The following is a 56,689-nucleotide window of genomic DNA, read 5'->3' on the forward strand; positions in this document are numbered from 1 at the left end:
GAAATCTACTACGCCCTGGACGAAGCCGAGCGCGATGGCATCCTGGACCGCCTGGTCGCTGAAAAGAAGCGTGGCAAGCCCCAGGTCACCCGCTTCAAAGGGCTGGGTGAAATGAACCCGCCTCAGTTGCGCGAAACCACCATGGACCCTAACACCCGCCGGCTGGTGCAACTCACCCTGGAAGACTTCGCGCACACCAGCGAGATTATGGACATGCTGTTGGCCAAGAAGCGCGCCAGCGACCGCAAAAGCTGGCTGGAAGCCAAGGGTAACCTGGCCGAGGTGCTTAGTTGATCCGTGTGGTGCTCGCCGTGGGGTTGCTGTCCGGCACTATGGCAGTCGCCCAGGCCGCGGCGGCTGTCCCAGAGCTCGCCTTCGAAGGTGAGTACCCCATTGAGGGTATGCGCGGCGGCAACCTGTCCGGTTTTGCACTGTGCGCGGGCGAGCTGTGGGCTGTGTCAGACCGGGACGATGACCAGGTGTATCGCATGGACAGGTCCGCAGCGGTATGGCAGAGCCAGGCCCTGACGTTCAAGGCCCCGACAGCGCCCGACATGGGCTTGCCCACAGGTATTGTCGCGCGCACGGTCGCAGCAGGCCTGGTACGCGGCGGCAGCCTGGACTTCGAAGGCATCGCCTGCGACGCACGCCAACAGCTGTACCTGGTGAGCGAGGCCAAGGCGGCCGTGTTGCGCATTACGCCAGGTGGCGACGCTGCTTGGCTGCCGCTGCCTGCCAGCATGGTGGCAGAGGCGCGCCAGCGCGGTATGCTTCACCACTTCAATGCCATTTTCGAAGGCCTTGCCATCGACCCGAAAGGGCAACGCCTGTGGCTGGCGGCCGAGCGTGAAAAGCGTGGCCTGCTTGCCCTGCAGTTCGGCGCTGATGGCTGGGCCTGTGGCAAGGCCTGCGTGTTGCTGAGCGAGGGTGGTTCAGAAGACGTACCGCCGCCTATGCGTACGGGTGCCAGCTATGCCAAGGATTTCTCCGACCTTACCTGGTTCAAGGGCAAGCTGTTCACGTTGGAGCGCAACGCCTACAAGCTGTGCCGCCGCGACGCCGACACCGGCGCGGTTGAGCGCTGCTGGTCCTTCGCTGACACGGGGCTGCAACCCTCCCGGCGTTATGACCAGCCGTACGGCCTGACCGAGGCACTGGCGCTGGACGATGCCGGCGCCTGGGTGGGCACAGACAACAACAACTGGGTACGCGCCGATGGCGAGCAGCGTCCTGTGGCCTGGCGGTTTGCCGCACCGGCCGGCGGTTGGGAGGCCCCTTGACGTCAGCACCGGGCCGGCAAGCGGGGCGTTGGCTGATGGCGCTGGCCTGGGTGGCCGGGCTGTTCCTGGCATCGCGTTTCTTCGGCGACTGGGAGCAGAAGCAGGAGAACCCCAACCGTGAGATAAGCTCTACCCATGGTGCAGGCTTTGTGGAAGTGCGCCTGCAAGGCAACCGTCAGGGCCACTTTGTGGCCGATGGCGGCGTCAACGGTCAGAAGGTCAGTTTCATGATCGATACCGGCGCGACCGAGGTAGCAATCCCGGCCGCCGTGGCCAGCCGCCTCGACCTGGACAAAGGCATGCCGGTGACCCTGAACACCGCCAATGGCGCAGCCCAGGGTTATCGCACGCGGCTGGCCAGCCTGGAGCTAGGTGATATTCGCCTGGCGCAGGTGAGCGCTGTCGTGGTGCCCGGGCTGCCGGGCGAGCAGATACTGTTGGGCATGAGTGCCCTGAAACGACTTGAATTCACCTTGCGCGACGGCACTATGCTGTTGCGCCAGAACACCCATTGATGAGGCTTGAATGAGCGAATCAACCGATCTCAGCCTGGAGGGCGTAGAGCGCCGGTCCTTGGCTGACTTCACCGAACAGGCCTACCTCAACTATTCCATGTACGTGATCATGGACCGCGCGCTGCCCCACATCGGCGATGGGCTCAAGCCCGTGCAGCGGCGGATCGTGTATGCCATGAGTGAGCTGGGGCTGGATGCTGACGCCAAGCACAAGAAATCCGCCCGTACCGTGGGCGACGTGCTCGGCAAGTTCCACCCCCATGGCGACTCGGCCTGCTATGAAGCCATGGTGCTCATGGCGCAGCCGTTCAGCTACCGCTATACACTGGTCGACGGGCAGGGCAACTGGGGGGCGCCAGACGATCCCAAGTCCTTCGCCGCCATGCGCTACACCGAAGCACGCCTGTCGCGCTATTCCGAGGTGTTGCTCACCGAGCTGGGGCAAGGCACGGCCGACTGGGTGCCCAACTTCGACGGCACCTTGGACGAGCCTGCGGTACTTCCGGCACGCCTGCCCAACATTCTGCTCAATGGCACCACCGGCATTGCTGTGGGCATGGCCACCGACGTACCGCCCCATAACCTGCGAGAAGTGGCCACAGCCTGTGTACGCCTGCTGGATGAGCCCAACGCAACCATCGAGCAACTGTGCGAGCACGTACCAGGGCCGGATTACCCGACCGAGGCTGAAATTGTCACGCCCCGGCACGAGCTGCTGAAGATGTACGAGAACGGCCGCGGCTCCATACGCATGCGTGCCGTGTACCGGATGGAAGACGGTGACGTGGTGGTGACGGCATTGCCGCATCAGGTGTCTGGCGCCAAGGTGCTGGAGCAGATCGCCGCACAGATGCAGGCCAAGAAGTTGCCCATGGTGGCAGACCTGCGCGATGAATCGGACCATGAACACCCCTGCCGTATCGTGATCATCCCACGCTCCAACCGTGTGGATGCAGCCGAGCTGATGCAGCATCTGTTTGCCACAACAGATCTGGAATCCACCTACCGGGTAAACATGAACATCATTGGCCTGGACGGCCGCCCGCAATTGAAAAACCTGCGTGCGTTGCTTCAGGAATGGCTGGTGTTCCGTACCCGTACCGTGCGCCGTCGCCTGCAATTCCGCCTGGACAAGGTCGAGCGCAGGCTGCACTTGCTCGAAGGCCTGCTGGTGGCCTTCCTCAACCTGGATGAAGTGATTCAGATCATCCGTACCGAGGACCACCCCAAGGCCAAGCTGATCGCCCGCTTCGGGCTGTCCGAGACCCAGGCCGATTACATCCTCGATACCCGTTTGCGCCAGCTGGCGCGCCTGGAAGAGATGAAGATCCGTGACGAGCAGGACGCACTGGCCAAGGAGCGCGACAAGCTGCTGGCATTGCTGGGCAGCGAGGCGAAGCTGAAAAAACTGGTACGCACCGAGATACTGGCTGATGCCAAGACCTACGGCGACGACCGCCGTTCGCCGATTGTTGAGCGGGCCGAAGCCCGTGCCCTGTCGGAAAACGAGCTGATGCCCACCGAGCCGGTGACCGTGGTGCTGTCGGAAAAAGGCTGGGTACGCTGCGCCAAAGGCCATGATATCGATGGCACGGCCTTGTCCTACAAGGCCGGGGACGGCTACAAGGCCGCCGCGCCTGGGCGCTCCAATCAGTACGCCGTGTTCATTGACTCCACAGGCCGTAGCTACTCGCTGCCGGCCCATAGCCTGCCTTCGGCCAGGGGGCAAGGCGAGCCGCTGACAGGGCGCCTTACGCCACCGCCGGGGGCACAGTTCGAATGCCTGCTGCTGCCCGATGACGACGCGCTGTATGTCATCGCCTCGGATGCCGGTTACGGGTTTGTGGTGAAGGGTGAAGACCTGCAAGCCAAGAACAAGGCCGGCAAAGCGTTGCTCAGCCTGCCCAATGGCGCCAAGGTCATGGCGCCTCGGCCCCTTAGAAACCGCGAGCAGGAGTGGGTGGCAGCTGTTACCACCGAAGGCCGGCTGCTGGTATTCAAGGTGGCCGACTTGCCGCAATTGGGTAAAGGCAAGGGTAACAAGATCATCGGCGTCCCAGGGGACCGCGTGGCGAGCCGTGAAGAGTACGTGACCGACCTTGCCATCGTGGCCGAAGGGGCCACACTGGTACTGCAGGCTGGCAAACGTACCTTGTCGCTCAAGGCCGATGACCTCGAACATTACAAGGGCGAGCGTGGGCGCCGTGGCAACAAGTTGCCGCGAGGCTTCCAGCGTGTAGACGCCCTGTTGGTCGAGCCCTCTGTCTAGATTCGGCCTCCTGGGCGGCTGCTTTCCGGCAGGCGGTCGTGGGAGGCTGGAGTCTGCCATGTTATTCACGGATGATATGGGCCCTGGGGCGCGCCCTGTAGGTGCGCCCGTTGGTATCGGCATTACTGCGGCCCTGCTCAACAGCGCCGCCTGGACGGGACAATGAATTTTCTGCGCCTACCTTTCGCTGTACTTCTGACCGGTGTGCTCGGCTTGGCCGGCTGCAGCGTTCACCAGCCGGTGGCGTTGTACCAGCTGGACAGCGGTAACCCTGGCCAGCCAAAACGTGCCAGCGGCATGGCGGTGCTATTAGGCCCGGTGTCCGTAGCCGACTACCTGCAGCGTGAAACCCTGTTGCAGCGGCAGAAGGACGGAAGCTTGCGCGCGGCCACCGATGGGCGGTGGGCTGGTAGCCTCACGGCCGACATCGACCAGTTGCTAGTGCGCCAATTGGCATGGCGGCTCGATACGCAGCGCGTCATGCTGGCCCCTGCCAGGGCGAGCTTCAGCCCGGACGCGCAGGTATTGCTCTCCATTACACGTCTGGACTCAGGCGGCAACCAACCGGCCGTTCTAGATGCCCAGTGGCGTGTGCTGGACCGTCGTGGCCAGGTACGTGCCAGCCGCCTGGTGCACCTGGAAGAAAAACACAGCGGTGGCACGGCGGCGCAGGTTCAAGCCCAAGGCGTGCTGCTGCAGCGGCTGGCTGCTCAACTGAGCGCTACCGTAAAACCCCTGGCCAGCCAGCCAGCGCTAGCGGATGAGCGCAAGCCCGTGCCCGCGCAAGTGGAAAAGGATGAGCCTGAAAAGCAGAAAATCCCGTTGGCCGTGCCCGTGCGGACGAAGGCCGAAGTGTTTCGCTTCTAAGTTTCGCTTCTAGGCTGTAGGGCCAGGCGAAGCCTGGGAAGGAGAAGGGGAGACTGCTTCAGTCAAGCCAGCCTCCCCAGCAGCTATTACAACCGCGTCCGCCGATCCGCTATCCGTGCCAGCTGACGCTCCAGCAAGGACGGGTAAGGCTCCAGCAGGCGCTCTACGCACGACGCGCCCTCAGGGCTGGCAATGGGGCGAATACGTGCACGCTGGCGGATCAGTTGGTCATCATTGACCCCGCGTTCCACCAACAGCAGGTTGCGGCTGTGTTGCGACAGGGCCAGTGCCGTGCGTGTCGGCTCGGACATAGCTACGGAAGCGTCGTCCATTCCATGAAGCTCATCAGCCAAGGCCAGGCCCAGTTGAAGCTGAAGCGTAATGCCGCTGTCCGCCACTTCGATCTGCAATTCATGACCCAGCGCTCGAAGCAGCTCACCGCAGCAAATGGCATTGGTCAGGTAGTCTTCACCACTGTCATTGGTGTGGAACAGCACCAGGCTGCTGCCATCGGACAGGTTGTGCACATGCCCCTGATACAGCGATGAGGCCTGGTTCAGGAAGGTGCGGTAACGCTCTGTCAGCTCATCCAGGCGGGCCTTGGGCAAGCGACGCAACTGCTCCTGGGAACCCAGTTGGACGGCCAGCACCACGCTGTACTGAGGTACAGCAGGGGCTGCAGGCGCAACTGGTGCGATGGGCGCAGTGGTAGGGCCAGGGCCTGGCACTGAAAGGTCTCCCAGGTCGGCGAAGGCGTCATCGTCCTCTTCGTCCTCATCAGCCAACACACGGCGGCCAACCGGCACAGTCACAGGTGCAGGCTTGGCAGCTGCCCCGGTAAAGGGCGCAAAGGCCGGCGCTGCATCTTCTTCATCGTCGAAGGCTTCAGGCACTGGCTCAATGGGTGGGTCTGGGGCGTATTTGTCGTGAAGATCCCGCGCCACATCGCCGATTTCATCCTGGCGTTCGGTCGCCGGGGTGTAATGGTCGATCTGCCGCAGCCATACACGCAATTGCAGCAGGGGCGTGGTGAGGTTCCGGCCCAGGCGAAGGCTGATGACCAGGGTCAGTACCAGCAGGATAAGGCACAGAATCCCCATGCTTTGCAGGCTGATGGCCATGGGCTGCTGGAACTGCTCCATGTTCAGGCTGACCTGCAGCGTGCCGGTGCTGACGTCCTGGAACGACAGTTTTTTCTCGTACAGGCCGCCTGAAAGCGTCAGCAGGCCAGGCTTGGGTTTCTGCCCCGCCTCGGCGACCACCCGGTTGTCTCCGCTGTAGATGGCCGCATGGGCCACCAGCGGGTTTTTCACTAGGTTGTTCAGCAACACATTGAGGCTGAGGATGTCATTGGACACCAGCAACTCGGTCGCAGACACGGCGGTTTGTGTGGTGAGGCTTTGACCTAGGGCATCGGCCTGGTCATGCATGGCCTGCTTGAACTGCAACCCCATTACCCCGGCGTAGATCAGCAGGGCAACTGCCACCAGAACGATGTTGTGGATAGCGATACGCAGCGCGATCGGTGAGCGGCGATGGCGCAAGGACCGAAAGATCAGCAGGAAGAAATTATCGTTTTTAACGGGCGTGGGCCGGTTCACTGCGCTCGGCTCCTGAGGCTGAAAGTGCTGCGCAGTATAACGACCGACCCCTGGTGTTCAAAGCGCGCCAGCCCTGGAAACTGGTTAGAATGCGCTTTTTTTGCCAAAACCGAGGTAGGCCGTGCGCGAATTCGTCCTGATCAACATCACTGGCGTGGATCGGCCAGGGCTAAGTGCTGCGCTGGTGGGTGTGCTGGCGGAAGGCGGTGCCAGCCTGCTGGACATCAGCCAGGCTGTGATTCATGGCACGCTCAACCTGGCCGTGATGCTTGAGCAGGCACCTGGGGTGTCATCCGAAGCGCTTCTGGAACGGGTAAAAACCGCCTATGCCACCTTGGATGTTACTGTTCGCCTTCAGCCACTGGACCTGCCTGCCTACGAGCACTGGGCGCTTGCACAGCGTGCGCCCCGGTATGTGCTTAGCCTGCTTACTCACGGCCTGAGTGCCGACCACGTGCATCGGGTCACGGGCATTGCGAACCGGCACGGGTTGGAAGTGGACCGCATAGACCGCTTGTCGGGGCCTGCTTACCTTGATAGCCAGGCACCCGCTACCCATGGCTGCGTGGACATTCTTCTTAAAGGCGTTGCCCATGACGCCCAAGCCCTGCGCGCCGAGCTGCTGGACGCCGCACGCGACCTGGGTGTGGACATTGCCTTGCAGGCGGATGACCTGAACCGTCGCCATCGGCGCCTTGCCGTCTTCGATATGGATTCAACCCTGATTCAGGCCGAAGTGATCGACGAGCTGGCCAAGGCCTATGGCGTAGGCGAGCGCGTGTCGGAAATCACGGAGCGTGCCATGCGCGGGGAGCTGGATTTTCGTGCCAGCTTCAAGGAGCGCATGGCCTTGCTCAAGGGGTTGGATGTAAGCGTGCTGGACGAGATCGGTGCCGGCCTGCGTTTAACCGACGGGGCAGAGGCCTTGTTTGCCGGGCTGCGTCGGCTGGGCTACAAAACGGCGATCTTGTCGGGCGGGTTCACCTATTTTGCGCGTCAAGTGCAAGCACGGCTCGGCATCGACTACGTGTACGCGAACGAGCTGCAAGTGGAAGATGGCAAATGCACCGGTGTGGCGGTGGAACCCATTGTGGATGCCCAGCGCAAGGCCGAACTGCTGCGTGAGCTGGCAGCGCGGGAGGGCGTCAGCCTGGAGCAGACCATCGCTGTGGGTGATGGCGCCAACGACCTGCCCATGCTAGCGCTGGCAGGCCTGGGCGTCGCCTTCCGTGCCAAGCCGTTGGTAAAGGCCTCGGCCAGGCATTCGATATCTACGCTAGGGTTGGAAGGGGTGTTGTACCTGCTCGGCGTCGAGGATCGGCTGCTGTCCTAGCTGATCAGCTAGGACAAGCCACTGCTACGGCTGTGGCTTGCCCGGTCCCATAGGAAGGGGTGCAGCCTTAGGCGGGTACTGCTCGCATGGGCGAGGTGCGTACAGGCGCATCGCCGGCAACGTAGTAGCTGGCCGTGCTGCGAGGCAGAGGCTGGCGGCCACGAATGCGGTCGGCGATTTTCTCGGCCATCATGATGGTGGGGGCATTCAGGTTGCCAGTGGTGATGATCGGCATGATGGACGCATCTACTACACGCAGCCCTTCCATGCCGTGCACACGGCCTTGATCGTCGACCACCGCCATATCATCCGTGCCCATCTTGCAAGAGCAGGAAGGGTGGTACGCCGTTTCGGCATGTTCGCGGATAAACGTATCCAACTCTTTATCGCTTTGCAGGTGGGCGCCGGGTGAGATCTCGCGGCCCCGGTACGGGTCCAAGGCTGGTTGAGCCATGATTTCCCGAGTCAGGCGGATGCCATCACGAAACTCCTGCCAATCCTGTTCGGTGGCCATGTAGTTAAACAGGATGCTGGGGTGCTGGCGTGGGTCGCGAGACTTGATGCGCACGCGGCCGCGGCTTGGGGAACGCATGGAACCCACGTGAGCCTGGAAGCCATGCTCCTTCACCCCTTTACTGCCGTTGTAATTGATGGCCACGGGCAGGAAGTGGTACTGGATATTGGGCCATTCGAACTCGGGCCGTGAGCGAATGAAGCCACCGGCTTCGAACTGGTTGCTGGCACCGATGCCCGTGCCGTTGAACATCCACTCGGCGCCAATGGCCGGCTGGTTCCACCAAAGCAGGGAAGGGTACAGCGAAACGGGCTGAGTGCACGCGTACTGCAGGTACATTTCCAGGTGGTCCTGCAAGTTCTCGCCCACACCGGGCAAGTCATGCACAACAGGCACACCCATCTCCTGGAGCAGGGCAGCCGGGCCTACGCCGGAGCGCTGAAGGATCTGCGGCGAGGCAATCGCGCCGCCACACAGCAACACTTCCTTGCGGGCACGGGCTTCGACCGGGCTGGTGCTGTCGCCCTCTAGATAGGCCACGCCTACCGCACGCTTGCCCTCGAACAGAATGCGGTCAGTCAGTGCGTGGGTCACGATGGTGAGTGCATCCCGTGCCTTGGCTTGGTCCAGGTAGCCACGTGCAGTGCTGGCACGGCGGCCTTTAGGCGTAACGGTGCGGTCCATCGGGCCGAAGCCTTCCTGCTGGTAACCGTTCAGGTCGTCGGTGCGCGGGTAGCCGGCCTGTACGCCCGCTTCGACCATGGCGGCGAACAACGGATTGTTACCGGCCTTGGGCGTGGTAACGCTTACGGGGCCGTCGCCGCCATGATAATCGTTGGGGCCGATGTCACGGGTTTCTGCCTTTCGGAAGTAGGGCAGGCAGTCCAGATAGGACCAGTTCTCCAGCCCTGGCAGCTTGGACCAGCCATCGTAGTCCAGGGCATTGCCACGGATGTAGCACATGCCATTGATCAGCGAGGAGCCGCCCAAGCCCTTGCCACGGCCACACTCCATGCGGCGATTGTTCATGTGGGGCTCGGGGTCGGTTTCATAGGCCCAATTGTAGCGCCGGCCTTGCAGGGGAAAGGCCAGGGCGGCTGGCATCTGGGTACGGAAGTCGGCGCGGTAGTCTGGGCCACCGGCTTCAAGCAGCAGCACGCTCACGTTGGCGTCTTCGGTAAGGCGGGTAGCCAGTACGTTCCCGGCCGAGCCGGCACCGATGATGATGTAATCGTATTCTTTGGTCATAGGGCACCTTTTGGATGCGGCGGCCTACCTGCCAGGAAGGCCGCGAGAAAAAATGACGCGCCTTTAGAACACGGACGCGTAGTCGCCCAGTTCCACCTGTACGGATTTGATGCGGGTGTATTGAGCGAGGGAGGAAATACCGTTTTCACGGCCTACACCGGACTGCTTGTAACCACCCACCGGCATTTGTGCCGGTGACTCACCCCAGGCGTTGATCCAGCAAATGCCGGCTTCCAGGCGATGAATGATGCGGTGAGCACGGTTCAGGTCTGGGGTGACCACACCAGCGGCCAGGCCGAAATCAGTGTCGTTGGCACGGCAGATCACTTCGTCTTCGGTGTCGTACGCCAGAATGCTCATCACCGGGCCGAAGATCTCTTCGCGCACAATGGTCATGTCGTCGCTGCAATCAGTAAATACGGTAGGCGCCACATAAGCACCTTGGGCGAACGCACCGTCTTGCAGGCGGCCGCCGCCACACAGCAACCGGGCCCCTTCGGCCTTGCCCTTCTCGATATAGCCCAACACGCTTTCCATATGCGCGAAGCTCACCAGTGGCCCGAAATTGGTGTTTTCGTCCAGTGGGTCCCCGGCACGAATACGTTTCACCCGTTCCAGCACCTTGGCTTCGAAGGCGGCTTTCAACTCAGCCGGCACGAAGACCCGTGTGCCGTTGGTGCACACCTGCCCGGAGCTATAGAAGTTGGCCATCATTGCGATGTCGGCGGCTTTATCCAGGTCCGCATCCGCGCACACGATCAGGGGTGATTTGCCCCCCAGTTCCATGGTGACTTCCTTCAATGACGAACTGGAAGCGCTGGCCATGACTTTCTTGCCCGTGTCGGTGCCACCGGTGAAGCTTACCTTCTCGATGCGGGGATGTTCGGTGAGCAGGTTACCCACTTCCCGACCACTGCCGGTGAGTACATTGAACACACCATCAGGTAAACCCGCTTCGGTGAAGATTTCAGCCAGCTTGAGGGTGGTCAGCGATGTCACTTCACTAGGCTTGAAGATCATGGCATTGCCCGCGGCCAGTGCCGGTGCGGATTTCCACAGGGCAATCTGGATGGGGTAGTTCCAGGCGCCGATGCCTGCAGTCACGCCCAAGGGTTCGCGGCGGGTGTAGACGAAGGAAGTGTCACGCAGCGGAATCTGCTCGCCTTCGATGGCTGGCACCAGGCCGGCGTAATACTCCAGCACGTCGGCACCGGTCACGATATCCACGTAACGGGTTTCCGAGTACGCCTTGCCGGTGTCCAGGGTTTCCAGCAGGGCCAGTTCGTCGTTGCGTTCACGTAGCAGGTCCACCGCCCGGCGCAGGATGCGCGAACGCTCCATGGCGGTCATCGCGGCCCAGACCTTCTGGCCCTTTTCCGCGCTGGCAACGGCTTTTTCCACGTCTGCCGCCGTTGCGCGCTGCACGTGAGCGAGTACTTCACCGGTGGCTGGGTTGATGGCGTCGAATACAGCGTCGCCGCTGGCGTCCACGTAACCACCGTTGATGTAGAGTTTTTGCAAGCCAAAACGGGCCATGTGATTCCTCGCGAAGTCCGGGGTGCCGTCGGCGTTGCCGAGGCACTGGGGTTGATGGCGAACGGGCCTCAGGCAGTGGGCGCGTGCTTCGCCAATTGCAGGTCTAGGTATTCGTAGGCGATGCGTAATGCCTGATCGGTGTCGAACGCATCGCCGGAAAGCGCGCCTCGCAGCCATAGGCCGTCGATCAGCGCTGCCAGCCCGCGGGCAGCATTGCGTGCCTGGGTGGCGGGCAGCACTCGGCGAAACTCGCAGCACAGGTTCGAATACAGCCGGTGATCGTTGATACGTTGCAGTCGGTGCAGGGAAGGTTGATGCATGCTGGCGGCCCAGAAGGCCAGCCAGGTTTTCATGGCTGGGCTACTCAGCTGGCTGGCGTCGAAGTTGCCTTCGATGATGATCTGCAAATGAGCACGCGCACTGCGGTCGCTCAAGGCCTTGCGCCGTGTGGCCACGCTGGTTGCCAGCGCGCGCATCAAGTAAGCCATGGTGGCCTGGATCAGGCCGTTCTTATCTTGAAAATAGTGGCTGATGATGCCATTGCTCACGCCCGCTGTTTTGGCGATGACCCCAATACTGGCGTCTGCCATGCCGACTTTGTCCACGGCGTGCAGCGTAGCCTCGATCAATTGCTGGCGGCGAATAGGCTGCATTCCAACCTTTGGCATCAGTGCGTTTCCTCCTGCTCCGGCGACACAGGGAGTCGACATCGGCTGCGCCAGTGTAGTTTATTTTGATTGATCGTTCAAATAACGAAAAACGACCCCGTAGGGTCGCTTTTAACTATTGCAGCAACTTCAGGCGTTAATTGGCCTTGCGCAGGGGCACCACGCCTTCGTTCGCCGGTGCCTCTTCAGCCGGGTGGCCCAGGCTTTTACCCAGCAGGGCGTGGTACAGCTCGGTATCTCCCAAAATGCCTACTACGCGGTTCTGCTCGTGCAGCACCAGCTTGTGGCCCGTGTGATAACGAATTTCCAAGGCGTCACGCATGCTCACTTCAGCGGCCACCAGTGTTGGCCTGCGCCCAAGGCTTTCGACCGGCTGGCCAGGCACCCAGGTCTGGATGTCCATAGGGGCATCGCCCAGGCGGCTGCCTTTAAGGGTGCTTTGCTCGCTTAATCCGAACCAGGCATTGCTGCCTGGGTCCAGGCAGATTTCGTTGTCCAGCCGCTTGCAGGCCGAAAGTGGCCGCATCAGGCTGCGCCCGCACAGCACGTTCAGGGGGTTGGTATGGGCGACGAAGGTACGCACGTAGTCATCGGCAGGGTTGAGCACAATCTCTTCGGGCCGTGAATACTGGATGATCTTGCCGTCCTTCATGATCGCGATGCGGCTCCCCAGCTTGAGGGCTTCATCTAGGTCGTGGCTCACGAACACAATGGTTTTCTGAAGCTTGCGCTGAAGGTCCAGCAGCTCATCTTGCAGGCCTTGGCGAATGAGCGGGTCTAGAGCGGAGAAAGGTTCGTCCATCAATAAGATATCGGCATCCATGGCCAAGGCCCGTGCCAGGCCTACCCGCTGTTGCATGCCGCCGGACAGCTCATCGGGTTTCTTGTTGCGCCATTGGGTCAGGCCCACCAGTTCCAGTTTTTCATCCACCAGGCGGCGACGTTCATCGCTGGGGCGGCCCTGCATTTCCAGGCCAAAGCTGATGTTTTCGCGCACCGTAAGCCAGGGCATAAGCGCGAATTTCTGGAACACCATGGCAATGCGCTTGGTGCGCATCATTTTCAGTTCGGCGGCTGAGCATGAGGCAATGTCGATTTGGCTGCCTTCGTGCTCCACGAACAGTTTTCCGCGGCTGACCGTGTTCAACCCATTGATACAGCGCAGCAAGCTGGACTTTCCTGAGCCGGAGAGGCCCATGAGCACGCAGATCTCGCCTTTGTTCACCTCCAGGTTGGCCTTCTCGACGCCGACCACCTGGCCGGTACGCTTGAGAATTTCTGGCCGGCTGAGGCCCTCATCCAGCAGCCGGAGGGCTTCCTTGGGCTGCTTGGTAAATACAACGTCAACGTCTTCGAAGCGAATGATGCTCATGCGTCACCTCCGACTTTCACATCGGGTTGTTTGCAGATGCGGTCCAGCATGATCGCCAGCAGCACAATGGCCAGGCCGGCTTCGAAACCTAACGCGATGTCGGCTGTGTTCAACGCGTTGACCACAGGCTTGCCCAACCCGTCGGCGCCTACCAGGGCCGCGATCACCACCATGGACAATGACAGCATGATGCACTGGGTCACACCCGCCGCGATGCTGGGCATGGCATGGGGCAATTCAATCCGGGCCAGCAGCTGCCGCCGTGAGCAACCGAAGGCTTTGCCAGCGTCCATCAGCTCCTGTGGCACGTCACAGATGCCCAGGTAGGTCAGCCGGATGGGGGCGGCGATGGCGAACACCACGGTGGAGATCAGCCCCGGCACCACGCCCAGGCCGAACAGGGTGAGGGTAGGGATCAGGTACACGAAGGTGGGTACGGTCTGCATCAGGTCCAGTATGGGGCGCATAAGGGTATAGAACAGTGGGTTATGCGCCGCAATGATCCCCAGCGGTACACCCAGCGCCACGCACACCACGGTAGCGAAGGTGACCTGCGCCAGGGTTTCCATGGTTTCCTGCCAGTACCCCAGGTTAAGGATAAGCAAGAACGACAGGGCCACGAAAATGGCCAGGCTGATCTTGCGCTGAATGAAATAGGCCAGCCCGGCAAAAATCACGATAAGTGCCAAGGGGGGGAACCAGGTAAGGGCTGCCGTAAGGCCGTGGATCATCGCTTCAAGGGTGGAGGCTATCCAGTCGAATACATTGGCGCCGTGTTGGGTAAGCCAATCGACGAATGCAGCGATGTGTTCGCCTAGTGGAAGTTTATGGTCTGTCAGCATGGTGGGGCACCTGCCTGCAAGGGGAGCGGTTCCCGGCAGGCTGGCTGCCGGGGGTTCAGCAGTTACTGCGTAAGTTTGGCCTTCACGGCCTCAAGCCCTGGCTTGCCATCGAGCGTGGTCACGCCAGCCAGCCAGGTGTCCAGCACCTGTGGGTTCTTTTTGAGCCAGGCCTTTGCGGCAGCGTCCGGCTTCATCTTGTCGTCCAGCACGTTGCCCATCAGCGTGCTTTCCATGGGCAGTGTGAACGACAGGTTCTTCAGCAACTGCCCTACGTTGGGGCAGGCTTGCGCGTAACCTTTGCGGGTATTGGTATAGATGGTGGCTTGCCCGAAGTTGGGGCCGAAGAAATCATCCCCGCCGGTCAGGTATTTGATCTTGAAGCGGGTGTTCATGGGGTGAGGCTCCCAGCCCAGAAACACGATACCGGTGTGGCGCTTCTGAGCCCGGTCGACTTGAGCCAGCATGCCCGCCTCGCTGGACTCCACCACTTTGAAACCGGCGTCTTTAAGGCCGAATGCGTTTTTATCGATCATCGACTGAATTAGCCGATTGCCGTCGTTGCCCGGCTCGATACCGTAGATCTTGCCGTCCAGTTTGTCCTTGAACTTGGGCAGGTCAGCGAAATCTTTCAGGCCGGCGTCCCATAATTCCTGGGGAACGGCCAGGGTGTACTTGGCGTTTTCCAGGTTGGCCCGCACGGTTTCCACCGTCCCTGCCTCGCGGTAGGCCTTGATGTCGTTTTCCATGGTGGGCATCCAGTTGCCCAGGAACACGTCCATGTTCTTGCCGTCGGCCAGCGACTTGTACGTCACCGGTACCGAAATCATGGTGGTCTTGGTGGTGTAGCCCAGCGCCTGGAGCACTGCGCTGGTAACCGCCGTGGTCACCGTGATGTCGGTCCAGCCCACGTCGGAGAAGTTCACGGTGCTGCATTGCGCCGGGTCCGCGGCCTGGGCGGCCAGCGGTAGGCACAACGCGGCGGCCAGCAGTAGCGATGGTGCAGCTCTCATCGGGTGAACTCCTTGTGTTGTCTAGGGGGCGCAAGCCGTTCATAGGGGCTGCAAGCCGGCGATTGCCCGGGCGGCAAAACGAGGCGGCCACGGCTCCGTCCAAACGATCATCCAACAGCGCCGGGCAAACGCCTACTGGGTGAGTCGCATCCAGTACAGGGAGGGTCGTATCCAGTACCAGTGAGGTCGTATCTGGCATTCGCCCTGCGCGGGGAGGCGTTTTGGCGTTGCGTTTTCAATGAAAACGACAGGTTTGGGGGGAGGCGTTGGCGAGCAAGGCCAAGTCGGTTGCAGACGTGCCACGCCTGGAGAAAAGCCCATGATGCAGGCCAATGCAGCCGCTCAACCCACCCACCTATCTGCATTCAGGAGGTCTGCCTGCCATGGCAATCAGCGTGTTCGACCTGTTCAAGATCGGCATCGGGCCTTCCAGCTCGCATACCGTCGGCCCCATGCGGGCTGCCGCCCTGTTTGCTCAACAGTTGGCAGCGCAGCAGGTGCAGGCGCAGGTGAAACGCATCGAGGTCCGGTTGTATGGGTCTTTATCGGCCACAGGCATTGGCCATGGCAGCGACAACGCTGTGATTATGGGGTTGACGGGCGCCTGGCCAGACACGGTTGACCCGCACACCATCCTGCCCGTGGTGGCAGCGCTTAAGCAGACGGGCGAGTTGTTGCTCAACGGCCAATTTCCAGTGAGATTCGACTGGGCGCAGGACATGCAATTGCTGGAGGAGAACCTGCCCTATCACCCCAATGCCATGACGCTGGTGGCACACGGCGCGAGTCAAGTACTGCTCGAAGAAACCTATTACTCCGTAGGCGGGGGCTTTGTGGTAGATGCGGCCCAGGCGGCTTCCGGGCGGCTGGATAACGACACCACCGAGCTGCCCTACGATTTCAACACGGCAGCGCAACTGCTTGAACTGTGTGAGCGGCACGGGTTGCGGGTATCGGCCCTGATGCTGGAAAACGAGAAGGTGTGGCGCAGTGAAACCGACATCCGTACGGGGCTGCTGACTATCTGGGCTGCCATGCAAGCGTGCGTGCATCAAGGGCTGGCGGAGGAGGGCATACTGCCAGGCGGCTTGAACGTTCGTCGCCGGGCGGCACGCCTTCACCGCAGCCTTCAAGAGCTGGGCAAACCCAACGTGATCGGCTCTACCCTCACCGCCATGGAGTGGGTAAACCTGTTTGCCTTGGCCGTAAACGAAGAAAACGCCGCAGGCGGGCGTATGGTCACCGCACCCACCAATGGCGCGGCAGGAATCATTCCGGCGGTATTGCACTACTACATGAAGTTCAGCGAACAGCCCAGCGACGATGATGTGGTGAACTACCTGTTGGCCGCAGCGGCGGTGGGCATTCTGTGCAAAAAAAATGCGTCTATTTCGGGAGCCGAAGTGGGCTGCCAGGGGGAGGTAGGCTCTGCCTGTGCCATGGCCGCCGCAGGGCTGGCGGAGATTCTGGGCGCCACCCCTGCCCAGCTGGAAAACGCCGCAGAAATCGGCCTGGAGCACAACCTGGGCCTCACCTGCGACCCCGTAGGCGGGCTGGTACAGGTGCCCTGCATCGAGCGCAATGCTATTGCAGCGGTAAAGGCCATCAACGCAGCGCAAATGGCGCTTCGGGGCGACGGCAGCCACTTCATTTCCCTGGACCGGGTGATCCGCACCATGCGGGATACGGGGGCAGACATGCACGACAAGTACAAGGAGACCTCGCGGGGCGGGTTGGCGGTGAATGCTATCGAGTGTTGAGACCGGGGCGCAAAGGCGCGTGGTTGAGCCGCTAGTGATGTGATGGGCAGTGGCTGGGCTGCTACAGCCCGCAGAAATACTGGCGTTCCGGGATAAATGGTTGGAACCTGATCCACTGCTTTGCCACTGATTCTGCATCACGTAGCTGTTTACACAATAAAAGACGCCCTAGCGTCCCGTCTCAATTCCCGAGTCCCATCCCATGGCACTAGAAACCTATCGACTGCTGGTCGACCAGATTTGCGAACAAACATTAATTCCTAACCCTGCCGCGTTGTATGAGCGTACCAACCTTACGATTCGTGAGGTCAACTTTACCCTGCGCCACCTGGAAGAAGGTGAGCACGGCACCGTCGTAGTGCATTGCGATTTTGGTGCGCTGCCTACCCGAGGGCGCGAAGCGGTGCTTTTGCGTCTGTTGGAAACCAACTTTTACGCGTTCGAGGGGCCCTCGGCGCCCGTACTGTCATTCAGTGACCAAACCCAGAGGGTAGTGCTGTCCTGCAAGCTGCCCTTGGTGATTGACGCCTCTATCATACTGTTCCTGCTAAGCCAGTTCGCCGACATGGCCAAAGCCTGGCGCAAGGATTTTTTCCTGGGCAATGACAAAAACACTGCACCTGCGGCTTCGGCGACACGCGCTGCTAATACCTTGACGCGCTCTCTGGGCGCCCCTGCCTTTCGTTGATTGGAGGAACCCCCATGCCCGTTCAAGGTGCAGGCAGTACATCACCCATACGCTCTACCCAGCAAATCACTGAGGCGGCCAGTAGTTCCCGTCAGCCCGCAATTGCAGCACACCCCTCAAGCGAAAGCGTTGGAGGCCATATGCCCACCAGCAACGCGCTTGAGTTGTTTGAGCAAGCCGGCCCACCTAAGGCAGGCGGTGAATTGAGAGCCAGCGCAGGTGCATTGGCGCAGAAGCTCCAGCAGAACCCAAGCAACCTGTTGGCCCTGACCGAACAGTTGGCTTTGCAAGGAGAGCTGCTCAAAGCGTTACCGACCACGGCCTATGAGGACATCGTAGGCAGTTTGCACGAGGACCTAAAGACCGCCCTGGCCCATGAGAATGCACCGCTAGAAAGTGCAAGCGTTGCAATTGGGGAAGCATTGGTACCTCTCGCTCAGCATGAAAGTGGAGTGGTGGATACCAAGCAGTTATCTGCTGCGATCAACAACCACTCCAATGCTTTGGCCGAGCACCTGCAGGTTGCCCATGCGCGTTACGAAGAAGTCCTGAAAACGCCTAATTTACCTGCTGCGCAAAAAGCCAATATTGAACGTAGCCGCGACGCGTTCGTAGATTATGCTATCCGTGTAGGTACGCAGACAGAGCGCATGCTTACGGATAGCATCAACAGCTGTAGTGAGCGTGCAGATCAGCTTCAAGAGCAGGCAGACAAGGCCAAGAAAGAAATCGAAAACGCTGGGCCTGGCAAAGCTAACTCCCAGACCGTTGAGAAGCATAGCCAGCTTCAGAAAAGCAGTGAAAGCTGGAAGGCCGCGAGTCAGCTAATGAAGCAGGTCAAGAAGGACTATAAGCCACCTGAGGAATTGGCCGCTGCCGTCCACAATGCCAAATTACCCACAGTGCTGGCGAAATTTGAAGAACAATCTAGCTTCTTCAATAGAGTTCGCGCGCTCCTACCCAAATTGTTTCAGCAACTTGTGGCGTCTGCAGGGCATTTCGGTGCGGTGCGTGCAACGATCGAATGGGCGTTGCGCAATGCCAATTTTGGCGCTCGGGTGACTGGGTCAGGGGCAGGTCTCGGCGCGTCCCATGAGCTGATTAACAATACCGTTCGCCCTTGGGTCAATGAACTGCTTGTATCGCTTACAGGCATGGAAGTGCGGCCAGTCAAATTTTCTGAGGTTGCCAGCCAGCCCACCGAGCAATACACGGTCGATGGTGTTAACCATAAACGAAGCCCTGCAGAAATGGCGGCTGCAAAAAAAGCTTACAACGAGTTCAAAACACGCTTCGCCGAAGCGCAAAATAATCACAAGTTTGGCACCATGAAAGGTGAGCTGGAGTTCTTCAGCGGCTTCGGTTTGGCACAGGGCATATTGGAAGGGCTTGTGGATGCAGGTGTGTTGCCAGCGAAAACCATTCCGGCGCTTGTCTTGGCCTCGGCAGCGGGGGGGGCTGTTTCAGCGAGCTTGCAGACATGGAATCAGCTGACAACTACTGTCAAGGATGACCAAGGTCGAAAGGTGCCCACTCATGTTCCGGTCGGGGTCGATGAAGCCCTTTTGGACAGGTTAGGGAAAGTGACTAAGGACGGCTTCAAGGCAATCGACCTTAGAAGCCCAGACGTACAAGAAGCCTTTCTGAGCAAGATGTCCGGGGCAATCCAAGGTGTCACGATTTCAACAGCGGTGGCTGACTATGTGAAAGACCTGGATTTGGACAAGCCTGCACACATTGCTTCAAAGGTGTTTGCATCCAGTTTCGGCCCCACCTTGACGTTGTCGTCGTTTTTCGCAGCGATGCAGAACAAGATCGAGGCTAAGAAAGGAGGCACTGGTCGGATGGGCAATGTCGGCAACAACCTGTTGGCGCCTGGTCGGGACACCTTGCCACACACTACGCCTGAAGGAACCAAGTCGCGCAAGTTCGAGAATTTAATCCACCGAGGCCGTGGCGTATTGCAAGCACCTTCGCAGGCAACAACTGTGGCTAGTGCTGCCTTGGTTCAAGGCGTGCTGCATCCTTCTGCAACAGCAAAAAGCTTCGCAACTATGATGCGTGGTACTCCAAGCACGAGCCAGGAAAGCCAAATAGAAATGGGTCAAATGGGCCGGCCAAGCTGATCAGGCAGGCGATGAATGGTTTGTCTTTGGGTTGCCGTTATATCGGCGCCCAAAGGCAGCCAGCCGTACGGGACCTAGAGGCGTAAGTGACAGGTATTGAGCAATTGAAACCCTTAGGGTCGGTGTTCACTCACCAACCTGCGCTTTTTTTGCTCACTTAAAGACGTAGTGCTGCTTTTTAGCCCATTGTTACGCGGCGGTCATCTGTGCTCAATCTCGTGTGGCCAACCGCACCCTGCCTTTACGAACTGCTACCAAACGCCCCACGCCCCGCGCTGTACACCTCACCCAACCCTGTCATTGCAAGGCATGGCCAACCCGATACCAGACCGTTTGCGACGTCGTTTTCAGGTTTTATTGAATGCGCATTCAAGGTTCGGCACGGCAATTGCTCCAGTGAATAGTAGAAAAAGAGCCCTCAGCCTGGGGCCACCTACGAATCAGAGGAGATACTGCGATGACGTCGTTCAACTCCGGGGCCCAACCCCAGACCCGTGCGCCTCAATCCATCGGTTTTTTGCTGCTGGATAACTTCACGCTGATTTCCCTCGCCTCGGCGGTCGAGCCCCTTCGAATGGCCAACCAGTTGTCTGGCCGCGAGCTGTACCGTTGGACCACCCTCACCGCCGACGGCGGCCAGGTATGGGCCAGCGACGGCCTGCAAATCACACCCGATGCTGGCATGTACCAGGCCACCGCCCTGGACAGCGTGATCGTGTGCGGCGGCGTAGGCATACAGCGCACCGTCACCCGTGAGCACGTGACCTGGTTGCAGAGCCAGGCCCGTCAATCGCGCCGGCTGGGTGCGGTGTGTACAGGTAGCTGGGCCCTGGCCTGTGCTGGTTTGCTGGATGGCTTCGATTGCAGTGTGCACTGGGAATGCCTGGCGGCCATGCAAGAGGCCTTTCCCCGCGCCACCATGAGCACGCGGCTGTTTACCCTGGACCGTAACCGTTTCACTAGCTCCGGTGGCACCGCCCCCATGGACATGATGCTGCACCTGATCAGCCGCGACCATGGCCGTGAACTGTCTGCGGCTATCTCGGAAATGTTCGTGTACGAGCGGATTCGCAACGAGCAGGACCACCAGCGTGTACCGCTCAAGCACATGCTGGGCACCAACCAGCCCAAGTTGCAGGAAATCGTGGCGCTGATGGAGGCCAACCTGGAAGAGCCAATCGACCTGGACGAGCTGGCCGTTTACGTGGCGGTTTCACGCCGGCAACTGGAGCGGTTGTTCCAGAAGTACCTGCACTGTTCGCCTTCGCGCTACTACCTGAAGCTGCGCTTGGTGCGGGCGCGCCAGTTGCTCAAGCAAACCCCTATGTCGATCATTGAGGTCGCGTCCGTGTGCGGCTTTGTGTCCACACCCCATTTCTCCAAGTGCTATCGGGAATACTTCGGCATTCCGCCCCGCGACGAGCGTGCAGGGTCCAACACCACGCAGCAGGTAACCCTGCTGCCGATTCCGCAAGGGATGGTACTGCCGCCGCTTTCAGGGCCGTTGGCAGCGTTGAGCCAGGCGCGCAACGAGTCCACCTTCGCCAGCGTAAGGGTGTAGGCCACGCGTGGGCGGCTTACTGCCGCCCGAACTGCGCCAAGGCCGGTAGCAGGTTACGGTCGATGGCTTGGCGCACGGCGGGCAACAACGTTGCACTGCCGCCTAGCAGCTGCTCCACCATGCCACGCAGTGCCTTGGCACGGTGCGTATCCAGCCCTCGAACGGCACATTCGCAGGCCTGCTCTGCGCTGGCTCCTGGAGGCATCTCGAACCCCAGGGCACGCAATTTGCCCAGCAGGTCGTCCTGATCGATCAAGTCAGCGTGCATCATGTGAAGCGTCCTTTGGAGGGGCGTTCACTGGATTGTGATCAGGCCACTCCCGGCCCGCAATACCTCGCGGGCCGAGATGGCAGGGGTGGGCATGAACGGGTCGTTTTTCAGCCCTGGCGGGGTGGTAAGGCGATCACACGGCCGGCCCAAGGCGGAGGAGCGAACTCGGCCTGCTGCTGATACAGGTGGTTCAGCATTTCTGAGGCGTGCTGTGCAAAGGGTGCGGATCGCGGCCCGTCCAGCGTCACATGCAGCAGCATCTGCTCACTGGCGGCCAACGCTTCACCATCGCCAGGCCGGTGCAGGCTGTGGTACAGGTGCACGCGCTTGTGGTCGTGGGCCAGCACACGGGTGTGTACCTCAACGGCTTCACCTTGCTTGACCTCATGCAGGAAGTTCAGATGGCATTCCAGGGTAAACAGCGAGCAGCCTGTAGCCTGCCGGCCGGCCTCGTCCAGCCCGATTCGGTCCATGAAACCATCGGTGCCATAGCTGAACAGCAGCAGGTAGAACGCGTCACGCAGGTGGCCGTTGTAGTCGGTCCATTCGGCAGCCACCTCGCCTTGCCAAGCTATCAAGGGGTCAGTCACCAAGGAGTCAGTCATCAGCGGCTATCCCATGAGCCTGCTGGGTTTGTTTAATCGCCGCCATCACCGCCAGTAGGGCGTCATCGCGATAGCGTTCCAGCGCGGCAATGCTGTGAGTACCCAATTGCTCAGCGGTGCCGTCGACCACGTCGTCGATCAGTTTGTCCGTGAGCGTAGGCGCTGGAAGGTACGTCCAGGGCAATTGCAAGGCAGGGCCAAACTGCTGCATGAAGTGGCGCATTCCTGCTTCACCGCCTGCCAGGGTATAAGTCAGGAACGTGCCCATGAACGACCAACGCAACCCGGCCCCGTAGCGAATGGCGTCGTCAATTTCACCTGTGGTAGCCACGCCGTCGTTGACCAAGTGAAGGGCCTCGCGCCACAACGCTTCCAGCAAACGGTCGGCAATAAATCCTGGCACTTCCTTGCGCACGTGTAGTGGCCGCATGCCCAGACGACGATACACGTCGCTGGCCGTTTCGATGGCCTGCACGCTGGTGTGCTGGCCGCCGACCACTTCCACCAAAGGCAGCAGGTACACCGGGTTGAAGGGGTGGCCTACCACACAGCGTTCGGGATGGCGCGAACTGGCGTAGAACTCGCTGGGCAGCAGCCCGGAGGTGCTGGAGGCAATGATCACATCAGGCCGTGCCGCTGCGCTGATCGCCCCGTGCAGCTCAAGTTTGAGCTCAAGCCGCTCGGGGGCGCTTTCCTGGATAAAGTCCGCGTCGGCGACGCAAGCTTCGATAGTGGTTGCCATGCGCAGTCGCTCAGGTGAAGCGCCGGGTGCCAAGCCCTGCTTTTCCAGCGCAGGCCAGGCATTGGCCACGCGTTGGCGGATAGTAGCCTCGGCGTTAGGGGCAGGGTCCCAGGCCACTACATCCAGGCCATGGGCCAGGGCCCGGGTGATCCAGCCGCTACCAATCACACCGCCGCCCAACGCCGCGAAGGTTTTAACGTCGCTCAAAAAAGTCATTGCGCTACCTCGTTAACCACGGCGGGTCAGGTTCATTTTTTCACGGCCTTGGGCCGGGGTAAGAATGCGGGCGCCCAGCCGTGTGAGGATTTCGCTCACCCGCTCCACTAATTGCCCGTTGGTGGCCAGCACGCCTTTTTCCAGCCACAGGTTGTCCTCCAGGCCTACGCGCACGTTGCCCCCTAGCAACACCGCTTGGGCAGCCATGGGCATTTGCATGCGACCAATGCCGAACGCCGCCCAGGTCGCCCCGCCAGGCAGGTTGTCCACCATGGCTTTCATGGTGGTGGTGTCAGCAGGTGCACCCCAGGGAATGCCGAGGCACAACTGGAATAACGGGTCGTGCAACAACCCTTCGGCGATCATTTGTTTGGCAAACCACAGATGGCCAGTGTCGAAAATCTCCAGCTCGGCTTTCACCCCTAGCTCAGTGATGCGCTGGGCGCCGGCACGCAATTGCGTGGGCGTGGAGACATAAATCGTGTTGCCATCCCCAAAGTTGAGGGTGCCGCAATCCAAGGTGCAGATCTCGGGCAGCAGTGCTTCGACATGGGCAAGGCGGGTCAGCGGGCCCACCAAGTCGGTGCCTGGGCCAAATTCGGTAGGGCGTTCGCCTGGGCCGATTTCCAGGTCGCCTCCCATGCCCGCGGTAAGGTTGACGATGATGTCCACATCCGCTTCTCGAATGCGCTCCATCACCTCGCGGTACAAGGTAACGTCTCGGCTGAAGCGGCCGGTCTGTGGGTCGCGTACATGGCAATGAACCACGGTAGCACCGGCTTTCGCCGCTTCTACCGCGGCTTCGGCAATCTGTTTTGGCGTTACGGGCACATGGGGGCTGCGTGCCGTAGTGTCACCCGCGCCGGTGAGGGCGCAAGTAATGATCACATCATGGTTCATGACAGTTCCTCAGGGCGAGCGCTGCCGCCTGCGTTAAACACAACGCAAGGGCAGGGCAGGTAGGGTTAGTTGGTGGTCAGGCGCAGGTTGCTGTCGGCAGGCTTGCCGTCGAAGGTTGTTACGCCTTCCAGCCAGCGTGCGCGATCCTGGGGGTGGTCCTTGAGCCACTGGCGTGCGGCATCCAGAGGTTCCTTGTGGTCGAGCAGGGGTTGCATCATGCGGCTTTCATCCGCTGCGCTGAACGTCAGGTTGCTCAGCAATTGATTCACGTTAGGGCAACGGCTAGCGTAGTCCGGCGCTGTAACTGTCCAGACTGTGGCTTTCCCTTCGTCCGGCCCCAACGCGCCTTCGCTGCCCGTCAGGTAGGTCATCTTCAGGTTGACGTTCATGGGGTGGGGCGCCCAGCCGAAGAACACGATGGCTTCATTACGTTTCACGGCACGGGCAACGGCCGACAGCATGCCAGCTTCACTGGACTCCACCAGTTGAAAGTCGCCTAAGCCAAACTGGTTGCTGGCGATCATCTGCTTGATCTGGGTATTGGCACCCGACCCCGGCTCAATGCCGTACAGCTTGCCGCCCAGCTCTTTCTTGAAGCGCGCAATGTCCGCAAAGCGCTTCAGCCCTTTGTCCGCCAGGTAGCTGGGCACTGCGAGCGTTGCACGGGCATCGGCCAGGCTAGGTGTATCGAGCACACGCACCTGTTTCTGGTCCACAAAGGGCGTGATGGTGGCGGTCATCAGGGGGTTCCAGTACCCCAGGAACAGGTCCAGGCGCTGGTCCCGAATGCCTGCAAAAATGATTTGCTGGGAAGCGCTGGTCTGTCGTGTTTCATAACCCAACCCGTCCAGCAGTACCTGGGCCAGGCTGCTGGTGGCAATCACATCGGTCCAGTTCACGACGCCAAGCCGCACGCTTTTGCAGGCCGCCGTATCAGCGGCCTGCACCAGCGGAACAGCAGTAGCGGTAAGCAACAGCACACAGCCGCAGATTAACCTTTTCATGGTGATGTTCTCTGGCAGGGCATTTATTGGTAGGGGGTGTCTGTGCACCCTGCCCAAGAGCCTACGCTTGAGGGCGCAGCGGCAAGCGCACTGTGGCGACCGGGACTTGCACTCGGGCGACTGTCGCGCTATTAACCGTCGCATTCTCTCCGAGCTGCGCCCATGCCCGAGACGTTCCACTTCTTGTTGCTCCCCGGCTTCTCTGCGTTGGGGTTTATCAGTGCCCTGGAGCCGCTGCGGGTCGCCAACCGGTTTCGGCCAGGGCTGTATCAGTGGCGGGTACTAAGCCTTGATGGCGGTGCCGTACTGGCCAGCAATGGTATGTCCGTTAACGCAGATGCCGGGCTGGAGGTGCTCCCGCCAAGCGCACGTGCCTTGCTAGTGGCGGGTTTCGAACCCTTGAAAGCCTACTCAGGCGCCTTGCGTACCTGGTTAAGAAAAGTAGCCATAGACGGCGGCACGTTAGGTGGCATTGATACGGGCGCCTTCGTCTTGGCTGAGGCGGGCCTGCTAGGGGATGCCAGGGTCACGTTGCACTGGGAGGCCATCAGCGCGTTCAAGGAGCGCTGGCCTGCAGCGAACGTGACCCAAGAGTTGTTTGAGATCGATGATCGGTTGATTACGTGCGCCGGCGGTACCGCCTCAATCGACCTGATGCTGGACCTGATCGCTCAAGCCCATGGCAGTGACCTGGCCATGGAAGTGTCGGAGCAGTTTGTACTGGGCCGCATCCGACCTCGCCAGGACCACCAGCGCATGGCGTTGGCCTCACGTTTCGGCACACGTAACAAGAAACTGCTTCATGTGATTGCGGCCATGGAACAGCACACCGAAACACCGCTGACCAGCTCAGCACTGGCCGCTTCCATAGGCGTCACGCGTCGCCAGCTGGAGCGGTTGTTCCAAGTGCATATGCACAGCACGCCCAGCCATTTCTACCTGGTGTTGCGCCTGGACAAGGCACGGCAGTTGTTGCGGCAAACTGCACTAAGCGTGACAGAAGTGAGTATTGCCTGCGGCTTCGAACTGCCGTCGTACTTTGCGCGGTGCTACAAGGGGCGGTTCGGGCGGTCGCCACGGCAGGACCGTATCTGAGCGATGCGCTCCTGTTTACAGCTCGGCGATAATTGCTTCGCAGGCTTGCATATCTTGCAAGATGCCTGCCCGCTGAGCCTCAAAGCGCTCGGCATCGAAGTCCGCTTCCCAGCAGGTCCGCTCAATGGGTAACCGGGTCTTGGGTGCTTCAGGGTCCGGGGTACCGCGCAGTTGTATCACGCGCAGCCTGGGCGCATGGAATTCAGGCAGGTTCAGGCGAACCAGCAAGTAGGTAGCCATGTTGCTATCACTGGCGCTGGGGGGTAAAGGGGCCGAGCCATCGGAGCGGGTGGTGATCACCTGACGGACAATGGTTTTGAAGCGGGTGTTAGGCGGCTGCTTGGGGGGCGTGTTCCCATTGAAGATGTCTAACCATAGGCCACTGGCAGGCGTATAGACCTGCTGGGTTTGCTGTCTATCAACCTGGTTCCAACCCAGCGTATGCAAACGCTGAATAAACGTATCGAGCCACGCCTTTGAAGACGTTTCCGGATCGTGCTGGCGCCGCGCATAAAGAGAAGAAAGCCGCACAGTGGCTAGCAGGTCTTCATACAAGGCGGTCGCTGCAGAGGTTGGGTCAGTCATGGCTTGAACCTCTGGTTGGGCAACCACCCGCTGCCGCGGCGGCAGGTGGCTGGTTTGGTTGGTCAGAAGTCCAGGCCCAGGATGTCATCGGCTTGGGAGGCCAGCTTGCGATTCACCGCGTCACGCAGCGCGTTGAACTGGCGCACGCTGAAGGTGCCTTGCTGGGACGCGCGGTACACACGGGTGGAGGCCTTTTCAAATTCGCGGGTGACCGTGCCTGTGTCAACGGCATGGTCGTAGGCGATCTGGAAGCTCTTCATGTGCATGATAGGCATGCCCTGTGGGCTGATCTCGCAATCCACGGCCTGGAAGGTGCTGGACTTGCCTGAAACGCTGGTGCTGCTGCGTTCGAACAGGTTCTTCGCAGCCGGTGCAACGGCAATGGCATTGAAGCTGCGACCCAGGCAGCGGGCCATGCGGTGATTGCGGCCCAGATCACGTGCAACCAATGTGACCGCGATGCTGGCGAGGGTAGCTTTGTCCTGGTCCATGGCCTCTTCGGCATGGGCCGCGCCGGTCATGGTCCAGCCCAGTTTGGCCAACCCATTGGTGTAGTGGTTGTACCACTCGCGCTGCTGGGTTTCCTTGTTGAAGGCTTTTTCGGAAGACAGGCCAATCAAACGCATGCTGGCCGCCACATCTTCAGCAATGCCAGCGGGTACATTGTCGGCGAAGATGCAGACGGTGCTGCCGATCAGCAGCACGCGTTCTTCGCCTTCTTTCTTCAGCGCAGCAATGGCTTGCTCTACAGGGGATTTAGGCAGGGACAACTGGTTGACGAACGCTTCGGTCATGGTTTCCATTCCTTAGTGATTACATGAGGCCGGCCCGTTGGGGCCGACTCGCACTATGGAAGCAACCAAGCGTTACTCGTAACCGACAAACGCTTCCTCTGCTACCGCATCACTGGTCCGGGGCGTCGTTTTCTTCGCCCTGGGTTCCAAGGGTCTGCAGGTATTCACTGCGCTCGTCGCTGCGTTGGGCCATGCAGTCATTGAGGGCGGTCTGGCTGGCACTGCCGTCCTTGTCCGCTTCCAGTATCTCTACAGAGCAATCGGCATCCCGTAGCTTGCGCCATAGTTCCTGGGCGGCTTTGACCTTTGCCAGGTAGTCCTTGAGCACAGCAGGCTGGTCGCCATATTGCCCACTTATACGAGCGTTGAGGCCGTTGTAGGCATCATTGAGTTCGCTTTCGGCAGTTTTACGGTTGTACACCGAGCAATCCAGGCTTTGCTGGCTGGTTTCAACGCTGTCGCATGGCGTGGGGCCATCTTCGTTGGCAGCCTGTGCGCCTATGGCGATGAACGCCAGTATCCATAACCAAGATTTCATTCCATGCCTCTGGGCGGTGCAGCAAAAGGTCCGTGAATTCTGGCTCAAGGTTGAGCCGCTGAACAGTCAGGCGAAGGAGTTTCATCTTCGGAGGCGGTCAAGGCTGTGCAGCCCCACGTGCCCTTGACGCTTTTGGCATTTGATCGGTCGTTTTTGCATCCGGGTGCCTTGTCGCGGGGGCATATGCTGGCCCCCAAAGCGCCGACAAATGATTCGGTGTAACGCTACCTAAAGGGACCGCCTGATGAGCCCAGCTTCGAGCCCAGCCGAATTACACGCCGACAGCATCGTCATAGATGGGCTGATCATTGCCAAATGGAACCGTGAGCTGTTCGAGGACATGCGCAAGGGGGGGCTGACTGCAGCGAACTGTACCGTTTCGGTGTGGGAAGGGTTCAAGGCCACCGTTGACAGCATCGCCGCCAGCCAGAAGCTGATTCGCGAAAACAGTGACCTGGTGATGCCTGTACGGACCACAGCCGACATTCGCCGTGCCAAGGAACAGGGCAAGACCGGCATTCTGTTTGGTTTCCAGAATGCCCATGCCTTCGAAGACCAATTGGCCTATGTAGACATCTTCAAGCAACTGGGCGTTGGCATTGTGCAGCTGTGCTACAACACCCAGAACCTGGTGGGCACCGGCTGCTATGAGCGGGATGGCGGGTTGTCCGGCTTTGGTCGCGAGGTGGTGGCCGAAATGAACCGTGTGGGCATCATGTGTGACCTGTCTCACGTGGGGTCGAAAACCTCCGAAGAGGTGATCCTGGAATCGAAAAAGCCGGTCACATACTCCCACTGCCTACCCTCGGGCCTTAAGGAGCACCCTCGTAACAAGTCCGACGCCGAGCTCAAGTTCATTGCCGACCATGGCGGTTTTGTGGGTGTGACCATGTTCGCGCCCTTCCTGGCCAAGGGCATCGATTCGACCATCGACGATTACGCCGAAGCCATTGAGTACGTGATGAACATTGTGGGGGAAGACGCCATTGGTATTGGCACGGACTTTACCCAGGGCCACGGCCAGGAATTCTTCGAGTACCTCACTCACGACAAGGGCTATGCCCGCCGCCTCACCAATTTCGGAAAAATCATCAACCCTCTGGGCATCCGCACCGTGGGCGAATTCCCTAACCTGACCGAAACCCTACTCAAGCGCGGGCATTCGGAGCGGGTGGTGCGCAAGATCATGGGCGACAACTGGGTGCGCGTACTGGCCGACGTCTGGCTCGAATAACCACTGGCGTTATTCACGGGGCATAGCCCTGAAACAACCGAATACGAATTTTCTGGAGTTGAGATCCATGGCCAAACACGCCCCCGAATTGCCGATTGAAGTCGACAGCGAAACTGGTGTCTGGACCTCTGACGCCCTGCCGATGCTGTATGTGCCGCGGCATTTTTTTGTGAACAACCATAGGGGCATCGAAGACGTATTGGGCCCCGATGCGTACGCAGAGATTCTTTACAAAGCAGGTTACAAGTCGGCCTGGCACTGGTGCGAAAAAGAAGCAGAGTGCCACGGCCTGGAAGGCGTAGCGGTGTTCGAGCACTACATGAAGCGGCTGAGCCAGCGTGGCTGGGGGCTTTTCAAGATCCAGGACATTGACTTAGAGCAGGGCACCGCCAGCGTGAAGCTGGAGCACTCTGCCTTCGTGTACGTGTACGGCAAGGTCGGCCGCAAAGTGGATTACATGTTCACCGGCTGGTTCGCCGGCGCCATGGACCAGATTCTCGCTGCCCGCGGCAGTACCCTCCGTACCGTCGCCGAACAGGAGTACAGCGGTTCGGAAGAGGGCCACGAAGATGGCCTGTTCACCGTCAAGCCGTTGTAAGTCGAGGAAACCCTGATGGCTTTCGAAGCGATGTTCCAGCCGATCCAGATCGGCAAGCTGACGATCCGCAACCGCGTGCTCAGCACGGCGCATGCCGAGGTGTATGCCACTGACGGCGGCATGACTACGGACCGTTACGTGAAGTATTACGAAGAGAAAGCCAAGGGCGGCATCGGCTTGGCCATTTGCGGTGGTTCCTCCAGCGTGGCCATCGACAGCCCCCAAGGCTGGTGGAAGTCGGTCAACCTGGCCACCGACAAGATCATCCCGCATTTCCAGAACCTGGCCGATGCCATGCACAAGCATGGTGCCAGGATCATGATCCAGATTACCCACATGGGCCGCCGCTCTCGGTGGGACGGCGACCATTGGCCTACCCTGATGTCGCCCTCAGGCATTCGCGAGCCTGTGCACCGTGCCACCTGCAAGACCATCGAGCCGGAAGAGATCCAGCGGGTGATTGGCAACTATGCCCAAGCCGCGCGCCGCGCCAAAGAAGGTGGGCTCGATGGCGTGGAGCTCTCCGCCGTGCACCAGCACATGATCGATCAGTTCTGGAGCCCGCGGGTCAATAAGCGTACCGATGAGTGGGGTGGCAGCTTCGAGAACCGCATGCGTTTCGGCCTGGAAGTGATCAAGGCCGTACGGGCTGAAGTGGGTGATGATTTCTGTGTAGGCCTGCGCATCTGTGGTGACGAGTTTCATCCTGATGGGCTTAGCCATGAGGACATGAAGCAGATCGCGGCCTATTACGATGGCACAGGCCTGCTGGACTTCTTCGGTGTAGTGGGCTCCGGGTGTGACACCCATAACACCCTGGCCAACGTGATCCCCAACATGAGCTACCCGCCGGAGCCGTTCCTGCACCTGGCCGCTGGCATCAAGGAAGTGGTGAAGGTTCCGGTGCTGCATGCCCAGAATATCAAGGACCCTAACCAGGCCACGCGTATTCTGGAAGGCGGCTACGTGGACATGGTGGGCATGACCCGCGCCCACATTGCCGACCCGCACCTGATCGCCAAGATCAAGATGGGCCAGGTGGACCAGATCAAGCAGTGCGTAGGCGCCAACTATTGTATCGACCGCCAGTACCAGGGCCTGGATGTACTGTGCATTCAGAACGCGGCCACGTCCCGTGAGTACATGGGCGTACCGCATATCATTGAAAAAACCACCGGCGTAAAACGCAAAGTGGTGATCGTTGGGGCGGGCCCCGCGGGCATGGAAGCGGCACGCGTGTCGGCAGAGCGTGGCCATGACGTGACCCTGTTCGAAAAGAAGGAGCAGATCGGAGGCCAGATCAGTATTGCTGCCAAAGCCCCGCAGCGGGACCAGATCGCCGGCATCACTCGCTGGTTCCAGCTTGAACTGGCGCGCCTGAACGTTGACCTTCGCTTGGGTACAGCCGCGGACATCGACACAATCATGGACCTTCGCCCGGATGTGATCGTACTGGCCAACGGCGGGCATCCTTTTGTGGAGCAGAACGAACATTGGGGCGCTGAAGAAGGCCTGGTGGTCAGCAGCTGGGATGTGCTGGACGGCAAAGTAGCCCCTGGCAAAAACGTGCTGGTGTACGACACCATTTGCGAATTCACCGGTATGTCGGCGGCTGATTTCCTGGCCGACAAAGGCAGCCAGGTAGAAATTGTGACAGATGACATCAAGCCTGGCGTGGCCATGGGCGGCACTACCTTCCCTACTTACTACCGCAGCCTGTACCCCAAAGAAGTGATCATGACCGGCGACCTGATGCTGGAGAAGGTCTACCGCGAGGGCGACAAGCTGGTAGCGCTGCTGGAAAACGAATACACCGGCGCGAAGGAAGAGCGGGTGGTGGACCAAGTGGTGATCGAAAACGGTGTACGGCCCGATGAGGCGCTGTACTACGGCCTGAAAGAGGGATCGCGCAATAAGGGCCAGGTGGATATCGAGGCGCTGTTTGCCATCGAGCCACAACCCGCCTTGAGCCAGCCGGGCGACGGCTACCTGCTGTACCGGATCGGCGACTGTGTAGCCCAGCGCAACATACACGCTGCGATCTACGACGCCCTGCGCCTGTGCAAGGATTTCTAGCGCTAACTGTAGGAAGCGTGCGCAGCGCGCGAACCGGGCTACCCGCTCGTTCGCGCGCTGCGCACGCTCCTACAGGGAGGATATTAGGCCATGTTGAACACCCTTCTTCCCATCCTGCTGTTCGCAGCCTTGGCACTGACGTTGCTGGGCGCTGCTCGTCGCATTGCGTTATGGCGGCAGGGGCGGCCTGCAAAGGTAAACCTGTTGGCCGGCCTGCTGGCCATGCCCCGGCGTTATCTGGTAGACCTGCACCACGTGGTGGCCCGGGACCGGTACATCTCAAATACCCACGTGGCTACTGCCGGTGGCTTTGCACTGTCGGCGTTGCTGGCCATCGCTGTGCATGGTTTCGGGCTGCACAACAAGGTGCTGGGGTACGCATTGCTGGTGGCCACTGCAGTGATGTTCTGCGGTGCCTTGTTTGTTTACAAGCGCCGTATCAACCCACCTGCGCGCCTGTCCAAGGGCCCTTGGATGCGCTTGCCCAAAAGCCTGCTGATGTTTTCCGGCAGCTTCTTTATCGCCACCTTGCCAGTGGCGGGGATCCTGCCGACTGATTTCGGCGGCTGGGTAGTGGCAGCCGTCCTGGCCTTGGGCGTGCTGTGGGGCATAAGCGAGCTGTTCCTAGGCATGACCTGGGGCGGCCCGCTTAAACACGCCTTTGCCGGTGCATTGCACCTGGCCTGGCACCGCCGCGCTGAGCGTTTCGGCGGTGGTCGCTCCACGGGCCTCAAGCCGCTCAACCTGGCCGACCGTCAGGCACCGTTGGGCGTAGAACACCCCAAGGACTTCACCTGGAACCAGTTGCTGGGCTTTGATGCGTGCGTGCAGTGTGGCCGGTGTGAAGCCATGTGCCCGGCCTTTGCCGCTGGCCAGCCCTTGAACCCGAAAAAACTGATTCAGGACATGGTGATCGGCCTGGCCGGTGGCACCGACGCGCACTTTGCCGGCAGCCCTTATCCTTCGTTGGACGGCAAAGGCCGGCCACTGGGCGAACACGGCGGCAACGCGCACCAACCCATCGTGGATGGGCTAGTCAGTGCAGACACGCTCTGGGCCTGCACCACCTGCCGGGCGTGCGTGGAAGAATGCCCCATGATGATCGAGCACGTGGACGCCATTGTGGACATGCGCCGCCACCTCACCCTGGAAAAAGGGGCTACCCCGAACAAGGGCGCCGAGGTACTGGAAAACCTCATTGCTACTGACAACCCTGGAGGTTTTGCACCTGGAGGGCGCCTGCACTGGGCGGCTGACCTGGCACTGCCGCTTATGGCGCAGGTAAAACAAGCTGAGGTGCTGTTCTGGGTGGGTGACGGTGCCTTCGACATGCGCAACCAGCGCACCCTGCGTGCCTTCGTGAAGGTGCTGAAGGCGGCAAAAGTAGACTTCGCCGTGCTAGGGCTGGAGGAGCGCGACAGTGGCGACGTGGCACGTCGCCTGGGTGATGAGGCGACGTTCCAGCGGCTGGCACAGCGCAACATTCATACCCTTGCCCAGTACCACTTCAAGCGAATCGTGACCTGCGACCCCCACAGCTTTCATGTGCTGAAAAATGAATACGGCGTGTTGGGTGGCACGTATGACGTGTCGCACCATAGCACCTACATGGCAGAGCTGATGGCCGCGCACCGCTTGAACCTGAGTACCCACAAAGGCGGCAGTGTGACCTACCATGACCCGTGCTACCTGGGGCGCTACAACGGCGAATACGAAGCGCCACGGCAGGTGCTGCGCGGGCTGGGCATCGAAGTGAAGGAAATGGAGCGCTCCGGTTTCCGTGCCCGCTGCTGCGGGGGCGGAGGTGGCGCGCCTATTACCGATATTCCTGGCAGGCAGCGCATTCCCGACATGCGCATGAACGACATTCGCGAAACCGGCGCCGAGCTGGTGGCAGTGGGTTGCCCGCAATGTACGGCCATGCTGGAAGGGGTGGTCGCGCCCCGCCCAGAGATTAAAGACATTGCCGAGCTGGTCGCCGAGGCGCTGATCGACGACTCGGCAGCGCCTGCAAAAAGCACAGCCAGGCGTGAGCCTGCGGAGGTCAACCCATGAGCACTGTGATACGCCGTGACCCAAGGGGCGAATGGATCGCGCGCAATCGCCTTCACCCCTTGCACAGCTTGCTGCAAACCCAGCAAGCCCGTTGGACAGGCCCCTCGGGGGTGCTGCGCAAGAACCCCCATGCGGTGGGTTTCATCGGCCCCAATGCCATCCGCCGCATCGATCGCAGCGGTGCTGAGCAAGGCGTCGATGTACGGCGGATAGCGCAGCCGGAAGCTCAACTGCCCCTCCACCAGGTACCCAACCCCGCCTTTTACATCACCGTTGTGCCGGACATGGTGGGTGGCCGCCTCACCGCCCATGACCGGGACCTGCTCGGCCTCGCCCATCAACTGGCGGGCAGCGCAGGTGCCGTGCTGGCGGTGGTGTTTGGGGAGCACAAGGAAGCCGCATTCGACACGGCTGGCGTTGATCGCCTGCTGGTGCTGGACGGTCATGAATACGAGGGCTATGCGCCTGAGCAACGTGTACAGGCGCTGCAGGCACTGGAAAGCCAGCTCAGGCCCCAGCACTGGCTGTTCCCAGACAGCCGCGACGGTGGCGCAGAGCTGGGCCGTCGCCTCGCGGCGCGCCTGGGTGAGCGGCCCGCGACTCGGGTGTGGAGTGTGAAAGAAGGCATCAGCGTCAGCCGTGCAGGTGCAGGCCAGCAAGACCTGGCTCAAGCAGTGCCACGGCTGATCCTGGCTGCGGCCGAATGCGCCGAGCCTGTCGATGAGACCCGGCACGAAGTGCTGCCGCTTGCACTGGCGCCACCGGCCCTGCGCACCTTGGCACGTATTGAGGACAAAGGCGCCGTGGCCGTGGACCCGGCGGCGGTGCCTATGGCGGAATCCGAATTCATTCTGTCTGGAGGCAATGGCGTGAAGGACTGGCCATTGTTCCAGCGTGCAGCGGTTGCGCTGGGCGCGACACAAGGCGCTTCTCGCGTGGCTGTGGATGACGGCTTCATGACCCGTGACCGTCAGGTCGGTGCCAGCGGCACCTGGGTCACCGCGCGGGTGTATGTGGCCATTGGCATTTCAGGGGCCATTCAGCACCTGCAGGGCATTGGTGCCTGCGACAAGGTGATCGCCATCAACCTGGACCCTAACTGCGACATGGTCAAACGGGCAGACCTGTCGGTGATCGGCGACAGCGCTGCATTGCTCACTGCCTTGATCGCTGCCGTAGACGCCTGGCGGCACGGCGCCGCACGTAATGCTGCCTGAGGCCTGCCTGATGAAGAACAACGTTGTGACCTTGGTGTCCGTGGGCGCCCACCCTACCTCAGGCCGGGCCCGCCGTGCCGAACAGGATGCCCGCGCTGTGGAACTGGGCCTGCGCCTGGCCGGTACAGACCTCCAGGTGTTGCATGCCGGCGATATAAATGAGCCTGCGCTACGGGACTACCTGGGTATGGGCTTGCCGGGCTTGCAGGTACTGGAGCAACCGATTGGCACCGATGCCTTGCCCGGGCTTGTGGCGTACTTGCGTGATGCAGGGGTGCACTTGGTGCTCACCGGTAGCCAGGCAGAAACAGGCGAGGGCAGCGGTATGCTGCCGTATCTGCTCGGGGAGCAGTTGGGCTGGCCTGTGGTAGTGGGCCTGGCAGAGGTCGAGCGTATAGAGAACGGTATCGCCCATGTGCTTCAGGCACTGCCCCGGGGCCAACGGCGGCGGTTGAGCGTACGCCTACCTGCGCTGGCGACCGTGGACAGCGCTGCGCCCAAGGCTCGGCAAAGTGCGTATGGGCCGTCGCAACGCGGTGCACTGCAAGCGCACGAGGTTGAGGTGGTGGCCGATGAGTGGCTGGACACCGCCCAGATGCAGCCTGCCCGCCCGCGCCCCAAACGCCTGAAAGTGATCAAGGCCAAAAGCGGTGCCGATCGCATGAAGGCCGCCACCGCCAAAGCCAGCGGCGGCGGCGGCAAAGTGCTTAAAGGGGTAACAGCGGAGGAGGGCGCAGAGGCTATTCTTAGGTTGCTGGTTGAAGAGGGTGTAGTGCGCTAGGCTTTGTACGAAAAGTGGCTGCACTCGGCCATGCTGTGTCAAAAGCCAGCTGGATTGCCAGCCCAGTCGGAATGCTCATTTACAGCCAGTAAACCCGAATGCGGGCCCAGTCCGCTTCCTCGCTGGCTTTTTCCTTGCCTGCGCGGCCCGGCCTGACCTTCGTTCGCCGACTCTTCGTACAAGCCCTAGCACCCTCCACCCTCGCGATTGCCTCGTTAAAACGTCACGCTTGCCGTAAGCCTGGCCGTGCGTGGCTCACCTACGTTTACCTGCAGCTCTCCACTGCCCGTACTGGACGGGTAATACTGTTTGTTGAGCAGGTTATCCACGTTCAACTGGAGCCGCGTCTTGTAGCCGCCCGTAGGCAGGTCCCAGCGCAGGAAGGCGTCGGCCACGGTATAGCTGCTCATCCAGAACGTATTAGCATTGTCTGCGGCGCGCGCTCCTACGTACCGGGCACCTGCGCCCGCATGCCATTGCCCAATGGCCTCCGGCACTGCCAAATGGTGGCTCAGGTACAGGCTGGCCGTGTGCTTGGGCGCATTGTTCAAGCGGTGACCTTCATTATCAGGGTCCTCGAGGATTTCCGTATGGGTATAGGCATAGGTGCCGATCACATCCCAGCGCGGGGCCAGGCGCCCGGTTATGTCCAGTTCAAGCCCGCGTGAGCCCACCTTGCCAGCGGCTTCAGGTTCGCCGAAGGGGTTGTTAGTCACCACATTGGTTTTTTCGATGTCGAACAACGCCAGGTTAACGTTCAAGGCGTCCGAAGGCGTGTACTTGGCGCCCACTTCGTAGCTACGGCCTTCTTCAGGGTCAAAGGTCTTTCCGTTTTCGCTCACCGTGTCATTGGGTACAAAGGAGCGGCTGTAGTTGCCATACAGCGCCCAGGCGTCGCTTGGTTGATACACCAGCCCTGCAAAGGGAATGAAGGCTTCGCCGTTGTCGTCGCGGTTGATGACACGCTTTACCAAACCTTGATCGCTGTATTGATCGTAGTGCTGCTGGCGAGCACCGAACACAGCGATCCAGCGGTCGTTAAGGTGCCAGTTGTCTTTGAAGTACACCGAGGTGGAGGTCAGTTGATTGCGCAGGTTGCTGGTGGTTGGGCTGATGTTGCTAGGTTCGCCCAAGCTGCCATAGATCGGGTTATAGAGACTAAAGCCTTTGACCGCCGTGTTGCGGTAGGTCTTGCCACGGTACTTGTCACTGGCTTCGTTATCGATACCCAACAGCAGGTCATGGCGTTGACCGAACAATTGTTGCTCGCCGATAAAGTCCAGGCTGGCGTAACGGGTTTCGTAGTCGTAGTGGCCGCCGTTTGCTTGTCGGGTAAGGCTGCCATTAACCAGTGCAGTGGGCTGGGCGATCGCCAGGCTGTACCGGTCGTTATTCCAGCCATAGGTCGCCCGGGCTTTCCAGTCATTGCTCAGCTGGTATTCAAAGCGGGCCTGGGCGGTCTCGGTAATGCCAACCGTTTTCGCCCACCGCTCATCCAGCCGCTTGTTGTAACTCACATCGGCAGGGTGGCCATTGACGAAGACCGTGCCCCGGTCGAAGGGGCTGCTGTAGTCGTTGTACTCATACGACAGCGTAAGGCTAGCCCGGTCGCCGGTCCAGCTCAGCGAAGGAGCAACCAAGGTATGGTCGTTGGTGCCGTAGTTGCGCCAGTAGTCTTCATGGCCACGCTCGGCGATCAGCCGGTAGGCCAAGCCGGTTTCTCCCAAGGGGCCGGTGGTGTCTACGCCAAAGCTGCCGCCACCTTCACTGTAGGCTGAGCCAGTTACTGTAGTGCTTTGCAGGTACTGCGGCTGTTTGCTGATGATGTTGATCAGCCCACCGGGGTCGAGGGCGCCGTATAGCAATGACGCCGGGCCTTTGAGCACTTCTACGTGGTCTGTAGTGGCACCCAGGTTGTGGCCGATGACCGAGCGTACGCCATCACGCAGAATCGAACCGTCGTCGTTGGTCCCGAACCCTCGTTTGATCAGCGCATCCTTGGTATTGCCTAGGGTGTTGCCCTGAGACACACCACTGACGAACTTCATGGCATCGTCCAGTGACGTGACGCTGTAATCCTGCAGCGTTTGTTGGGTCACCACATTCACGCTTTGCGCTTCATCTCGCACAGGCACCTCGGACTTACTGGCGGTGCTGGCCTGGTTGCGCGTGTAACCTTCAGGCTGCGCAACAACGCTGTCCTGAACCTCAGTAGTGCCTAACTCGACCATGGCAGCATCTGCCAGGGCTAGCGTTGAAAAGGGTAAAGCGCAGAGGGCCAGCATCGATTTGTTGGAAAGAAGGTACATGAACGGAGCGTGCTCGAACGAGTATGGGAAATGAGAACGATTCTAATTTTAATCGGGCCGATAGACTAGCTAAATCAGTGCATGCACAGCGCGCAGCGACCGGCTACCTGGCAAACGGATAGCTTGTGCCGTGCCATGGTGTTTCCTAGGCTAGGAGCTAAATGCCAGGGAACCTCTATGACAGCCATGCTGGTAAGTACTTCGCTTAGCGGAAGCGTGCATGCACGGCTTTTTGCTCGAATGACGCAACGGGTGGCGTACCAGCCCTTCGGCTGGTCACAGGCAGCCAGCCGAGGCTGCCTGGGGTTTGCCGGGCAGCGGCAAGAGCTAGGCGGGGCTTTGTACCTGCCAGGCAACGGTTACCGTGGTTATTCGCCTGTGTTGGGGCAGTTTCTTCAGCCGGACGGCGACAGCCCTTTCCTGCAAGGCGGCGTGCATACTTACGCCTATTGCGCCGCGGACCCTATCAACCGCGCTGACTACAACGGCAGAAGCTTCACACCCTTGGTGATTGCCGGCCTCGTAAGTGGCGTGGCGACCTCAGCCCTGCACATGGCCAACCTAGGCAGCAGAAGTGCCAAGGCCACACCGGCCGCCATGACAACGGGTCTTCGCCTGGCCCTCCTTGCAAGCCTGGCCTCTGTGGTCTCCAGTGTGGTGGCCGGCACACAGCCTGATGACCAGCGTACTCAGGCGGCCTTGGGCTGGACAAGCATCGGCCTGGGGGTGGTGTCGGTAGCGTTGAGAATGTCTATTTTTGTACCCAGCTTGCGCCGGGCCGGCGTCAGAAAGGCAATTGGTCGCATAACTGGTTTGCACACCAATGCCGTGTCGCGCAAACAGCACTCATGGGCCTGGAGGGTAAATGTCGCTCGTTAAACGTTCCGCCTGGTCGCTAGAGGCCTGTGACATTGCAAGCACCGTGCTATACCACGCCGGGCAGCGCCAGAGTTATGGTCCTTTCGGCGAAGGCCAGGCTTATGGGGCAGCCGGGTATACGGGCCAGTACCCACGAACCCCCCTTCAAAGCTGGTGATAGCCGTAGATACAGTGCTGATGACTGGAAGTACCGTCGCCTGGAGTGTGAGCCTGACCAGTGACAACCAGGCGGCTCAGATCGCCAGCCTTACTGCCACCCTGCTCACCACGGCAGGCCGTGGTGCGCTGGCTGTACAGTGGGGGCGTCAGGCCAGGCACCGGCTGCCTCGGGCGTCGCTTGAAATGACTGGCTTTTCATCAACCCAGGTCGATTACTCGTGAACGGCCACACCCTTAAGGTACGGTGCCGGCGCTGCTCCCAGGTTGCTGAGCATGCGTTCACTGTACCAGTCGATGAAGTTCACCACGCCAAACTCGTAGGTTTTCGAGTAGGGGCCGGGCTGGTAAGCCGTCGAGTTGATCCCACGCTGGTTCTCTTCAGCCAGTTGGCGGTCTTGGTCATTGGTGGCATCCCACACCTGGCGTAACCGCGCCGGATCGTAATCCACGCCTTCCACGGCATCCTTGTGCACCAGCCACTTGGTGATCACGATGCTTTCCTGAGCACTGATCGGCCACACCGTGAATACAATCACATGGTCGCCCATGCAATGGTTCCAGGAATGGGGCAAGTGCAGGATGCGCATGGAGCCCAGGTCCGGGTTCTGGATGCGGCCCATCAGTTTGCTGCAGCCGGGCTTGCCGTCCATGGTCATGGACACGGTGCCCTTGAGCAGCGGCATGCGCACGATGCGGTTGCGCAAACCGAAGCTGGCGTGCAGGTAAGGAATTTTCTCGGCGTCCCAGGCGGCAGCCGACTGCGCCACATGGTCCTTGAACGCTTGGTCTGCGCGCGGGTCGTTGGTGTCGTCCCATTCCAGCAGGGTATTCAGCAACTCCGGGTGTGAGCCGTTGCAGTGGTAGCACTCGCGGTTGTTCTCAAGCACCAGCTTCCAGTTGGCTTTCTCGCGCAAGGTGGTTTGTACCGCCACCTTGGTGTTCTCCATGTCGTAGGGCTCCATGTAATGGGCCAGCGTATGGAGAAATTCGTCGATGGCCGGCGGGTTTTGGGCCAGGCTGATGAAGATGTAGCCACCCGCGTTCTTCACGTGCACGGGCTTGAGGCCGTAATCCTTCATGTCGAAATCGGCCCCCATTTCCGTGCCGGCAAACAACAGGCGGCCATCAAGCTCGTAGGTCCACTTGTGGTAGGGGCATACCAGTTTGGCGACCTTGCCTTTTTCAGCCGTACACAGGCGTGACCCACGGTGGCGGCAAACGTTATGGAACGCGTGAATGGCGTTGTCGGCACCCCGGATCACGATCACTGGGTTCTTGCCGATTTCCACCGTCAGGTAATTGCCTTTTTTCGGAATCTCGCAGGTCATGCCGGCGATCAGCCATTCCTTGTGGAAAATCTCCTGCATGTCGATCTCGTGCAGGCGCTCGTCCGTGTAGAACGGCTGAGGCAGCGAGAAGGTACGCTCGCGGGTCTGCAACATATGGGCGGTAGCGTTACGCGCGGGCTCCAGGGGGTCGCCAAGGCTCAGGTTCTGGGAGACATCCATTGTGTAATCCTCGGGGCCGGCGCGCCGGCGAACAGGGCTATAGAAGGGGCGCGGATCGCGCGTCACGGTACTGGTACGACATTGAATGAAGTCGCAACCTTTATGCCGCGAGTGTGAGGGCGGCCCGCCACTGAACCTTATCCATGGGCGACATGGCCGCATCCGTTCCCGACGAGCAAAGCCTGTGCTGGCAAGGCTGGTCGCCATAAGCATGCCGATGTCGCGAACAGGAAAGAGCGACCAGCGGGCGCCACGCAGAATCACACCCATAACGCCGATGGTCGGCTGCGGAGTGACCTGCATGTCCAATAATTTCCTGAGCCCTGTTACCACCCAGACCTGGGCCAACGGCCGGCACGTGGTGCGCTGTGTAAAGGTGATTCAGGAAACCTGGGATGTACGCACCTTCTGCTTCATGGCCGACCAGCCCGTCATGTTCTTTTTCAAGCCAGGGCAGTTCGTCACCCTGGAGCTGGAAATCGAAGGCTTGCCGGTCATGCGGTCCTACACCATTTCCAGTTCGCCTTCGGTGCCCTACAGCTTTTCCATCACCATCAAGCGGGTCCCGGGCGGGCGAGTATCCAACTGGCTGCATGACACCTTGCATGAAGGGCAGGAACTGGCAGTGCATGGCCCGGTAGGGTTGTTCAACGCCATCGACTTCCCCTCTACAAAGGTGCTGTACCTGAGCGGTGGTGTAGGTATCACACCTGTGATGTCCATGGCCCGTTGGTTCTACGATACCAATGCCAACGTGGACATGGTCTTCGTGCACAGCGCTCGGTCTCCCAAGGATGTCATCTACCAGCGTGAGCTGGAGCAGATGGCGGCGCGTATCCCTAACTTCGCGCTGCACGTCATTTGTGAAAAGCACGGCCTGGGTGAGCCTTGGGCCGGGTACCGGGGTTATCTGAACCGCCCCATGCTGGAGCTGATGGCGCCAGACTTCCTTGAGCGCGAGGTGTTCTGCTGTGGGCCTACACCGTACATGAGCGCAGTGAAGCGCCTGCTGGAACAGGCAGGCTTCGACATGGGGCGCTACCATGAGGAGTCGTTCGGGGCCACGCCACCTGAGGCCAAGGCTGATGCCGTGGAGCAGGCTGAACAGGCGGCCGATGCGCCCGAGGTGCCAGCCTCGGACCTGCACCAGGTCGAGTTCGTGGACACCGGCAAGAGTATCCGCGTGGCGCCAGGGGAAACCGTGCATGCTGCTGCTGCCAAATTGGGCCTTAACATTCCCAAGGCCTGCGGCATGGGTATTTGCGGCACCTGTAAAGTGCTCAAGCTCAGTGGCGAAGTGGAAATGGAGCACAACGGGGGGATCACTGAGGAAGACGAAGCCGAAGGCTATATCCTGTCGTGCTGCAGCGTCCCCAAGGGCGATGTGCGCATTGAGTACTAATTATCTGAAACCTGTCAGTTAGTGAGGTACCAGCGTTCTCGATGACGTGCTATTCAGATACAGCCTATCAATGCGGCTAGAGTTATGTCATGGCTACTATGTTAGCTACAGATTCACACAAGCACGTGCTTGGGGGCCTAGGTCACGTGCGACGCGCTTACTCCCCCTACGGCATGCATTGCAGCAATATAGGCATTCGCACGGCGTTCAACGGACAATTGAGCGAGCGATCCACGGGCCATTATGGACTGGGCAATGGCCAAAGGGTTTATCTGCCTCGCCTGGGGTGCTTCACTACGCCTGACCGCTTCAGCCCGTTTGATCGTGGGGGGCTTAGTGCTTACGCCTATTGCTTGGCAGACCCCATCAATCGGGCCGACCCAACAGGCCAATATAGTGTCTTCACCTTATTGAAAACTGTGGTTTGGCTAGGGAACCGTACCCTGACGCTGTTGGAAGGGGTAACGGGCCTTAAACGCGTAACTGAAGCTACGAAATGGGGCAGTCGTATTGGAGTCGTTGGGCGGTCACTGGGCGTTCCAGGTGCCGATGCGTTGATCACCATAAGCGCTGGGGTTGCGCTGACCATCAAAGCAGCCAAAGTAGGCAAAGGCCTTTTGACGCATGCGAGGACAGCAATACGCACAAGCCCAATAAGGCCCGCGCTCTTCGCTCATACGAGCTGACAGCCTTAGACCTTCTCTACCGTCTGTCCAATGTTGCGTTTTGTGGGGAACCGCACACTTTTATGCCAGTCCATGGCCCAACGCGAAGCGGCGGGCCTTTTTGTATTTTCATGCTCGTTCACACCTTCGCGCTGGCGAGACGCGCGCTTTTTTCTTATCGTACGCGTCCTTTATGTTCACCTCGTGTCGAGTACCTTTTTATGTTGGAAGCATCCCTGAATAAACTCGAAGCACTGGTTGGCGAACTGCTGGAGCAGAACCGCCAACTGGCTGAAAACAATGGTGCCCTGAATGCCGCCCTGGCTCAGGCGCGGGACGAAAACGACACCCTTCAAATCAGCCTCCTGGAGCAGGAAGAGCAGCACGGTGCCACCGCTGCGCGTATTCAGGCGCTGATTCAACGGGTCAGCCCTGAACCGGCTGGCGCATGAGCCAGAGCACGACGCGTGTAGTCGAGATTCTCGGCAATGACTACACACTGCGTGCCCCGGCCGATCAGGAACACACCTTGTTCGAGGCGGCCATGATGCTCAAGGCCAGCCTGGCTGATACCAAGAAGAAGTACCCTACATTGCTAGGGGATCGGTTGCTGGTGCTTACGGCCATGAACATCTGTTCGCAACTGCTGGAAGCACAGCGGGAGCATAAGCAGGCGCTGGCCCAGTACGAAAACCAGGTCAATGCAACGGTAAAGCAGATCGAGCGCACGGTAGGCAAGGCGTCAGACTAACCCCTGCACGACCAGGCGAAATCCGGGACGGCTACAGGCGCAAGCACAACTTGCGCCTGTAAATCGTCAATCGCTAACGCCCACCACGTTCCGAATCGCCTGTGCCAACTCTCTCACGCGCGCCTCGCTCGTATCCCACGAGCACATGAAACGGGCACCCCCACCAATAAAGGTGTAGAACCGCCAGCCTTGGCCCTGCAACGTAGCAATGGCAGCTGGGGGCATGTTGAGAAACACGCCATTGGCCTCCACCGGGAACATCAGGCTCACCTGGGGAATATCCGCAATCAGCTCAGCCAGTAAGCGTGCACACGCATTGGCGTGGCGTGCATGGCGCAACCAGGCATCGTTTTCCAGGAGGCCTACCCACGGTGCTGATAGAAACCGCATCTTGGAGGCCAGTTGCCCTGCCTGCTTGCAGCGGTAGTCGAAGTCTTCGGCCAATTCCCGGCGGAAGAACAAAATGGCTTCACCCACGGCCATACCGTTCTTGGTACCCCCGAAGCACAGCACGTCTACCCCCGATTTCCACGTCAGCTCTGCCGGTGTGCAGCCCAATGAGGCGCAGGCATTGGCGAAGCGAGCGCCATCCAGGTGCAGGTTCAACCCCAGCTCGCGGCAGGTGGCGCTGATCGCCTTAAGCTCATCCGGACGGTACAGGGTGCCGACTTCCGTGGCCTGGGTCAGGGTCACCACACGGGGTTTGGGGTAATGGATGTCCTGGCGCTTGAGCGCGATCTCCCGAATGGCCTCCGGCGTCAGCTTGCCGGCCTCGCTACGGGCCGTGAGCAACTTGGAGCCGTTGGAAAAAAACTCCGGCGCGCCGCATTCGTCGGTTTCCACGTGGGCCACGTCCGAGCAGATTACGCTGTGGTAACTCTGGCATAGGGCCGACAAGGCCAATGAGTTGGCCGCTGTGCCGTTGAAGGCAAAGAACACTTCACAGTCAGTTTCGAACAAGCGGCGGAAATGGTCGGCCGCACGCGCCGTCCACTCGTCATCACCATAGGCACGCTGATGGCCCTGGTTGGCCGCTTCCATCGCGGCCCACGCTTCCGGGCACACACCTGAGTAGTTGTCGCTGGCAAATTGTTGAGGCTGGGTGGTCATGGCATGTCCTGAGAGCCGTGGGCACTGTGGCACTGTAGCGAAGTTTTCGTTGGGGCTATAGGGGGTGTAGGAGGCTGGGTAGGGCGGGCAGGGATCTGGTCAGGGCCCCGCATGGATAGCCGTTTTGGGTGGGTTAGGCAGGTTTTATTGAGTTTTTGGGTGGTGAAGTTATTACAAGCTATTTCTAATTTAGTTGGGCTTGCGCGATTATCGGATACTGATAGTGATCTTTCAGAAATTTCTTTCAGATGCTTGGGAAAACTCCTCTAGACAATCTTGAAAGTACAGCTGCAGAACGAGATTTTCTATTTTTGGAAGTTTTTTTGTATTTGACGGAATAGCGGTTGGCGACAAATATGGAGAAGGCCGATACCGGCAGTTTAATCAAACGTTCTGTAGTGGAGAAAGCTCATGATCAAAGCATCTGAAGTAGCTGAGTTCTATGAAGTGAAGCCTGCAGTGACTGACAGCCAGGCTGTGCATCCCAACAGTTTCATAAGCATGATGGAGGCAGCAAAGGATACTGTTGCCGTCACTTATGACAGGCTTGCTTATCTTGCGGGTATCAAAGCTGCACCGTTGGAAGATCAATATCAGGCTCTCGATACGTCGAGCTTAAAATCGCTTTTGCAAAGCGCAAAGCAGGCAGGGTTTAGTGCTCAAGTAATAACTATCTAAGCAGTAGCCAGGCGCTGCAAAGCGCCTGGCCCTTATTGGAGATTGCCCATGTCCACGACCACTCAAGCGTTGAATTCAAAAATAAATATCGAAGGCTTACAGTGGATCGACCGTTGGCGTATAAGCAATGGCAGGCCTGGATCTTTCGTCGTGCCGTTTCCTACAACTCGGCCTGTGAATATTGTCACACATGGAGAAAAGCGGTTTGACTATGGGCAGTACGGCATTCACCTTGCTCAGCAAGACGTGCTTACGTTTTTGGGGGATTCGAGTCAGATAGTTCATGCCCGATTTATAGACTGCCGAAAAACGTCTACGACTTTTAGGGCCGCGCTGGAAATCGAATTTTCACCTTCTTCCAGTAGGACTTTGGTAATTCCTCCGGGAGTTGCTCATACTTTTAGCGGCCTCGAAGGCATTTCAACGCTTAATGCCTATTCGGTTTTTTTACCTCCAATAGAGAATATGTTGAAAGGCACGCTGGGCTGGACACCTGAAAATGACATTATAAATCTGCCGCTGAGTACAGATCCGGCAAGGGTTGAGGGCTTGATGCCTATGACTCAGCCTGCCTCCAATCGAGTATATTACCGGCTGGCGTCACTTCAGGCTTCTACATTGTCAGGAGGTAATGTTTCACATGCCGAGACTCGAAATTTTACCTTGGATACAGGCGAGCAGGTGAGGCTTATGCTTCAGCCGAAAACAGAGTCTTTAGCGGAGGCTACAGGCGTTCCTCGTTCTAAAATAAAAGGCGTAAGGTTTGAGCGGCATGGCGCGGTAAGAACAGGTGAGAATAGTTGGATAATACCTGTAGCAGGGCCTTCGCCTTTTTATATTGTTGATCATGGAGTCGAGCCTTACAATTTTGATTCATTTGGTGTCCATCTGGGGCAAGAAGACCATTTAACGTTTTTGGGGGAAAGTCGTCGAAACATAGGGCTTAAATTGGTAGATATGCGCCGTGGCTCTGAAACACTTCATTGCGAGGAATGGCATGAGTTTTCGTGTGATCCTCAAATGGAATTGGTCATTCCATGCGGTGTGGCGCATGCATTGTTCAATATGGAAAGCGTGTTTACTCTCAATAGGCCGGTTATCTATCTAGATGAGCTAGGTGCTTATGAGCCAGGTAAAGATGTAATAGATTGGCCATTAACTGACCAGAATTATCCGGTTTTCAATGTAAATAGACAGCCCGCCTCCTTGGATTACACAGAGAGACTGGTTGCTTTGCAAAGACAGGCCATGGCTGAAAAGGCTGCCGTCGAAACCCCAAAGGCTGTGATTGTTACTGACCAGGTCACAGGTAAACAGGTAAAGGTCGTTCTAACCCGTGCAGCGCCGGTAGTAGCGGCCTCTGCCTCATGAACCGAACCCTATCCACCCTATTACTTCTAGTTCTCACCGCCGACGCCCTGCTGGTGTTCCTGGTTCCGGTCATGGTCTACGCCTACACCTCAAGCCTGGCGTGGTCGGGCCTGGCCTATGCCATGGCGTGGCTTCCGCGCATCGTAGTCACGCCGCTGGTGGGGGCGTCCATCGATCGCTGGGGGGTGCGGCGGGTGTCCGTGGTGTCGGACCTGGTCAAGTTCGCGGGCTGCTTGTGTGTGATTCTGGTGTTGTGGGGCGAGCCCGCAGCGCTGACGGTAACGGTCGTCGGTGGCCTGCTGGGTGGGCTGGTGGCTATTGGCAGTGCGCAAAGCCTGATCGCCTACGAAAAAATGATCGCTCTGGTAAGCCGTGAGGTGGACCGGGATGTAAACATCCTGTGCCGTATCGATCAGTTGGCGATGGTTACAGGGCCCTTGATAGGCTTTGTCGGGTACTCCGCTGGCGCTGTCACCCTGTTGGCACTGGCGGCTGCCTTGTATGGCATAAATGCAGGTTGTTATCTGTTCAGTCGCGCCGTTCCACGTAATACCACTGGCAGCGAACACACTGCTGTAGTGCCTGCTGCTAAGCACCTGAAATTCATTTTGCTTACGCCCTTGCTGGCCAGTTCAGTGGTGCTGGCGGTCGGCAATAATGCGTTTGATGGGTTGGTGGAGGCGAGCGCGGTAACCCTGATCGACCGCGCCATGCAGCTGCCCATTCAATACTTTGCCTTTGTGGATATCTGCGCCGGCCTCTGCGGTGTGGCCGCTACGCTGTTGTACCCCAGGTTGTCATCGGCCATGCCGCCATTGCGGCTGTTTACCCTGGCAGCATTGGTCACTGCGGTCGCCAGCGGCTTGATGATCCTCTCTCAAGCCTACCTGTTGGGCTTTCTTGCCCTGTATGCCCTGAACATCGGCGGCGAGGTGTTCATGATCAATTTCTGCCGCAGCCTGCGCATTCAGGTTGTGCCAGTGGAGCGCCTGGCGAGCGTGTCCTCGCTGATGGTGCTGTTGAACCAGGCCGTGCTGCCGGTAGTGGGGCTAACGCTTTATCTGGTAGGCGAGCGCCCCTCTATGTTGGCCACCTTGATGGCCACGGCAATCGGTATCACGCTGCTAGGCGCTTGGCTGATTCGCTATCACACGCCTACCGAAATACCGAGCAACGCTATGTCGTAATTGCGCCGATGCGTGGCGCCCATGGGCATCTGGCAACACTGGCCGGGCCCTACCATCGCTCCCATGCCTTCAATAGGCGCACCGACAATAGGCGCCATCCGCGCTGGGAGATCCGCGATGTTCAGCAAGCAAGACCAGATCCAAGGCTATGACGACGTACTGCTGGCCGCGATGAACGCCGAGGAGCAGCGCCAGGAAGACCACATAGAGCTGATCGCCTCGGAAAACTACACCAGCAAGCGGGTGATGGAAGCGCAGGGCAGTGGCCTGACCAACAAGTACGCCGAAGGCTACCCAGGCAAGCGCTACTACGGCGGCTGCGAGTACGTGGACAAGGTAGAGCAGTTGGCCATCGACCGAGCCAAGGAACTGTTCGGTGCCGATTACGCCAACGTGCAGCCGCATTCCGGTTCTCAGGCCAATGCAGCGGTGTACCTGGCCTTGCTGGAAGCTGGCGACACGGTGCTGGGCATGAGCCTGGCACATGGGGGCCACCTGACCCACGGTGCCAAGGTCAGCTTCTCGGGCAAGCTGTACAACGCGGTGCAGTACGGCCTAGACACCGAAACCGGCCTGATCGACTACGACGAAGTCGAGCGCCTGGCCCTGGAATGCAAGCCCAAGATGCTGATCGCAGGCTTTTCGGCCTACTCCAAAACCCTCAACTTCGCGCGCTTCCGTGAAATCGCCGACAAAGTAGGCGCTTACCTGTTCGTGGATATGGCCCACGTGGCGGGGCTAGTGGCGGCAGGGCTGTACCCGAACCCATTGCCTTTTGCGGATGTGGTCACGACCACCACCCACAAAACCCTTCGCGGCCCACGCGGTGGCCTGATCCTGGCCCGCGCCAACGAAGCGCTGGAAAAGAAACTCAACTCGGCTGTGTTCCCTGGCGGCCAGGGCGGCCCTCTGATGCACGTGATTGCCGCCAAGGCCGTATGCTTCAAAGAGGCACTGGAGCCCGGCTTCAAGGCCTACCAGCAGCAGGTGATTGATAACGCCCAAGCCATGGCGGGCATTTTCATCGAGCGCGGCTACGATGTGATTTCCGGTGGCACCGACAACCACTTGTTCCTGGTAAGCCTGATTCGCCAGGGCCTGACGGGCAAAGCGGCGGATGCAGCCTTGGGCCGCGCCCACATCACCGTGAACAAGAACGCCGTGCCCAACGACCCGCAGTCGCCTTTCGTGACCTCGGGCTTGCGCATCGGCACCCCGGCGGTGACCAGCCGCGGCTTCAAGGTCGAACAATGCCAAACCTTGGCCAGCTGGATCTGCGACATCCTCGACAACCTCGGCGACGCTGATGTGGAGGCCAATGTGGCCACCCAAGTCAGTGCACTGTGCGCCGACTTCCCGGTTTACCGCTGAGCTGGAGTAACGATCATGCAGCGCTATTCAGGCTTCGGCCTTTTCAAGCACTCCCTCAGCCACCACGAAAACTGGCAGCGCATGTGGCGCACGCCTACACCCAAGCCTATGTACGACGTGATTATCGTGGGCGGCGGCGGCCATGGCCTGGCCACGGCGTACTACCTGGCCAAGGAACATGGCATCACCAATGTGGCCGTGGTTGAGAAAGGCTGGCTGGGCGGTGGCAACACCGCCCGCAACACCACCATCGTGCGTTCGAACTACCTGTGGGACGAATCGGCTCACCTGTACGAGCACGCCATGAAACTGTGGGAAGGCCTGTCCCAGGACCTGAACTACAACGTGATGTTCTCCCAGCGGGGCGTGTACAACCTGTGCCATACCCTGCAAGACATGCGCGACTCCGAACGCCGCGTGAGCGCCAACCGCCTCAATGGCGTTGATGGCGAGCTGCTGAATGCGCAGCAGGTGGCTGAAGAGATTCCCTACCTGGACTGCACCAAAAACACCCGTTACCCCATCATTGGCGCCACGGTTCAGCGCCGCGGTGGCGTGGCCCGGCATGACGCCGTGGCCTGGGGCTATGCACGGGCTGCGGATGCACTGGGCGTGGACCTGATCCAGCAAACCGAGGTGATTGGCTTCCGCAAGGAAAACGGCGTAGTGGTAGGGGTAGAAACCAACCGAGGCTTTATTGGCGGCAAGCGCGTGGGCGTGGTCACCGCCGGTAATTCCGGCCACATGGCCAGCCTGGCGGGCTTCCGCTTGCCTGTAGAGTCTCACCCCTTGCAGGCGCTGGTGTCTGAACCGCTCAAGCCTATTATCGACAGCGTAATCATGAGCAACGCCGTGCACGGCTACATCAGCCAGTCCGACAAGGGCGACCTGGTGATTGGTGCAGGTATCGACAGCTGGGTCGGCTACGGTCAGCGCGGCTCGTACCCTGTGATCGAACACACCTTGCAGGCCATCGTAGAAATGTTCCCGGTATTGTCCCGCGTGCGCATGAACCGCCAGTGGGGCGGCATTGTGGACACCACTCCGGATGCCTGCCCGATTATCAGCAAAACCCCGGTGCAGAACCTGTTCTTCAATTGCGGTTGGGGCACCGGTGGCTTCAAGGCTACACCGGGCTCGGGCAACGTGTTTGCGGCCAGCCTTGCCAAAGGCGAGATGCACCCCTTGGCCAAGCCGTTTTCCATCGAGCGCTTCCACAACGGCGCCCTTATCGACGAACACGGCGCTGCTGCCGTCGCCCACTGACCGGAGACCACCACCATGCTGTACATCTTCTGTCCGTACTGCGGCGAACACCGTTCCGAAGAGGAATACCAGGTCGCCGGCCAGGCGCATATTCCGCGCCCGCTGGACCCAGCAGCCTGCACCGATGAGCAATGGGGCGACTACATGTTCTTCCGCGACAACGTGCGCGGTATTCACCATGAGCTGTGGCTGCATGCCACCGGCTGCCGCCGCTACTTCAACATGAGCCGCAACACACTCACCTACGAAATTCTGGAAACCTATCCGATTGGCGCTACGCCACAATTCACTGCTGCGAAAGGGGAGCAGGTATGAGCCAGGTCAATCGCCTTTCCAGCGGCGGCCTTATCGACCGCAGCAAGCGCATCGAATTTACCTTCAACGGCCAGCGCTACACCGGTTTCGAAGGTGACACGCTGGCATCGGCCCTGCTCGCCAACGGCGTAGACGTGGTAGGGCGCAGCTTCAAGTACTCCCGGCCCCGCGGCATCGTGGCCGCCGGTGCCGAGGAGCCCAATGCCGTGCTGCAACAGGGCGCTACCGAAGCCACGCAAATTCCCAACGTTCGTGCCACCCAGCAGGCGCTGTACCCGAACCTGGTGGCTACCAGCACCAACGGCTGGCCCAACGTGAACAACGACCTGATGGGGATTCTGGGCAAGGTGGGCGGCAAGCTGATGCCGCCGGGCTTCTACTACAAAACATTCATGTACCCGCAGTCTTTCTGGATGACTTACGAAAAGTACATCCGCAAGGCCGCCGGGCTTGGGCGTTCACCTACCGAACTGGACCCGGACACCTACGACTGCATGAATCAGCACTGTGACGTGCTGGTAGTCGGCGCCGGCCCTGCTGGCCTGGCGGCTGCGCTGGCGGCCGCGCACAGTGGTGCACGGGTCATCCTTGCCGATGAACAGGAAGCCTTCGGCGGCAGTTTGCTGGACACTCGCGAAACCCTGGACGGCAAGCCCGCCGCTGAATGGGTCGCGTCGGTCGTGGCGGAGTTGGCCAGCTTGCCGAGCGTTACCCTGTTGCCGCGGGCCACGGTTAATGGTTACCACGACCATAACTTCCTTACGATCCACCAGCGCCTGACGGACCATTTGGGCGAGCGGGCGCCTATCGGCCAGGTGCGCCAACGTATGCACCGGGTACGCGCCGCACGCGTGGTGCTGGCCACTGGCACCCACGAGCGGCCGCTGGTGTACGGCAACAACGACTTGCCCGGCAACATGGTGGCCGGTGCCATCGCCACGTACGTGCGCCGCTATGGCGTGGCGCCTGGCAAGCAATTGGTGCTGGGTGTGAACAACGACCATGCCTACCGGGCCGCCCTGGACTGGGTAGACGCAGGCCTTCAGGTGGTCGCCATCGCTGATGCACGGCCCAACCCGCGCGGCATGCTGGTGGAAGAAGCGCGTGCCAAGGGCATACGCATCCTCACCGGCAGTGCTGTGATCGAAACACGGGGCACGCGCCGCGTGACCGGCGCGCGTATCGCGGCCATCGACGTGAAGGGTTTGAAAGTCAGCAGCCCAGGCGAATGGCTGGACTGCGATTTGGTAGGTACTTCGGGGGGCTACAGCCCTGTGGTGCACCTGGCATCGCACCTGGGCGGCAAGCCCGTCTGGCGGGAAGACATCCTGGGCTTCGTTCCAGGTGACGCGCCCCAGAAGCGCGTGTGCGTGGGCGGCGTCAATGGCGTGTACGGGTTGGGCGACGCCTTGGCCGATGGTTTCGAAGGTGGTGCCCGTGCAGCTGCTGAAGCAGGCTTCAAATTCGTCGAGGGCACGTTGCCCCGCACTGTTGCCCGCACCGATGAGCCTACCCTGGCGCTGTTCCAGGTGCCCCATGACAAATCCACGGCACGTGCGCCGAAGCAGTTCGTGGACCTGCAGAACGATGTGACGGCGGCGGCCATCGAACTGGCCACCCGTGAAGGTTTCGAGTCGGTTGAACACGTGAAACGCTACACCGCCCTGGGCTTCGGTACCGATCAGGGCAAGCTGGGCAACATCAATGGCTTGGCCATCGCTGCGCGCTCGCGGGGCATCTCCATCACCGACATGGGCACCACCATGTTCCGCCCTAACTACACGCCGGTAACCTTCGGCGCTGTAGCGGGGCGCAATTGTGGCCACCTGTTCGACGCCGTGCGCTTCACTGCGCTGCATGCCTGGCATGTGAAGCAAAAGGCCGAGTTTGAAGATGTAGGCCAGTGGAAGCGGCCCTGGTATTTCCCGCAGCGTGGCGAGGACCTGCACAGCGCCGTGGCCCGCGAATGCAAGGCGGTACGCGACAGCGTAGGCCTGCTGGATGCCTCCACCCTGGGCAAGATCGACATTCAAGGGCCGGATGCCCGCGAATTCCTGAACCGCGTCTATACCAACGCCTGGACCAAGCTGGATGTGGGCAAGGCCCGCTATGGCCTGATGTGCAAAGAAGACGGCATGGTCTTCGATGACGGTGTGACCGCCTGCCTGGCCGACAACCACTTCCTGATGACCACCACCACGGGCGGTGCGGCACGTGTGCTGCAATGGCTGGAGCTGTACCACCAGACCGAGTGGCCCGAGCTGAAAGTCTATTTCACCTCGGTCACCGACCACTGGGCCACACTGACCTTGTCTGGCCCTAATAGCCGCAAATTGCTCAGCCATATCACCGACATCAACCTGGACAAGGACGCGTTCCCGTTCATGACCTGGCAGGAAGGCAAGGTGGCTGGCGTGCCGGCACGTGTGTTCCGGATCTCCTTCACCGGCGAGCTTTCCTACGAGGTGAACATCCAGGCCAACTACGCCATGGGCGTGCTCGAAGCGATTGTGGAGGCGGGCAAGGCGTACAACCTTACGCCTTACGGCACCGAGACCATGCACGTGCTGCGGGCCGAAAAGGGCTTCATCATCGTAGGCCAGGACACCGACGCCTCCATGACCCCGGACGACCTGAACATGGGCTGGTGCGTGGGCCGTACCAAACCCTTCCCGTGGATCGGCTCGCGGGGCATAACCCGTGAAGACTGCGTGCGCGACGACCGCAAGCAACTGGTCGGCCTCAAGCCGGTCGACCCCAACCGCGTGCTGCCTGAAGGCGCGCAATTGGTACGCGACCCCAAGCAGCCCATCCCCATGGACATGGTGGGCCACGTGACTTCCAGCTATATGAGCCCCACCTTGGGCCGCTCCTTTGCCATGGCCGTGGTTAAAGGTGGCCTCAAGCGCATGGGCGAGAAGGTCTGGGCGCCCCTGGCGGATGGCAGTGCCATTGAAGCGGAAATCTGCAGCTCCGTGTTCGTGGACCCCAAAGGCGAGCGGCAGAACGTATGACCGGCAGCGGCACCCACGACTTTTTTGAAGGGCTTTGACATGACCACCGCCAACCTTTACCAGCAGCGCCCTGACGGCGCTGTGAAAGCCGAAACGCCGCTACACCATGCTGACCTGCCGAGCCAGGTCGGCAAGGGCAGGGCAGACGCAGGGGTGACCTTGCGCGAGAAAAAACTGCTGGGCCACCTTACCGTGCGTGGCGACGCCGCCAACCCGGCCTTTGCCGGTGGCGTGCACAAGGCACTGGGGCTGGAGCTGCCCGCTGCCCTTGCCGTAACCGGCAAGGGCGACAGCACCCTGCAATGGATGGGGCCGGACGAGTGGCTGTTCATTTGCCCAGGCGGTGAGGAGTTCGCGGCCGAGCAGCGTTTGCATGAGGCCTTGAATGGCCAGCATGTGCAGGTCGTGAATGTGAGCGGTGGGCAAACGGTGCTCGAATTGACCGGCCCTAACGTACGCGACGTGCTGATGAAGTCCACCAGCTATGACGTGCACCCCGACAACTTCCCGGTGGGTAAGGGTGTGGGGACGGTGTTCGCCAAATCCCAGCTGATCATTCGGCGTATGGGGGAGAGCACATGGGAACTGGTCATACGCCGCAGCTTTGCCGACTATTGGTGGATGTGGCTGCAGGACGCCAGCGCTGAGTACGGGTTGGCCGTAGTGGATTAAAGGTGTCTTGTTGTGAGAGCGCGCAAAGCGCGCAAACACGCTTTGATTGGCACTGAAGGTTCGATTGACACTGACGGAGAGCCTCATGGCCCGCGCCCCTGATACCTGGATTCTTGCTGCCGATTGCCCCAGCCGGCTTGGCACGGTGGATGCGGTGACCCGCTACCTGCACGAGCAGGGTTGCTACGTGACCGAGCACCATTCCTTCGACGACCGCCTCTCAGCACGTTTCTTCATTCGTGTGGAATTCCGCCAACCTGAGGGGTTCGATGAGCAAGGTTTCCGTGCCGGCCTGGGTGAGCGGGTGCGTGAGTTTGGCATGCGCTTCGAACTTACCGCGCCACAGTACCGGCCTAAGGTAGTGATTATGGTCTCCAAGGCCGACCACTGCCTGAACGACTTGCTGTACCGCCAACGCATCGGCCAACTGCCCATGGACGTGACTGCCGTCATCTCCAACCACCCGGACCTGGAGCCGCTGGCACGCTGGCACGGCATCGCCTATCACCATTTTCCATTGGCCCCCCACGACAAGCCGGCCCAGGAGCGCCAGGTCATGGAAGTGGTCGAGGCTACCGGTGCCGAACTGGTGATCCTTGCCCGCTATATGCAGGTCCTGTCCCCCGAACTGTGCCGCCGCCTGGATGGCTGGGCCATCAACATCCACCACTCGCTGCTGCCCGGTTTCAAAGGGGCCAAGCCTTATCACCAGGCCTACAACAAGGGTGTGAAGCTGGTGGGCGCCACGGCGCACTACATCAACAACGACCTGGACGAAGGCCCGATCATCGCCCAAGGCGTGGAAGTGGTGGACCACGCGCACTACCCCGAAGACCTGGTCGCCAAAGGCCGAGATATCGAATGCCTTACCCTGGCCAAGGCGGTGGGCTACCACATTGAGCGGCGGGTGTTCCTGAACGCCAACCGCACCGTTGTGCTGTAACAGAAGCTCGTCGGTTTTGTTTCCGTAGGCGCAAAGCTCTGCTTGCGCCAATGCACGCGCAAGCAGAGCTTTGCGCCTACACAGTGATCCATAAAAACAACAAGCGTGGAGAAACGAACATGGCTGACAATCGTGGCGTGGTGTACCTGGGAACCGGCAAGGTCGAGGTACAGAACATCGCTTACCCTAAAATGCAGGACCCGCGCGGCCGCAAGATCGAGCACGGCGTGATCCTGCGTGTGGTATCCACCAACATCTGCGGCTCGGACCAGCACATGGTAAGGGGCCGTACCACCGCTCAGGTGGGGCTGGTGCTGGGGCATGAAATCACGGGCGAGGTGATCGAGAAGGGCAGCGACGTCGAGCACCTGAAGATCGGCGACCTGGTTTCGGTTCCCTTCAACGTGGCTTGTGGGCGCTGCCGGTCCTGCAAGGAGCAGCACACCGGTGTATGCCTCACCGTGAACCCTGCACGTGCGGGCGGTGCTTATGGTTACGTGGACATGGGCGACTGGACCGGCGGCCAGGCCGACTACGTGCTGGTGCCCTATGCCGACTTCAACCTGCTCAAGCTGCCTGACCGTGACAAGGCCATGGAGAAGATCCGTGACCTTACCTGCCTGTCGGACATTCTGCCCACGGGTTACCACGGTGCTGTTACTGCCGGTGTCGGCCCTGGCAGCACGGTATACGTCGCTGGTGCCGGCCCGGTCGGCCTGGCGGCAGCCGCCTCTGCCCGTTTGCTGGGCGCAGCGGTGGTGATCGTAGGTGATGTAAACCCGGTGCGCCTGGCCCATGCCAAGGCACAGGGTTTTGAAATTGCCGACCTGAGCCAGGACACCCCCCTCCACGAACAGATCGCCAACCTACTGGGCGAGCCAGAGGTGGATTGCGCGGTAGACGCCGTAGGTTTTGAAGCCCGTGGCCATGGCCATGCCGGTGCGCAACAGGAAGCGCCGGCCACCGTGCTCAACTCGCTGATGCAGGTTACCCGCGTCTCCGGGAAAATCGGCATCCCTGGCCTGTACGTAACCGAAGACCCAGGCGCCCACGATGCTGCCGCCAAGGTCGGTGCCCTCAGCATCCGCTTCGGCCTGGGCTGGGCCAAATCCCACAGCTTCCACACCGGCCAAACCCCCGTGATGAAGTACAACCGCCAACTGATGCAGGCCATCATGTGGGACCGCA

General features: G+C 60.1%; 51 protein-coding genes (2 of these 51 only partly in view). 33 read left to right on the plus strand and 18 right to left on the minus strand.

Features of this window, described 5'->3' with window-relative positions; translation table 11 throughout:
* The 5 genes from parE to ACSAMW_RS16570 all read left to right on the plus strand — a co-directional run.
* Positions 1 to 294, plus strand: partial view of a DNA topoisomerase IV subunit B gene (gene parE / locus ACSAMW_RS16550; protein WP_500591215.1) — the end only. 1,611 nt of this gene lie to the left of the window's left edge; 294 of the gene's 1,905 nt are visible here — the last part of the coding sequence; its start codon lies off the left edge, out of view; its stop codon occupies positions 292 to 294.
* Positions 291 to 1,280 (plus strand): esterase-like activity of phytase family protein, encoded by a 990-nt coding sequence (locus ACSAMW_RS16555; RefSeq protein ID WP_500591216.1) that lies wholly within the window; start codon positions 291 to 293, stop codon positions 1,278 to 1,280. The genes parE and ACSAMW_RS16555 overlap by 4 nt, the downstream gene beginning before the upstream one ends.
* Positions 1,277 to 1,795: a retropepsin-like aspartic protease family protein gene (locus tag ACSAMW_RS16560; RefSeq protein WP_500591217.1), complete on the plus strand. Its 519-nt coding sequence runs from the start codon at positions 1,277 to 1,279 to the stop codon at positions 1,793 to 1,795. The genes ACSAMW_RS16555 and ACSAMW_RS16560 overlap by 4 nt, the downstream gene beginning before the upstream one ends.
* A 10-nt stretch (positions 1,796 to 1,805) precedes the next feature.
* The gene (parC, locus tag ACSAMW_RS16565) at positions 1,806 to 4,064 is read left to right on the plus strand and encodes a DNA topoisomerase IV subunit A (RefSeq protein ID WP_500591218.1); all 2,259 of its coding nucleotides are present in this window, start codon (positions 1,806 to 1,808) and stop codon (positions 4,062 to 4,064) included.
* Positions 4,065 to 4,226: 162 nt separating this feature from the next.
* Positions 4,227 to 4,931, plus strand: coding sequence for a PqiC family protein (locus tag ACSAMW_RS16570; protein WP_500591219.1), 705 nt, complete (start codon positions 4,227 to 4,229; stop codon positions 4,929 to 4,931).
* A gap of 86 nt (positions 4,932 to 5,017) precedes the next feature.
* Here the strand turns inward: ACSAMW_RS16570 and ACSAMW_RS16575 are convergent, their stop codons facing one another.
* Positions 5,018 to 6,532, minus strand: coding sequence for an AhpA/YtjB family protein (locus ACSAMW_RS16575; RefSeq protein ID WP_500591220.1), 1,515 nt, complete (start codon positions 6,530 to 6,532; stop codon positions 5,018 to 5,020).
* Positions 6,533 to 6,653: 121 nt separating this feature from the next.
* Between ACSAMW_RS16575 and serB the strand changes: the two genes are divergently transcribed.
* On the plus strand, positions 6,654 to 7,865 hold the full coding sequence (gene serB, locus ACSAMW_RS16580) for a phosphoserine phosphatase SerB (RefSeq protein ID WP_168084942.1): 1,212 nt from the start codon (positions 6,654 to 6,656) through the stop codon (positions 7,863 to 7,865).
* 67 nt (positions 7,866 to 7,932) lie between these two features.
* On the opposite strand, the gene betA is transcribed toward serB, so the two are convergent.
* From betA to ACSAMW_RS16610, 6 genes are all read right to left on the minus strand, one after another.
* Complete coding sequence (gene betA, locus ACSAMW_RS16585) at positions 7,933 to 9,627, minus strand: choline dehydrogenase (protein ID WP_500591221.1); 1,695 nt, start codon at positions 9,625 to 9,627, stop codon at positions 7,933 to 7,935.
* Positions 9,628 to 9,690: 63 nt separating this feature from the next.
* Positions 9,691 to 11,163 (minus strand): betaine-aldehyde dehydrogenase, encoded by a 1,473-nt coding sequence (betB, locus tag ACSAMW_RS16590; protein WP_500591222.1) that lies wholly within the window; start codon positions 11,161 to 11,163, stop codon positions 9,691 to 9,693.
* Positions 11,164 to 11,231: 68 nt separating this feature from the next.
* A complete protein-coding gene (gene betI / locus ACSAMW_RS16595; RefSeq protein ID WP_500591223.1) occupies positions 11,232 to 11,831 on the minus strand; it encodes a transcriptional regulator BetI in 600 nt (199 codons plus the stop codon).
* Between the two features lie 136 nt (positions 11,832 to 11,967).
* On the minus strand, positions 11,968 to 13,203 hold the full coding sequence (gene choV / locus ACSAMW_RS16600; protein ID WP_168084938.1) for a choline ABC transporter ATP-binding protein: 1,236 nt from the start codon (positions 13,201 to 13,203) through the stop codon (positions 11,968 to 11,970).
* On the minus strand, positions 13,200 to 14,045 hold the full coding sequence (gene choW, locus ACSAMW_RS16605) for a choline ABC transporter permease subunit (protein ID WP_500591224.1): 846 nt from the start codon (positions 14,043 to 14,045) through the stop codon (positions 13,200 to 13,202). Before choW ends, choV begins: the two co-directional genes overlap by 4 nt.
* Positions 14,046 to 14,107: 62 nt before the next feature.
* Positions 14,108 to 15,055, minus strand: coding sequence for a choline ABC transporter substrate-binding protein (locus tag ACSAMW_RS16610; protein WP_500591225.1), 948 nt, complete (start codon positions 15,053 to 15,055; stop codon positions 14,108 to 14,110).
* Between the two features lie 383 nt (positions 15,056 to 15,438).
* Here ACSAMW_RS16610 and ACSAMW_RS16615 point away from each other — a divergent pair, with 383 nt between their 5' ends.
* The 4 genes from ACSAMW_RS16615 (at position 15,439) to gbdR (ending at position 21,190) form a co-directional block, all read left to right on the plus strand.
* Complete coding sequence (locus ACSAMW_RS16615; RefSeq protein WP_500591226.1) at positions 15,439 to 16,815, plus strand: L-serine ammonia-lyase; 1,377 nt, start codon at positions 15,439 to 15,441, stop codon at positions 16,813 to 16,815.
* A gap of 202 nt (positions 16,816 to 17,017) precedes the next feature.
* A complete protein-coding gene (locus ACSAMW_RS16620; protein WP_500591227.1) occupies positions 17,018 to 17,503 on the plus strand; it encodes a CesT family type III secretion system chaperone in 486 nt (161 codons plus the stop codon).
* 140 nt (positions 17,504 to 17,643) lie between these two features.
* Positions 17,644 to 19,629 carry a hypothetical protein gene (locus ACSAMW_RS16625; protein ID WP_500591228.1) on the plus strand — a complete coding sequence of 662 codons (1,986 nt, stop codon included), beginning with the start codon at positions 17,644 to 17,646 and terminating at the stop codon, positions 19,627 to 19,629.
* Positions 19,630 to 20,086: 457 nt separating this feature from the next.
* On the plus strand, positions 20,087 to 21,190 hold the full coding sequence (gene gbdR / locus ACSAMW_RS16630; RefSeq protein WP_168084931.1) for a choline metabolism transcriptional regulator GbdR: 1,104 nt from the start codon (positions 20,087 to 20,089) through the stop codon (positions 21,188 to 21,190).
* 16 nt (positions 21,191 to 21,206) lie between these two features.
* Here gbdR and ACSAMW_RS16635 read toward each other — a convergent pair whose 3' ends face one another.
* The 5 genes from ACSAMW_RS16635 to choX all read right to left on the minus strand — a co-directional run bounded on the left by ACSAMW_RS16635 (position 21,207) and on the right by choX (position 24,928).
* On the minus strand, positions 21,207 to 21,461 hold the full coding sequence (locus ACSAMW_RS16635; RefSeq protein ID WP_168084930.1) for a hypothetical protein: 255 nt from the start codon (positions 21,459 to 21,461) through the stop codon (positions 21,207 to 21,209).
* A 107-nt stretch (positions 21,462 to 21,568) separates the two neighbouring features.
* Entirely contained in the window at positions 21,569 to 22,066 is a 498-nt protein-coding gene (locus ACSAMW_RS16640; RefSeq protein ID WP_500591229.1) for a thioesterase family protein, read from the minus strand.
* A complete protein-coding gene (locus tag ACSAMW_RS16645) occupies positions 22,059 to 23,024 on the minus strand; it encodes an L-carnitine dehydrogenase (protein WP_500591230.1) in 966 nt (321 codons plus the stop codon). The genes ACSAMW_RS16640 and ACSAMW_RS16645 overlap by 8 nt, the downstream gene beginning before the upstream one ends.
* Before the next feature lie 12 nt (positions 23,025 to 23,036).
* On the minus strand, positions 23,037 to 23,924 hold the full coding sequence (gene cdhC, locus ACSAMW_RS16650) for a 3-dehydrocarnitine:acetyl-CoA trimethylamine transferase CdhC (protein WP_500591231.1): 888 nt from the start codon (positions 23,922 to 23,924) through the stop codon (positions 23,037 to 23,039).
* Positions 23,925 to 23,989: 65 nt separating this feature from the next.
* Entirely contained in the window at positions 23,990 to 24,928 is a 939-nt protein-coding gene (gene choX / locus ACSAMW_RS16655) for a choline ABC transporter substrate-binding protein (RefSeq protein WP_500591232.1), read from the minus strand.
* A gap of 162 nt (positions 24,929 to 25,090) precedes the next feature.
* On the opposite strand from choX, the gene ACSAMW_RS16660 reads away from it, so the two are divergent.
* Entirely contained in the window at positions 25,091 to 26,023 is a 933-nt protein-coding gene (locus ACSAMW_RS16660) for a GlxA family transcriptional regulator (RefSeq protein WP_500591233.1), read from the plus strand.
* 15 nt (positions 26,024 to 26,038) lie between these two features.
* Here ACSAMW_RS16660 and ACSAMW_RS16665 read toward each other — a convergent pair whose 3' ends face one another.
* The 3 genes from ACSAMW_RS16665 to ACSAMW_RS16675 all read right to left on the minus strand — a co-directional run bounded on the left by ACSAMW_RS16665 (position 26,039) and on the right by ACSAMW_RS16675 (position 27,940).
* Positions 26,039 to 26,608 carry a hypothetical protein gene (locus ACSAMW_RS16665; RefSeq protein WP_500591234.1) on the minus strand — a complete coding sequence of 190 codons (570 nt, stop codon included), beginning with the start codon at positions 26,606 to 26,608 and terminating at the stop codon, positions 26,039 to 26,041.
* A 62-nt stretch (positions 26,609 to 26,670) separates the two neighbouring features.
* Positions 26,671 to 27,402: a hypothetical protein gene (locus ACSAMW_RS16670; protein ID WP_500591235.1), complete on the minus strand. Its 732-nt coding sequence runs from the start codon at positions 27,400 to 27,402 to the stop codon at positions 26,671 to 26,673.
* Between the two features lie 109 nt (positions 27,403 to 27,511).
* The gene (locus ACSAMW_RS16675; RefSeq protein ID WP_500591236.1) at positions 27,512 to 27,940 is read right to left on the minus strand and encodes a lysozyme inhibitor LprI family protein; all 429 of its coding nucleotides are present in this window, start codon (positions 27,938 to 27,940) and stop codon (positions 27,512 to 27,514) included.
* 244 nt (positions 27,941 to 28,184) lie between these two features.
* On the opposite strand from ACSAMW_RS16675, the gene ACSAMW_RS16680 reads away from it, so the two are divergent.
* The 6 genes from ACSAMW_RS16680 (at position 28,185) to etfB (ending at position 35,901) form a co-directional block, all read left to right on the plus strand.
* Positions 28,185 to 29,174, plus strand: coding sequence for a dipeptidase (locus tag ACSAMW_RS16680; protein WP_500591237.1), 990 nt, complete (start codon positions 28,185 to 28,187; stop codon positions 29,172 to 29,174).
* A 67-nt stretch (positions 29,175 to 29,241) separates the two neighbouring features.
* The gene (locus ACSAMW_RS16685; RefSeq protein ID WP_500591238.1) at positions 29,242 to 29,772 is read left to right on the plus strand and encodes a DUF5943 domain-containing protein; all 531 of its coding nucleotides are present in this window, start codon (positions 29,242 to 29,244) and stop codon (positions 29,770 to 29,772) included.
* 15 nt (positions 29,773 to 29,787) lie between these two features.
* On the plus strand, positions 29,788 to 31,848 hold the full coding sequence (gene dgcA, locus ACSAMW_RS16690) for a dimethylglycine demethylation protein DgcA (protein WP_500591239.1): 2,061 nt from the start codon (positions 29,788 to 29,790) through the stop codon (positions 31,846 to 31,848).
* A gap of 90 nt (positions 31,849 to 31,938) precedes the next feature.
* Complete coding sequence (gene dgcB, locus ACSAMW_RS16695; protein ID WP_500591240.1) at positions 31,939 to 33,903, plus strand: dimethylglycine demethylation protein DgcB; 1,965 nt, start codon at positions 31,939 to 31,941, stop codon at positions 33,901 to 33,903.
* Complete coding sequence (gene etfA / locus ACSAMW_RS16700; RefSeq protein WP_500591241.1) at positions 33,900 to 35,120, plus strand: electron transfer flavoprotein subunit alpha; 1,221 nt, start codon at positions 33,900 to 33,902, stop codon at positions 35,118 to 35,120. Before dgcB ends, etfA begins: the two co-directional genes overlap by 4 nt.
* 10 nt (positions 35,121 to 35,130) lie before the next feature.
* A complete protein-coding gene (etfB, locus tag ACSAMW_RS16705; protein ID WP_500591242.1) occupies positions 35,131 to 35,901 on the plus strand; it encodes an electron transfer flavoprotein subunit beta in 771 nt (256 codons plus the stop codon).
* Positions 35,902 to 36,116: 215 nt separating this feature from the next.
* Here the strand turns inward: etfB and ACSAMW_RS16710 are convergent, their stop codons facing one another.
* Complete coding sequence (locus tag ACSAMW_RS16710) at positions 36,117 to 38,186, minus strand: TonB-dependent siderophore receptor (protein WP_500594063.1); 2,070 nt, start codon at positions 38,184 to 38,186, stop codon at positions 36,117 to 36,119.
* Between the two features lie 201 nt (positions 38,187 to 38,387).
* Between ACSAMW_RS16710 and ACSAMW_RS16715 the strand changes: the two genes are divergently transcribed.
* Positions 38,388 to 39,089 carry an RHS repeat-associated core domain-containing protein gene (locus ACSAMW_RS16715; RefSeq protein ID WP_500591243.1) on the plus strand — a complete coding sequence of 234 codons (702 nt, stop codon included), beginning with the start codon at positions 38,388 to 38,390 and terminating at the stop codon, positions 39,087 to 39,089.
* A 177-nt stretch (positions 39,090 to 39,266) separates the two neighbouring features.
* Entirely contained in the window at positions 39,267 to 39,470 is a 204-nt protein-coding gene (locus ACSAMW_RS16720; RefSeq protein WP_500591244.1) for a hypothetical protein, read from the plus strand.
* On the opposite strand, the gene gbca is transcribed toward ACSAMW_RS16720, so the two are convergent.
* On the minus strand, positions 39,461 to 40,756 hold the full coding sequence (gene gbca, locus ACSAMW_RS16725; protein WP_500591245.1) for a glycine betaine monooxygenase oxygenase subunit: 1,296 nt from the start codon (positions 40,754 to 40,756) through the stop codon (positions 39,461 to 39,463). The genes ACSAMW_RS16720 and gbca overlap by 10 nt on opposite strands.
* Before the next feature lie 301 nt (positions 40,757 to 41,057).
* On the opposite strand from gbca, the gene gbcB reads away from it, so the two are divergent.
* The 4 genes from gbcB (at position 41,058) to ACSAMW_RS16745 (ending at position 43,574) form a co-directional block, all read left to right on the plus strand.
* A complete protein-coding gene (gene gbcB, locus ACSAMW_RS16730) occupies positions 41,058 to 42,158 on the plus strand; it encodes a glycine betaine monooxygenase reductase subunit (RefSeq protein ID WP_500591246.1) in 1,101 nt (366 codons plus the stop codon).
* A 98-nt stretch (positions 42,159 to 42,256) separates the two neighbouring features.
* On the plus strand, positions 42,257 to 42,844 hold the full coding sequence (locus ACSAMW_RS16735; protein ID WP_500594064.1) for an RHS repeat-associated core domain-containing protein: 588 nt from the start codon (positions 42,257 to 42,259) through the stop codon (positions 42,842 to 42,844).
* A gap of 200 nt (positions 42,845 to 43,044) precedes the next feature.
* Entirely contained in the window at positions 43,045 to 43,275 is a 231-nt protein-coding gene (locus ACSAMW_RS16740; RefSeq protein ID WP_500591247.1) for a hypothetical protein, read from the plus strand.
* Positions 43,272 to 43,574: a cell division protein ZapA gene (locus ACSAMW_RS16745; protein ID WP_500591248.1), complete on the plus strand. Its 303-nt coding sequence runs from the start codon at positions 43,272 to 43,274 to the stop codon at positions 43,572 to 43,574. The genes ACSAMW_RS16740 and ACSAMW_RS16745 overlap by 4 nt, the downstream gene beginning before the upstream one ends.
* A gap of 66 nt (positions 43,575 to 43,640) precedes the next feature.
* Here the strand turns inward: ACSAMW_RS16745 and ACSAMW_RS16750 are convergent, their stop codons facing one another.
* Positions 43,641 to 44,684, minus strand: a complete 1,044-nt coding sequence (locus ACSAMW_RS16750) for a threonine aldolase family protein (protein ID WP_500591249.1) — start codon at positions 44,682 to 44,684, stop codon at positions 43,641 to 43,643.
* A gap of 411 nt (positions 44,685 to 45,095) precedes the next feature.
* Here ACSAMW_RS16750 and ACSAMW_RS16755 point away from each other — a divergent pair, with 411 nt between their 5' ends.
* From ACSAMW_RS16755 to fdhA, 10 genes are all read left to right on the plus strand, one after another.
* On the plus strand, positions 45,096 to 45,362 hold the full coding sequence (locus ACSAMW_RS16755; RefSeq protein WP_500591250.1) for an XRE family transcriptional regulator: 267 nt from the start codon (positions 45,096 to 45,098) through the stop codon (positions 45,360 to 45,362).
* Positions 45,363 to 45,410: 48 nt separating this feature from the next.
* A complete protein-coding gene (locus ACSAMW_RS16760) occupies positions 45,411 to 46,733 on the plus strand; it encodes a hypothetical protein (RefSeq protein WP_500591251.1) in 1,323 nt (440 codons plus the stop codon).
* Complete coding sequence (locus ACSAMW_RS16765) at positions 46,730 to 47,920, plus strand: MFS transporter (RefSeq protein WP_500591252.1); 1,191 nt, start codon at positions 46,730 to 46,732, stop codon at positions 47,918 to 47,920. Before ACSAMW_RS16760 ends, ACSAMW_RS16765 begins: the two co-directional genes overlap by 4 nt.
* 117 nt (positions 47,921 to 48,037) lie before the next feature.
* A complete protein-coding gene (gene glyA / locus ACSAMW_RS16770) occupies positions 48,038 to 49,291 on the plus strand; it encodes a serine hydroxymethyltransferase (RefSeq protein WP_500591253.1) in 1,254 nt (417 codons plus the stop codon).
* A 15-nt stretch (positions 49,292 to 49,306) separates the two neighbouring features.
* Positions 49,307 to 50,557, plus strand: coding sequence for a sarcosine oxidase subunit beta (locus ACSAMW_RS16775; RefSeq protein WP_500591254.1), 1,251 nt, complete (start codon positions 49,307 to 49,309; stop codon positions 50,555 to 50,557).
* A gap of 15 nt (positions 50,558 to 50,572) precedes the next feature.
* Positions 50,573 to 50,872: a sarcosine oxidase subunit delta gene (locus tag ACSAMW_RS16780; RefSeq protein ID WP_168085451.1), complete on the plus strand. Its 300-nt coding sequence runs from the start codon at positions 50,573 to 50,575 to the stop codon at positions 50,870 to 50,872.
* Entirely contained in the window at positions 50,869 to 53,886 is a 3,018-nt protein-coding gene (locus tag ACSAMW_RS16785) for a sarcosine oxidase subunit alpha (protein WP_500591255.1), read from the plus strand. The genes ACSAMW_RS16780 and ACSAMW_RS16785 overlap by 4 nt, the downstream gene beginning before the upstream one ends.
* Before the next feature lie 39 nt (positions 53,887 to 53,925).
* Complete coding sequence (locus ACSAMW_RS16790) at positions 53,926 to 54,558, plus strand: sarcosine oxidase subunit gamma (RefSeq protein ID WP_500591256.1); 633 nt, start codon at positions 53,926 to 53,928, stop codon at positions 54,556 to 54,558.
* Between the two features lie 85 nt (positions 54,559 to 54,643).
* A complete protein-coding gene (gene purU / locus ACSAMW_RS16795) occupies positions 54,644 to 55,501 on the plus strand; it encodes a formyltetrahydrofolate deformylase (protein ID WP_500591257.1) in 858 nt (285 codons plus the stop codon).
* A gap of 119 nt (positions 55,502 to 55,620) precedes the next feature.
* Positions 55,621 to 56,689 carry the 5' portion of a formaldehyde dehydrogenase, glutathione-independent gene (fdhA, locus tag ACSAMW_RS16800; protein ID WP_168085447.1) on the plus strand. Its footprint extends 131 nt past the window's final position, so 1,069 of the gene's 1,200 nt are visible here — the first part of the coding sequence; the start codon lies at positions 55,621 to 55,623; its stop codon lies beyond the right edge, outside the window.

This window comes from Pseudomonas sp. AB39(2026) (assembly GCF_059831485.1).

What these genes read in the sequence shown, in the direction of transcription:
- parC (WP_500591218.1), top strand. Translation starts at nt 1,806, where the DNA reads ATGAGCGAATCAACCGATCTCAGCCTGGAGGGCGTAGAGCGCCGGTCC.
- ACSAMW_RS16570 (WP_500591219.1), top strand. Translation starts at nt 4,227, where the DNA reads ATGAATTTTCTGCGCCTACCTTTCGCTGTACTTCTGACCGGTGTGCTC.
- betA (WP_500591221.1), bottom strand. Translation starts at nt 9,627, where the DNA reads ATGACCAAAGAATACGATTACATCATCATCGGTGCCGGCTCGGCCGGG.
- betB (WP_500591222.1), bottom strand. Translation starts at nt 11,163, where the DNA reads ATGGCCCGTTTTGGCTTGCAAAAACTCTACATCAACGGTGGTTACGTG.
- betI (WP_500591223.1), bottom strand. Translation starts at nt 11,831, where the DNA reads ATGCCAAAGGTTGGAATGCAGCCTATTCGCCGCCAGCAATTGATCGAG.
- choV (WP_168084938.1), bottom strand. Translation starts at nt 13,203, where the DNA reads ATGAGCATCATTCGCTTCGAAGACGTTGACGTTGTATTTACCAAGCAG.
- choW (WP_500591224.1), bottom strand. Translation starts at nt 14,045, where the DNA reads ATGCTGACAGACCATAAACTTCCACTAGGCGAACACATCGCTGCATTC.
- ACSAMW_RS16610 (WP_500591225.1), bottom strand. Translation starts at nt 15,055, where the DNA reads ATGAGAGCTGCACCATCGCTACTGCTGGCCGCCGCGTTGTGCCTACCG.
- ACSAMW_RS16615 (WP_500591226.1), top strand. Translation starts at nt 15,439, where the DNA reads ATGGCAATCAGCGTGTTCGACCTGTTCAAGATCGGCATCGGGCCTTCC.
- ACSAMW_RS16620 (WP_500591227.1), top strand. Translation starts at nt 17,018, where the DNA reads ATGGCACTAGAAACCTATCGACTGCTGGTCGACCAGATTTGCGAACAA.
- ACSAMW_RS16625 (WP_500591228.1), top strand. Translation starts at nt 17,644, where the DNA reads ATGCCCACCAGCAACGCGCTTGAGTTGTTTGAGCAAGCCGGCCCACCT.
- gbdR (WP_168084931.1), top strand. Translation starts at nt 20,087, where the DNA reads ATGACGTCGTTCAACTCCGGGGCCCAACCCCAGACCCGTGCGCCTCAA.
- ACSAMW_RS16635 (WP_168084930.1), bottom strand. Translation starts at nt 21,461, where the DNA reads ATGATGCACGCTGACTTGATCGATCAGGACGACCTGCTGGGCAAATTG.
- ACSAMW_RS16640 (WP_500591229.1), bottom strand. Translation starts at nt 22,066, where the DNA reads ATGACTGACTCCTTGGTGACTGACCCCTTGATAGCTTGGCAAGGCGAG.
- ACSAMW_RS16645 (WP_500591230.1), bottom strand. Translation starts at nt 23,024, where the DNA reads ATGACTTTTTTGAGCGACGTTAAAACCTTCGCGGCGTTGGGCGGCGGT.
- cdhC (WP_500591231.1), bottom strand. Translation starts at nt 23,924, where the DNA reads ATGAACCATGATGTGATCATTACTTGCGCCCTCACCGGCGCGGGTGAC.
- choX (WP_500591232.1), bottom strand. Translation starts at nt 24,928, where the DNA reads ATGAAAAGGTTAATCTGCGGCTGTGTGCTGTTGCTTACCGCTACTGCT.
- ACSAMW_RS16660 (WP_500591233.1), top strand. Translation starts at nt 25,091, where the DNA reads ATGCCCGAGACGTTCCACTTCTTGTTGCTCCCCGGCTTCTCTGCGTTG.
- ACSAMW_RS16665 (WP_500591234.1), bottom strand. Translation starts at nt 26,608, where the DNA reads ATGACTGACCCAACCTCTGCAGCGACCGCCTTGTATGAAGACCTGCTA.
- ACSAMW_RS16670 (WP_500591235.1), bottom strand. Translation starts at nt 27,402, where the DNA reads ATGACCGAAGCGTTCGTCAACCAGTTGTCCCTGCCTAAATCCCCTGTA.
- ACSAMW_RS16675 (WP_500591236.1), bottom strand. Translation starts at nt 27,940, where the DNA reads ATGAAATCTTGGTTATGGATACTGGCGTTCATCGCCATAGGCGCACAG.
- ACSAMW_RS16680 (WP_500591237.1), top strand. Translation starts at nt 28,185, where the DNA reads ATGAGCCCAGCTTCGAGCCCAGCCGAATTACACGCCGACAGCATCGTC.
- ACSAMW_RS16685 (WP_500591238.1), top strand. Translation starts at nt 29,242, where the DNA reads ATGGCCAAACACGCCCCCGAATTGCCGATTGAAGTCGACAGCGAAACT.
- dgcA (WP_500591239.1), top strand. Translation starts at nt 29,788, where the DNA reads ATGGCTTTCGAAGCGATGTTCCAGCCGATCCAGATCGGCAAGCTGACG.
- dgcB (WP_500591240.1), top strand. Translation starts at nt 31,939, where the DNA reads ATGTTGAACACCCTTCTTCCCATCCTGCTGTTCGCAGCCTTGGCACTG.
- etfA (WP_500591241.1), top strand. Translation starts at nt 33,900, where the DNA reads ATGAGCACTGTGATACGCCGTGACCCAAGGGGCGAATGGATCGCGCGC.
- etfB (WP_500591242.1), top strand. Translation starts at nt 35,131, where the DNA reads ATGAAGAACAACGTTGTGACCTTGGTGTCCGTGGGCGCCCACCCTACC.
- ACSAMW_RS16710 (WP_500594063.1), bottom strand. Translation starts at nt 38,186, where the DNA reads ATGCTGGCCCTCTGCGCTTTACCCTTTTCAACGCTAGCCCTGGCAGAT.
- ACSAMW_RS16715 (WP_500591243.1), top strand. Translation starts at nt 38,388, where the DNA reads ATGACAGCCATGCTGGTAAGTACTTCGCTTAGCGGAAGCGTGCATGCA.
- ACSAMW_RS16720 (WP_500591244.1), top strand. Translation starts at nt 39,267, where the DNA reads ATGACTGGAAGTACCGTCGCCTGGAGTGTGAGCCTGACCAGTGACAAC.
- gbca (WP_500591245.1), bottom strand. Translation starts at nt 40,756, where the DNA reads ATGGATGTCTCCCAGAACCTGAGCCTTGGCGACCCCCTGGAGCCCGCG.
- gbcB (WP_500591246.1), top strand. Translation starts at nt 41,058, where the DNA reads ATGTCCAATAATTTCCTGAGCCCTGTTACCACCCAGACCTGGGCCAAC.
- ACSAMW_RS16735 (WP_500594064.1), top strand. Translation starts at nt 42,257, where the DNA reads ATGTTAGCTACAGATTCACACAAGCACGTGCTTGGGGGCCTAGGTCAC.
- ACSAMW_RS16740 (WP_500591247.1), top strand. Translation starts at nt 43,045, where the DNA reads ATGTTGGAAGCATCCCTGAATAAACTCGAAGCACTGGTTGGCGAACTG.
- ACSAMW_RS16745 (WP_500591248.1), top strand. Translation starts at nt 43,272, where the DNA reads ATGAGCCAGAGCACGACGCGTGTAGTCGAGATTCTCGGCAATGACTAC.
- ACSAMW_RS16750 (WP_500591249.1), bottom strand. Translation starts at nt 44,684, where the DNA reads ATGACCACCCAGCCTCAACAATTTGCCAGCGACAACTACTCAGGTGTG.
- ACSAMW_RS16755 (WP_500591250.1), top strand. Translation starts at nt 45,096, where the DNA reads ATGATCAAAGCATCTGAAGTAGCTGAGTTCTATGAAGTGAAGCCTGCA.
- ACSAMW_RS16760 (WP_500591251.1), top strand. Translation starts at nt 45,411, where the DNA reads ATGTCCACGACCACTCAAGCGTTGAATTCAAAAATAAATATCGAAGGC.
- ACSAMW_RS16765 (WP_500591252.1), top strand. Translation starts at nt 46,730, where the DNA reads ATGAACCGAACCCTATCCACCCTATTACTTCTAGTTCTCACCGCCGAC.
- glyA (WP_500591253.1), top strand. Translation starts at nt 48,038, where the DNA reads ATGTTCAGCAAGCAAGACCAGATCCAAGGCTATGACGACGTACTGCTG.
- ACSAMW_RS16775 (WP_500591254.1), top strand. Translation starts at nt 49,307, where the DNA reads ATGCAGCGCTATTCAGGCTTCGGCCTTTTCAAGCACTCCCTCAGCCAC.
- ACSAMW_RS16780 (WP_168085451.1), top strand. Translation starts at nt 50,573, where the DNA reads ATGCTGTACATCTTCTGTCCGTACTGCGGCGAACACCGTTCCGAAGAG.
- ACSAMW_RS16785 (WP_500591255.1), top strand. Translation starts at nt 50,869, where the DNA reads ATGAGCCAGGTCAATCGCCTTTCCAGCGGCGGCCTTATCGACCGCAGC.
- ACSAMW_RS16790 (WP_500591256.1), top strand. Translation starts at nt 53,926, where the DNA reads ATGACCACCGCCAACCTTTACCAGCAGCGCCCTGACGGCGCTGTGAAA.
- purU (WP_500591257.1), top strand. Translation starts at nt 54,644, where the DNA reads ATGGCCCGCGCCCCTGATACCTGGATTCTTGCTGCCGATTGCCCCAGC.